The following is a 57,671-nucleotide window of genomic DNA, read 5'->3' on the forward strand; positions in this document are numbered from 1 at the left end:
TCTCGGGCAACAAAGCGCGCGGTGAGCGTACAGATATCGGCACAGTCGCGGTCGAGCATGATACAGCGCACCATCATTTTCACGTCGTCCTCCTGCAAACAGGCAGTGGCACAGGTTTCGCAGGCGGTGATACATTTAATTAGTACATGTTCTAAGTCATTTGTTCTTTCAGATTTCATAGTTTATAGGTTTTGTGGTTCGTCTGTTATAAAATACGGTTGTAGTGGAGCATTGTTTGTTTATATAAAACGTGTGTGAAAGCAGGAACCTATTTCACGTTGATAATGGTTAACTTTGGGTTTAGGACAGCAAATTTAATTCGCATCGTTACACTTTTTACAAAGCATGAGTTTAGGTATAAGAGAAGCACGTGAGGCATTAAAACTGTATTTTGGTTATGAGCAGTTCAGGCCTATGCAGGAGCAAATCATCACCCACATTCTGCAGCAGAAAGATGTAGTGGTGCTTATGCCGACTGGCGGCGGGAAATCGATTTGCTACCAGGTGCCTGCCGTGGTGATGCCCGGTCTGTGCGTGGTGGTATCACCGTTGATTGCCCTGATGAAAGATCAGGTGGAAGCACTCCTGGCGAACGGTATACCGGCGGCGTTCCTGAACAGCTCGCAAACTGCCGATGAGCAGTATAAAATAGAGGAAAAAAGTCTTTCAGGACAAATCAAATTGCTCTACGTTTCCCCTGAAAAACTGCTCTCCGCAGGTTTTTTCTCTTTTCTGAAAAGATTGCAGGTATCCCTTTTCGCTGTAGACGAGGCACATTGTATTTCGGCTTGGGGGCACGATTTCAGGCCAGAATATACCCAGCTTAGAGCTCTAAAGCAGCAGTTCCCGACTATACCTGTCGTAGCATTAACTGCCACAGCCGATAAGCTAACACAAAAGGATATACAAGAGCAGTTGCAACTGCGACAGCCCCATGTGTTTGTGGCTTCCTTTGACCGGCCTAACATAAACCTGACGGTGCTTCCCGGGCAGAACCGTTTCAATAAGATCACGGATTTCCTTTCAGGCCATACCGGTCAACCAGGTATTATTTACTGCCTGAGTCGTAAAGCCACAGAGAGTCTTTCAGGTAAACTCCGCGATAACGGGTATAACTCCACTTTCTACCATGCCGGTATGAGTGCGCAGCAGCGATCAAAAGCACAGGAGGCTTTTCTACGCGATGATGTGCAGATTGTCTGTGCTACTATTGCATTCGGCATGGGCATAGACAAGTCGAATGTGCGGTGGGTGATCCACTACAACCTTCCTAAAAATGTGGAGGGCTACTACCAGGAAATCGGGCGGGCCGGACGTGACGGTGCCAAATCTGACGCGCTCCTATTCTACAGCTTTGCGGATGTTATGAATTTGCGCACGATGCTTTCTGAGAATGACAAGGCACAGAACGAGTTGCAACTCGTTAAGCTGGAGCGTATGCAGCAGTTTGCCGAGGCTACTTTCTGCCGAAGACGCATTTTGCTGCAGTACTTCGGAGAGCAAATGAGCAAAGACTGCGGCAACTGTGATATTTGCCGAAATCCGCCCAGCCACTTCGACGGCACCCTGATTGTTCAGAAAGCATTGTCAGCCGTTGCGCGTTCACAGGAAAAATTAAATATGAGCCTTTTGGTAGACGTGCTGCGCGGCTCACGCAACAGCCAGGTCTTGTCCGGCGGATATGACCGCATCAAAACCTATGGAGCGGGTCGCGATATTGGCACCCTTGATTGGCACCGCTACCTACACCAAATGCTTAACGCAGGTTTGGTTGAATTGGCCTACGACCAAAATTATACCTTAAAATTGACGGAACAGAGCAGACAGGTGCTGTTTGAAGGTCGTAAAATAAATCTTGTGAAGTTTGAGGATGCCAAGCAGCAGACCGAAACACTTCAAAGAGATAAGCCGAAGCGGGAAATTATCCGGGATGCCCTGTTTGAACGACTCCGTGCTTTGAGGAAGCGCCTGGCCGACGATCAGAAAGTTCCCCCTTATGTCGTGTTCACAGATAGTACTTTGCAAGAAATGGCGGCAGAAAAGCCGTCGAATAGAATTGCCATGTTAGCCATTAGTGGGGTTGGAGCGCAGAAGTTCGAACGCTACGGACATGATTTTATAAATGAGATCATTTCCTTCATGACGGAAGAGCAGTCCAAGGGCAGTGCGATCAAAGGGGCGACGCACCTGGTCACCTGGGAGGCATACCAACAGGGCCTGAGCCCCGAGGAAATAGCGAGGCGCCGTAATTTAAACCCCGTTACCATCTATTCGCATCTGGCCACATTGTTGGAGCAAGGCTATGACGTACCCGTGCACGATTTTGTATCGAAGCGTGAGTATGAGGCAATAGTGGAAGCAATAGAAAGACTGGGCAAAGATGCAAAGCTGAAAGATCTTTTCGAGCATTTGGAGGAACGATACGAGTACTTCAAAATCCGATTATCTGTAGCAATGCACAGCATGCAGTACGCCTGGTAACTTCCTGATATGTCAGCTTTTAAAAAAAGAAGGCCACTCTGTTTAAGAGCGGCCTTCTTTTTTAAGCGTTTTATATAAGATTTATTCTACTGACGCAATTGGGTCTGGCCAGCTGTCTTTGTCGCCATTCACGATGCCCTGTGAGAATACTTCGCCACGAAGAAGCAGTATGCCTGCAACGTGCGGTGCCGCAAAGGATGTTCCGCTGCCGCTGCTGCCAATACCGCCGCCTATACGTGTAGAAGTTACGCTCACGCCTGGCGCGGTGTAGTCAACCGGTGCACCGTAGTTCGAGCTTGACCAGAAATTCTGGTAGCGGTCCATGGCCGAAACCGTATACACGCCTGTTGCATTCACGCGGGCAGGAGAGTTTACAGAGCAGTCTGTAGCGCTATTGCCAGCTGCGATTGCAAAAAGAATACCCTTGCCAGCCGCAGTTATGACTGCATTGTCCAGCGTGCTGGATATACCGGAACCCAGGCTCATGTTCACCACATCACCAGGTTTTCCTGTATTGATGACATAATTTACGGCACTGATGGCGCGAGACACAGTACCATAACCTGTATTGTCGAATACACGAAGGGCAACAATCGTGGCGTTGGCTGCTACACCCACCATGCCGCTTCCATTGTTTTTGGCAGCAATGATTCCAGCTACGTTGGTACCGTGGCCAAAGCCGTCTTCAATAGAGGCATCACCATAGATCATTGATGCGCTGCGCTGTAGGTCCACATTCAGGTCAGGATGATCCGTATCAATACCAGAGTCGATCACCCATACCGTTTTACCGGTACCGTCACCGTAGCCATTCATGGCAATGTGCCAAGGCAGTGTTTCGCCAGGAAGAGGCGTTATTATCGTATAGGGGTTGCTAGCTGGCTGCTCAGGCTCTGGTTCCGGCTCCGGCTCCGGCTCAGGACTTGGCTCAGTAGGTGTTGGCTCAGTCGGTGTCGGGTCCGTTGACTCTACCGGCGCAGGCTCAGTAGGAGTGGGATCCGTAGGCGTTGGCTCTGTTGGTGCAGGTTCGGAAGGAGCAGGCTCCTCAGGAGTTGGCTCCGTTGTGTTTTTCTTGCCATTACCTTTTGTCTTGTGGTCAGTTTTCTCGTCTTTGGTCTTGCCGCTGTTTCCCTTCGTCGTTGTATTATCAGTGCCAGGCTTTGCAAGCATAATGATACGGTCTTGCTCAACATAAGCTACTTCTGGGTTTTTGCGCAATTGTGTTAACTGATCTTTCGTTAAGCGAGCAGCAAAACCGTTTACATTTCCTTCAAACGTTTGCTGTACGGCGTCTGACGTTATGCCTGTTGCAAGCAGCATGCGCTCACGTAGTGCCACTGTGGCAGCACGTCCGGCAATTGTCATTGCATTCACATGGGTTGAAGTCAAATTGCTGGACCCTTTTTTAAACACCACGATGTATTGGCCAGGTATAGCCTGTCCGTGCTGGGCATTTATTTGTACCGAATCAGTCTGAAACTGCTCTTCCATGAAGTCCTCCTTCTGGCAGCTTGAGAGGGTGAATACGGAGGCCAGGGCTAAACCTGACAACGCTTTAAATAGTGTAGAATTGTTCATCATATAAGCTTGGTTGGATTGGGTAAATAATTGAATTAAATTTTCACAATGCCTCGTAACAATGTGAGTTTTTAAAAAGTTTAAGCCTTGGCAAGAATTGTAAAAATTTTATGCTGGTGTCAGATTTGAAGGGGCGTAGTGTTCCTGTCTACATTTTTAAATGTGGATTCTTGAAGATGTAGTTCTCTTGAAGAGAAAGGAAATATGTGAGGGTTTAGTAGATTTTTATCATATAATATCCGTTATGAGTAACTTTTCACGAAAGATAATTGGATTAAAATTAAGAAAGCAAATATTTTTGTAACAAAATTTTAATTGCACTATGCAAATGTGTTATATAATCAGTTGAAATAACTTTGCATTACTAATATTGCACTTTCCCTTTATAGATAGGTTTTTTAAAATATAACTGAAAAAGTTGATAAATATTTGCTAATAAAATTAGTATAATACGTATAGTTTTAGTAAGTTTACATGCCGGCACCTAGCGTGCTCTGATTATTGTCGGTAAACGAAAAGAATAATAGTGGAAAAGGTAACATCGAATATAAGACACCTTCGCAAGCATGCCGGGTATACTCAGGCGCAGCTTGCTGAGAAGTTGGAAATCAAGCGTTCTTTGGTGGGAGCGTATGAAGAGGGAAGGGCGGAACCAAAACTGAGTACCCTGGTGAATGTTGCCCGCCTTTTTGAGGTTTCCCTGGACGAACTTATTACAGCTGATCTGTCAGATCCAAATTACAAACCTGAGGCTGTTCAGCCAGGAGGTGGTAAACTCCGCGTGTTAGCCATTACGGTTGATCAGGAAGATCGCGAAAACATAGAATTGGTTCCGCACAAAGCTAGTGCCGGTTACCTGAATGGTTATGCTGATCCGGAGTTTATTGAGGAGCTTCCACGCTTCCGTCTTCCCACACTGGGCAGTGGTGGTACTTACCGTGCATTTGAGATCAGTGGTGACTCCATGCTGCCATTGTCCTCCGGCACTGTTATTGTTGGGCGGTTTGTAGAGGATTGGAGTAGCTTAAAAGACGGGACTCCTTGCATCATTGTGAGTGGGAAGGAAGGAGTTGTGTTTAAGAGAGTCTACAATAAAGTAAAAGAAGCTGCTACGCTGCGTTTACATTCTGACAACCCGCTTTACGCTCCTTACGAACTATCAGTGGATGATGTAGTGGAGATCTGGGAAGCTAAATCTTATATCAGCTCTACTTTCCCGATTGCCGATATTTCCCTTGATAAGCTTTCATCAATTGTACTGGATCTCCAAAAGGAAATGCTCAAACTTAAGAAGGCCGAGTAAACTTACTTAAGGTATAGAAACAACAGCGCAGCCTGCCTCTAATGGGGCGGGCTGCGCTGTTTTAGCGCTGATTCGTTGGGTCTGCTAACTACAAACGGCATTATCCGTAAAGGCATAGCATAAAACAAAAGCGCGATATGATACGATTAATTACCGATTCCCAAAGATACGAGGCTCAGACAGAGGGAGGACTCCGTTCCCACTACCTTTTCTCTTTTGCAGATTATTACGATCCGGAAAATATGGAATTCGGGCCATTGCGTGTCTTCAATGATGACTATATCAGTCCACGCTCCGGCCTTCCGTTGCATCCGCACTCTGAGTTGGAGATTGTGACGATTGTGCTGTCCGGTGATCTAACTCACAAGGACAACATTGGAAATGAAACGACGGTGACGCCAGGCCAGGTACAGCGTATGACAGCAGGTACAGGAATCACCCATGCTGAGACGAACGAAACCGACGAGGAGGTTCACTTACTGCAGCTTTGGTTCCTGCCAAATAAGCGTGGACTGGCACCCTCCTATGAAGTGATGGATGTTGGCTTCCTGAAAGCAAAGAATGAGCTCATACCTCTGGTAACAGGACAGAAGGTGCTGGAAGATGTGGCCTACATCAATTCTAATTCTACTGTGTACTATGGAAGTGTAACACAAGGGGAGGAGGCAACCTTCAGGACTTTCAAGCTTCGCAGAACCCTGATCTATGTGCTCACGGGTAGCGTGCTGGTCAACAATGTAGAGGCTGACAAGAATGACCAGATTAGGCTGGATAGCCAGGAAGTTATCGGCATAAAGGCGACTGCAGATGCCACCTTTATTCTGGTTGATGTGCCTGCTGTTGAGGCGAACTACTAAGCAACTCTTCTTTTAGACAAAGCAGTGGGCTGGTCTACTAAAGGCCGGCTCACTGCTTCGCTATTAATGGTGTTTCTATTTATTATTCAATGTCATCCCCTGGGGTAGCAATAGCTTCCTGCAAGAGGTGTTCATCTAAGTGTTTGCTTGTCTTGGCGCCTAGCTCACGCAGTATTTCCACTTTGCGTATGAGGTTGCCCTTTCCGTCTGTCAGCTTGTTCATAGCACCGTTGTAGGCGCTCTGGCTCTGCTCCAGGTGGCGGCCAACTGTTTTGAGGTCTTCTACAAAGCCCACAAACTTATCGTAGAGTTTTCCGCTTTCCTCTGCAATCCTCAGTACGTTTCTTTTCTGGTCTTCCTGACGCCATACACCAGCCACGGTGCGCAAAGTGGCCAGTAGGGTGGAGGTGGTCACAAGCACAATGTTCTTGTCGAAGGCATCCGTAAAGATGTTCTGGTCATGCTGCAGCGCCAGGTTGAAAGCAGGCTCTATGGGGATGTACATCAGCACAAAATCAGGAGAATTGATACCACTCAGTCGGTGATATTTTTTGCGCCCCAAATCGGTATAATGTGTTCGGATGGAAGTGATGTGACTGCGCAGGTAGCTCTCCAACTGTGCCTCGTCTTCGCAACTACAATAGGCCTCGTATGCCACAAGCGAAAGTTTGGAGTCGATGACCAGATGTTTGCTGTCTGGCAGGCGTATGATCACATCGGGGCGGTATACCTTATGCTCTTCGTTCTGTCTAACTTCCTCACGCTCGTAATGCACTCCCTTGCGCAAACCTGATTTTTCGAGCAGACTCTCCAATAGGTATTCACCCCAGTTCCCCTGCGTTTTGCTTTCCCCTTTCAGAGCCTTCGTCAGGTTTAGTGCATTCTGACTCATTTGCTGGTTCAGGGCAGATAATTGAGTGATTTGTTCTTTCAGCGAAATACTGTCCTTGAGTGTTTTCTCGTACGTTTGGTCGACTTTGGCCTCAAACTCCCGGATTCGCTCTTTGAGAGGAGACAGGATGCGTTCCAGGTTTTCAGAGGAGGCCTTGTTAAAGTGCTCTGCGTTCGTCATCAGCACCTGGTTGGAAATATGCTGGAACTGCTGCAGGAATTTTTCGCGTAGCTGCTCCAGTTCTTTAGCTTGCTCGTGCATACGCTCGCGCAGGTGTTCGTAGTCGGATTCGGTCTTGGTCAGCGCATTGGTCAACTCCATGGTTTCTGCCTGGGCATCCCGCAGCTGGCTTTTCAGCGCTTCAGCTTCCTGCGCATGATGTCGGGCCTGGCCCTCCAGCACGCCCTGCGCCACAACTGCCTGGTTGAACTTATCCTGCAGGGCGCTGATTTTTCCTTTCATGGCTAGGAAGGCTACTACAAGCCCCGCCAGAAATGCCGCTATACCTATTATAACCTCCATACAGTAAAGGTATGTTTTTTTAGCATTTCAAACCAGATGCTAACGATTTTAGTTTTTAAGATTCCTGCGGATGGTCGGTGGCTGTCCACTCTGCATAAAACTGGCTTAGAAAATTCTCCATGTATTGGTGGCGTTTTTCAGCCAGAGCCCGTGCGGTTGGAGTATGCATCCGGTCTTTTAACAGCAGCAGCTTCTCGTAAAAGTGATTAATAGTGGGTGCTGTGCTTGTTTTGTAAGTCTCGAAGTTGTCGTGCAGCACAGGTGGTACGGCAGGGTTGTAGAGTTCCCGTCCCTTATGACCGCCATAGGCAAAGGTGCGCGCAATGCCGATCGCTCCGATGGCGTCCAGTCGATCTGCGTCCTGCACGATACGCCCTTCCAGGGTTGGCATGGCAGAAGATGTACCGGCTCCTTTGTATGACAAGCCACTTACGATGTCACAGACTGTTGCTATCTGTTTTTCGTCCAGCTGTTGTTTTTCCAGCCATTCCCGTATCATCCGTGGTCCTACAGTTTCATCTCCGCTATGAAATTTGTGATCGCCGATGTCATGAAGCAAAGCGGCTAGTTCCAGCGTGAATCGGTCGGCGTCTTTTTCCTGTGAGGCAATGTAGAGGGCATTCTTCCACACCCGGAAAATATGCCACCAGTCGTGGCCGGAGCCCTCGCCCTCCAGTTGCTCTTTTACATAGGCTGCGGTTTTGTCGATAATGGCTTGTTGCTGCATATTGTCATGTATAAACCTCAAAACTGCGAAATATCCCGCAAAGCCACAAAGGCTGGCCTATACCTTTACACCTGTCATAGCCTCAGCATCGATACCTTGCAGCGATGGCAACTGTACTAAGTCCAACTCGAGAAGGGCGGCCCAGGTGCTCAGGTATAGCACCACATCGTCACGCAGGTTGTGTTTTAAATAGCGTCTGTTCGGCGGAAGCGCTTCAATCACCTTTGCATCCGAGAGCCGTTCCAAGTGGGCTAAGTCATCTTTTGTGAGGCCCCATGCTAGCATCTGATCAATGATCTCGTCCATAGGTAATCCACTTTGAGGGCAGTAGTCGCGCAGCTGTTCGCTCCAATCGCCATGCCGCCACATGGCCGCACCGTGGATGTGCCCTTTGTCGAGTTGGGTGAGGGTCTGGGCCAGGTGACCGCAGTTGCAGCTGCCCATATGACCCCATTGGTAATTGGCACCCCGTGCCAGTCGGTCGGCTGTCTGGCGTATAGCCGCCACCAGCTGTGCTGAACTTCTTGCCATAAGCTTGATCCTTTAAGGTGATTTTTTATCGGAGAAATAAGTCATCCTACTATAAAACGGCAGAGGCGGTAAATGTTATGAATAGACGCCTGATTTTCATACCTCCACCGGGCTTTATACCTTTGCAGGTATACCTGTTCACCCGCTAAGCCTTCGATGATGCGTATTATACCTGCCGTAATTTTTTTTCTGTTGATGTTCTTCGTCTGTACCGCGCCGTCAGCAGAGGCCCAGATTCTTAATATCGAAAGGTCCAGGATAGAGCGCGACACGGCAGATTTTGCAACGGGCAAGGCCGGGCTTAACTTTTCGATGTTCAACCGCAATGCGGGGCGAAACAATCCGAACAACTTCCTGCAGCTTACTTTCAACGGGGATCTAGCTTACATCTCCAAACAGCACACGTATCTGTTTCTTAACTATTACAACTACCTGCTGGTCAACTACGACTCCCGCGAATTGCGCAACACAGTAGCCAGCAATGGGTACTCCCATTTCAGGGTCAACCTAATGAGCCGGCGCAAGGTATCATACGAACTCTTCACGCAGTACCAAGCCGATATGGCTCGTGGTCTAGAGCGGCGAATCCTGACTGGAGGAGGTGTACGTTGGCTGCTTTATCGCACAGACAACACTTCCTGGTTTGCGGGTACGGGCCTGATGCATGAACATGAAAGTTGGAAGGACCCGGAGCAGGAGGGAGTGACCCGCGATTCGGATCTGTTGAAGTCCTCCAATTACATCAGTCTGCGCTCTAAACTGTCGGAACATGTGGAAACGAATAACATAGCCTATTTCCAGACAGGGTATGACCAGCACATCAGCCGATTCCGGAATCGCATCAGCGGAGACCTGGGGTTGACGGTTAGGCTAGTTGGTCGCGTTTCGATGCGCACAAATTTCAACTTCACGTACGAAGACAGACCAATCGTACCGGTTACCCGCTTTATATATGCGATTACAAACGGTTTGCAGGTAGACTTTTAGCCGTACTGTCTGCTCATAACAACCTACGCCTTAGTTGCACTGCGTTTGAACGGATTTATATCAAATTTTTTTAATATAATTTGCACAGAGCCGAACAATGGAGTCAACTTTGGCGTAAGCTGCGTCATAGGATACACGATAAACACACATTTAAGTAAATATCCTGCGACCGGAATGCTCAATCCTGGTAATCAACGTTTAATTAAATAACTGGTAAGTCCAGCGCGCGTCAGATGCGCATATTTGCACTTTTTTATCGATGGAAAAAACTTCTAAAATTTACATTGCTGGCCACCGTGGCATGGTAGGCTCTGCCATTCTGCGCCAACTGGAGGCCAATGGCCACACCAATATCATCACCAGAACCTCCTCCGAACTCGATTTGCGTAACCAACAGGCCGTGCAGGAGTTCTTCGAAACCGAAAGGCCAGACTACGTTTTCCTGGCGGCCGCCAAAGTAGGGGGAATCCACGCCAACAACACCTTCCGCGCCGAGTTCCTATATGACAACCTGATGATCGAGGCCAACATCATCCACGCCGCCCATGTGTCAGGCGTGAAGAAGCTGATGTTCCTGGGCTCCTCGTGCATCTACCCGAAGATGGCCCCGCAGCCTCTTAAAGAGGAGTATTTGCTGACTGGTCTGCTGGAGCAGACGAACGAGCCCTACGCCATTGCTAAGATCGCCGGCATCAAGCTATGCGAGTCCTACCGCGACCAGTACGGCAGCAACTTCATCAGCGTGATGCCCACCAACCTCTACGGCTACAACGACAACTACGACCTGCAGAACTCACATGTGCTTCCGGCTCTGATCCGAAAAATACATGAGGCAAAAGACAACGGCGCACCTACTGTTACCGTATGGGGTACGGGCAGTCCGAAGCGCGAGTTCCTTTTCGCGGATGACCTGGCAGCTGCCTGCGTATACCTGATGGATTCGTATAATGGCCGCGAGCTGGTGAATATTGGTACAGGAGAGGATGTCTCTATTAAAGAACTAGCCCTGCTGATCAAAGACGTGATTGGTTATGAAGGCGAACTGGAGTTCGACACCACCAAGCCGGACGGAACACCGCGCAAGCTGATGGATGTGAGCAAGCTGCACAGCCTCGGTTTCAAACATAAAATTGAACTGCGTGAAGGTATAGCACTGGCCTATGCCGATTTCAAAGAAAAATACGTGACTGCTTAGTCATACATTCTATACAACCATAAAAAGAGAATTACATTAAAGAAGTATATCACATGAAGACAGCCCTTATCACAGGCGTTACCGGACAGGATGGCGCATATCTAGCGGAGCTTTTACTGAGCAAAGGATATAAAGTACACGGTGTGAAACGCCGTAGCTCGATGTTCAACACCGAGCGCATCGACCACCTCTATCAGGACCCGCACGAGAAGAACATCAACTTCAAGCTCCACTACGGCGACCTGACGGACTCCACCAACCTGATCCGCATCATCCAGGAGACGCAGCCCGACGAGATCTACAACCTGGCCGCCATGAGCCACGTGAAGGTGAGCTTTGACACGCCTGAGTACACGGCCAACGCCGACGGACTGGGTACGCTCCGCATCCTGGAGGCTATTCGTATCCTGGGGCTGACTAAAAAAACTAAGGTATACCAGGCCTCTACTTCTGAGCTTTACGGTCTGGTACAGGCCGTGCCGCAGACGGAGACCACGCCTTTCTACCCACGCTCGCCTTACGCAGTGGCTAAACTATATGCTTACTGGATCACGGTCAACTACCGCGAGGCCTACGGCATGTTCGCCTGCAACGGCATCCTCTTCAACCACGAGTCACCACTGCGCGGCGAGACTTTCGTAACAAGAAAGATCACACGCGCCGCCGCCCGCATCGCCATGGGTCTACAGGACGGTCTGTACCTGGGTAACCTGGACGCCAAGCGCGACTGGGGCCATGCCAAGGACTACGTGGAGGCCATGTGGCGCATCCTGCAGCAGGACGAGCCGGAGGACTTCGTGATCGCCACGGGCGTGACGACGACGGTGCGTGACTTCATCCGCATGGCCTTTGGCCACGTGGGCATCGAGCTCGAGTTCAAGGGCGAGGGCGTGGACGAGAAAGGCTATGTGGTGGCCTGCAACAACCCCGAGTACCAGCTGGAGATAGGCAAAGAAGTAGTGTGCGTAGATCCGAACTACTTCCGTCCGACGGAGGTGGAGCTGCTGATCGGCGACGCGACCAAGTCGAAGGAGAAGCTGGGCTGGGTACCGAAGTACGACCTGCAGGCCCTGGTGACCGACATGATGCAGCACGACATCCAGCTCTTCAAGCGCGACACCTACCTGATGGAAGGCGGCCACCGCATCCTCAACTACCACGAGTAATCGCTTATACCTTAAGCAGGGTATAGCTCAAATAGAAAGCGGCAGTCTCACTTTGGTGGGGCTGCCGCTTTTTTTTGTTTTATCCGAGCCCGCTAGGTTGGTAATTGAAAAAGGGGATTTCACTAATAATGGTTATAGCCCACCTGATGATAGGTATAACTCGGCTGATAATTTTAAGAATCTAACCTTAATTGCGGTGTGGGCTATAACCAAGTTATAGCTACAGCAAGGTATAACTTGATGGCGCCAGAAAGCTCGTGTCAGGTATAGGTATAGGTATAGGTATAGGTATAGGTATAGGTATAGGTATAGGTATAGGTATAGGTATAGGTATAGGTATAGGTATAGGTATAGGTATAGGTATAAGCAGGGGAGGCCTTTAAACGCAAAAAGCCCTTGCTTTCACAAGAGCTTTTAAGCGGTCTGGACGGGACTCGAACCCGCGACCTCCGCCGTGACAGGGCGGCATTCTAACCAACTGAACTACCAGACCAATACTTTGAAAAGATCAGAGCCATCTACTCTGAAAGAAAAACCGCAGTTTAATTCTGCGGTCTGGACGGGACTCGAACCCGCGACCTCCGCCGTGACAGGGCGGCATTCTAACCAACTGAACTACCAGACCAATACTTTGAAATTTGCAGAGCCTATTGCTCTACTTGTGTAATAACCACAGGGGTTTAAGCTGCGGTCTGGACGGGACTCGAACCCGCGACCTCCGCCGTGACAGGGCGGCATTCTAACCAACTGAACTACCAGACCAAACTGCATTTCCTTAACGCTATCCGTTAAAGTGTCACAAATGTAGACGGTAAATTTCGATTCTGCAAGAGCTATGCTATATTTTACCCCTATATTTTTAGCCTGAAACCGTAAGTAGCTCAAAACCAAATATTCTTTTTTTGGAATGCACGATAAATTTCAAAGAATCGCTATTCCATATTCTGAAACTGTTAAATTTGTGATTCAATCAGCAATGAGGATTTATGCTTTTGGATTTTGAACAACCTATAGCGGCCCTGGAGGGCAAACTGCAGGAAATGAAAAAACTGGCCAGCGAAAGCCAGGTAGACGTTTCGGAAGCAGTTAAAGCGCTTGAAGAAAAAATAAAGACGCTCAAGAAAGAGACCTATGCCAACCTTACCCGTTGGCAGCGTGTGCAGCTTTCCCGCCACCCGGACAGACCTTATACTTTAGACTACATTGCAGGCCTCACCTCTAAATTTGTGGAACTGCACGGCGACCGTACCGTGAGCGATGACAAAGCGATGGTAGGCGGTTTTGGTGATATGGATGGTCGCAGCATTATGTTTATCGGACAGCAGAAAGGCCGCAACACCAAGCAGCGCCAGATGCGCAACTTCGGTATGGCCAACCCGGAAGGCTACCGCAAAGCACTTCGTCTGATGAAAATGGCTGAGAAGTTCGGCCGTCCCATTGTGACCTTTATCGATACCCCAGGCGCTTTTCCGGGCCTGGAGGCAGAGGAGCGGGGACAGGGTGAAGCAATTGCCCGCAATCTGAAGGAAATGTTCATGCTGAAAGTGCCGGTTATCTGCATCATCATAGGAGAGGGCGCATCTGGTGGAGCCTTGGGTATAGCCATTGGCGACCGCGTAATGATGCTGGAGAATACCTGGTACTCGGTTATTTCTCCTGAATCCTGCTCGTCTATCTTATGGCGCAGCTGGAACTACAAGGAGCAGGCAGCCGAAGCCTTAAAACTGACTGCAACCGACATGCTGCAGCATAAGCTCATTGACGGTATAATCAAAGAACCACTGGGCGGAGCACATACGGAGCCAGATAAAATGATGCGCACACTTAAGAAGGAGATCTGCAAGATGCTGGATGAGTTGGAAGGTATAGCACCAGAAGACCGCATCATGCAGCGCATTGAGAAGTTCTCGGCCATGGGTGTGGTTCAGGAAAGCTTGGAAAGTTAAGGATTTAGAGCGTTTGAAAGTTTAGAAAGTACCTTAAAAATACTGTAAGAATTCAGACTTAACTTTCATTAAACAATAGTAAAAGGTGGCAGGGCATTTTGCTTGGCCACCTTTTATTGTTTTACTAACTTTAGTCAGACGCTTATTCGTTGTGAATCGTAACAACGGTGTGTAAAGATATATCTATTTTAACCTCAACCCTTTTTCGTTTCTGAACTTTTAAACTTTCTAACTCTAAAATTCTTAAACTGGATGAAACTACACGTAATCGATACGGGCTTCTTTAAACTGGATGGCGGTGCTATGTTTGGGGTCGTACCTAAATCACTTTGGCAGCGAACAAACCCGGCTGATGAAAACAATTTATGTACTTGGGCGATGCGCTGCTTGCTAATCGAGGATGGAGACCGCTTGATTTTGATTGACAATGGCATTGGCGATAAGCAGGATGCAAAATTTTACAGTCACTACTACCTGCACGGCGAGGCTACACTGGCAAAATCACTGCACGCGGCAGGGTTCTCGCATCAGGATGTAACAGATGTTTTTCTATCGCACCTGCATTTTGATCATTGTGGAGGAGGGGTAAAGTATAAGAACAATAATGGTACTCTGGAGTTAGTATTCCCGAATGCCACCTATTGGTCAAATGCCGACCATTGGAAATGGGCCACCGAACCTAATGCCCGAGAAAAAGCCTCTTTTTTGAAAGAGAACATTTTGCCAATGCAGGAGAGTGGTCACCTGCAGTTCGTAGATCCTTCCAAGCCATCTCCATTCCCGCAATTCGACATCTTTTATGCCGACGGGCATACAGATAAAATGATGGTGCCGATCATTTCTTACAAAGACCGTAAAGTGGCGTTTATGGCGGATCTACTGCCCTCCTCAGGCCATATTCCACTGCCCTACGTAATGGGTTACGACACCCGCCCCCTTCTGACAATGGATGAAAAAGCCCGTTTTTTGAAGATGGCTGCCGATGAGGACTTTGTGCTATACCTGGAGCATGATGCCGTAAATGAATGCTGCACCGTACGTCACACCGAAAAAGGTGTTCGTTTGGACTCAACCTTCTACCTTAGCGAGCTCTAATGAAAAAAATTGGGCTGGCACTGTCAGGAGGCGCCGCCAGGGGGATTGCTCATTTAGGTGTGCTCAAGGCCTTTGACGAATTGGGTATTAAGCCGGCTATACTTTCCGGTGTAAGTTCCGGCGCTATTGTTGGCGTGTTCTACGCTGCAGGCTATAGCCCGGATGACATTCTGCGCCTCATCAAGGAGTTGCGCATTTACCGCATCATGCGACTGGCGATAGGGCAGGTGGGCATTCTGCACCTCGATGCGGTTGAGAAGCTGTATTACCGCTATCTGGGCGAGCAAGCGACATTCGAAGCCTTGAACATACCTGTCATTATCGGAGCCACGGATATGCATGCTGGCGTCACCGTAAACTTTTCAAGCGGCGAACTGATCAAGCCATTAATAGCTTCTTCTGCAGTGCCTGTTTTGTACAGGCCTGTGCACTACCAGGGGATGCTGCTGAATGATGGCGGTTTACTTGACAACCTTCCAATCGAAGCCCTGTCAGGTAAGTGCGAAGTTAAAATTGGTGTCCATAGTAACCCGATCAATCATGATGCACGTATTACAAGCTTGCGAAGCATGATCGAACGAACAGCACATTTAGCCATTAATAACAATGTGCAACTGCGCCGTCACCTTAGCGACTTTTTTATAGAGCCACCTGAGTTAAAGTACTACAGACTGATGAGTTTTAGCAAGGCAGATGACCTTTTTGAAATCGGATACAATTACACAATGAGTATCAAAATGGAGTTAATGCAGGCAATCAAATGAGTGTAAAAGAAAAAGGCAAAAAATAATTCTTTATCTCATATTAATTTATTAAAATTAGAAGATATAATTTGATCTTATTCTAGTATTAATCGTAAAACCTGCATATACAACCCAACTACACTATGCTACAACGTACCTTTACCCTTATTGTAGCCCTATTTTTAATTAGTATTTGTGCGCTTAGGGCTCAGGAAAACGAAAGTTCACTCATTAGAGCTAAAATAAAGCACGGCTCATTGTTGTTGGGCGGTAATCTTCAAGGAAGTTATCAACTCACATCAAACGAGTTAAACAGAACAGGCCAGGAAGTAACCGGTCGGCGTATCGATTTTAATCTACGCAGTAAGAATGGCTATTTTGTGCTCGAGGACTTTGTGGTGGGGCTCGATCTGAGTGTGTTGCACCAAAGTAACAAGATGACAGATGTATCAGATGGAGTATCCAGCGAGCCGCGAAGGGAAACGTTCGTTATGGCAGGTCCATTTCTCCGCTATTATATGCTGAATGGCGTATTCAGTGAGCTAACGCTACTGGCTGGCTTGCATAACTTCAACGATGTCAACCAGAAATATAAAGCCTTGGAAGGTGGCGTAGGTCTGGGATATGCGTTCTTCCTTAACAAGCAGTTCTCTTTGGAACCTGTGCTTTCGGTGCGTTACTTCCGGAAAGTCGACAGGAACGGAAGAGCTTACAGCGAATTTGGCCCTATGATCGGCTTTGGTTTGCAGGCCTACCTCTTGCGTCAAAAGTCGCATGTGATCAAACGAGCGCTATAAGATTCTGTTTTTACAGAGAAAACACTATATTTGAAATGCTAATCCATTATCTCTAGCTGAGTAGTGGATTAGCATTTTTTTATAGCCTTTTATATGTTAGCAAAAGCAATCTCTAAACTTATTTTCAAAATTGCAGGCTGGAAGTTGAATGGCAATCTGGCTCCGGATCAGCGGCGCTGTGTCATGGTGGCAGCCCCACACACCAGCAACTGGGATTTTATTTTCGCCCGTGCTGCCTTCTACATGATGGAGGCCCCCATTCGCTTCACTATAAAGCGGGAGTTCATGCGATTTCCCTTCGGCGGTCTTCTCAAATCGATGGGTGCCCTGCCCATCGACCGATCCAAAAACACGCGCATGGTGGACGCCATGATCAGAATCATCAAGGATACGCCCGGTGACATGTGCGTGCTCGTAACACCAGAAGGGACCCGCAAATATCAGCCGCGGTGGCGTATGGGTTTTTACCATGTGGCTATCGGTGCCGGCGTTCCCATTGTGCTTGGCTATGTAGACTATGCGAAGAAGGAGGCAGGTATAGGGCCATCCATTTACCCAACAGGGGATGTAGAAGCGGATCTGGAAAAGATAAAGGCTTTTTACCGAACCAAGCAAGGCAAATTCCCTGAAAATGGAGTGTTGTAGTCTGCAGATTTTGAATAAGCCTATTTATAAATGAATATTGAATCATTGAGATCCTACTGCCTGAGCCTGAGAGGTGTAACAGAAGATGTAAAATGGGGGAATGACCTGTGCTTCCTAATTGGGGGCAAGATGTTCTGCGTCACAAACCTTGATGGGGAGCCGAGTGTGTCTTTTAAAGTGTCGGATGCTGAATTCGAAGAACTCACTTCTTTAACAGGTATTATCCCGGCACCCTATATGGCCCGTAACAAATGGATACAGGTACAATCCTGGGATAAGTTTATAGACCCTCAGTGGGAGAATTATGTTAAGCAATCGTACGAGCTGATCAAATCAAAGCTGACCAAAAAGCTTCAGAAGGAAATTGGGACTTCTTAATTAAGGTACACCCATTGTGGCTCAAGGAGGATTTGAAGTATAAAAGGTAGGTACAGGTATAGCTGTGTAACAAGATTTACTAAGGATAGTTAGTAAAAGCAAAAGGAGCCACTCTTAACAAGCGGCTCCTTTTGCTTTTCAGGTATAGTTAATTGATTAAGCGATTTGCCTTAAGTCTACAGGGATCACCCTTGATATACCTGCCTCGATCATGGTGATGCCGTACATTACGTCAGTAGAGGCCATGGTGCGCTTGTTGTGTGTTACCACAATAAACTGCGACTCGTTGGAGAAGGTACGGATGATGTTGTTGAACTTGTCGATGTTTGCATCATCCAGCGGGGCATCCACCTCGTCGAATATACAGAACGGTGCCGGCTTAAGAAGGTAGATGGCGAAGAGAAGGGAGATGGCCGTCAAGGTTTTCTCACCACCAGACAACTGGTTAATCGTCAGCGGTCGCTTGCCTTTCGGTTGCGCCATAATCTCTATACGCGACTCCAGCGGGTTCTTCGGATCGGTGAGCACCAGATCACAGTTGTCTTCCTCGGTAAACAGGCTGCGGAACACACGGATGAAATTCTGCTTGATCTCGTTAAACGAGGAAAGAAACTTCTCTTTGGCCACGGTGTCGATTTCATTGATAGTATCGATCAGCGCATTCTTAGCGTTCACCAGGTCGTCACGCTGCTCTGTGATAAACCTGTTTCTCTCCTCAATCTCGGTATAGGCCTCGGCCGCCATGGCATTCACCGGACCCATTCGATCCAGCGTTGTTCTGATCTCGCTGATGTTCTTATTCAGCTCCTCGTTGCTGAATTGGAACAGCCCTTCATGTGCCATTTCAGGTATAGGTTGCTCCAGTTCTTCGGTCGCAATGTTAAATTCTGCCCCCAAACGCTCCTGCACCGATACAAGCTTAATGCGTGTATCATTGATCGTTTGCTGCATTCGCATCAAGAGTTCATCCGCATTTTGGCGCTTGCGTTGCAGTTCCCGTATGGTTTTGTCTTTCTCGTCGAGCTCACCGCGCAAGCTAAAGTATTTCTTTTCTACCGCATCCAGTTCATAACCAAACTCGCTGCGGGCTTCCATCATGGACTGAACCAGCGCTTCGTTTTCTTCTATAAAATCAGTTGCCTCAATTGTTTCCTCCTCAGACCTCTGTAGTTCTTGTCGTAGACCGGCGATTCGCTCCTGATTGGTCTCTACCGTCTTCTGCTTGTAACTGATCTCCTGCTGGAGCGAACCAAATCGGTTCTTCAACTGGTGGAACTGGATGTTCTCCTGGTTGTACATACCCGAGATAACCGAAATTTGCTCCTGCTGCTGATTGATCTGCGAGTTAAGCACAGCCAGTTGTTCCTCCAGCTGTTTGAGTACCTGCATGTCTTCTTCCGCCTGCGGCGATACCTGCTGACTCTGCACGTACAAGTCGTCGAGGCGCTGCTGCAGTTCCTGCTGCTTCTGTACAAAGTTTTTGCGGTTCTGCTGGTGCTGTTCGTTCTTGATGCGAACCGTAAGCAGGTCCTGCTGAAGTTTGGCAACTTCTTTCTCCAGCTGCTTGATCGCGTCTTTCTGTGACTCGCTGCGGTAGTTTAGCAGAATCTGCTGCTGGGCGTTAATGCGGCTCTGCATCAATTCTACTTCCTGCTGTAACTGCTCCAGCTCTTGGGCCAACTGCTCCAGGTTTTGTTTGCGTCCCAGGCGACTGCCATCAAACAGGCCTACCGACCCTCCAGAGAGACTGAGTGGCTTCTTGATAGCCGAGCCATCTTTTAGGATAATCGTGCGGTAGTCTTCTGCAGAGAAGTCTTCTTCCGTTTCATCGCTGATGTATACGTTGCGCAGCATGTACTTGAGCAGGCTGCTATACTTCTTATCCGCTTTTACTACCTCAAAAGCCGCTTTCATAGCTCCATCGCTAAACGTAGCTGTCGGCTCCAGTTCTTCGATTTCAGACAGGATGATAAAGTTAGCGCGTCCCTTGTTGTGTTGCTTGAGCAGAGCAATAGCTTCCACAGCGTCCTGCAATTCTTCTACTACAAAAAAGTTCATGTAGGGCTCGAGGTAGCTCTCGATAAGTGACTTGTACTCAGGTTCACAAACAATGATGTCAGATAGGAGAGGAGCTGGTTTGCTCCAAACGTCTGACTGTGCCAGGTACTTAATCGCCTCCGGAAATCCTTCCATGTTCTCGACCAGCGATTTGGTCAGGTTGTACTGGTTCTGCCGGGCGTCACGTTTTCTGTTAAGTGCTACCAGCTGCTCTTTCAGCCCTTCTATATCCGTTTCTGTTTTCTCGACGTTCTGCAGGAGTGTCTCTTCTTTTGCCTGTAGACTCACCAGGATAGCCGTCTTGTCTTCGAGTTCAGTCTGTGCTTCCTGCAGTTGTTCCTGCAATACGGCTGCGTCTTCGTCGGCTGTTAGCTGTTGCTGTCTGAGTTGCTCCAGGTCCTGTGTCAGGTTTTGTATCTGTACCTGGCTAATCTCGAGTGATTTGTTCAGCTGGAATACGGCATTCTGCTTGTTGCGCTGCTCCTGTGACAGCTCCTGGAATGCTTCCTGCAGACTAAGCTTCTGCTCGTTTGCCTCCTGCAACTGCTCTCGTAGAGCATCCACTTGCTCTTCTGCACCAGCAAAGCTATCCTGTACCTGCATCAGCTCGTCGCGGAGTTCTACAATGCTCTCCTGCGTATGCTCCAAATTGGCAGTATCCTGACTGATCTGCTGGCGAAGCTGCGTCATGCGTTCTTTCAGGAAGTTGCTGCGCTCCGATTTAAGCTTGATATCATTCTCGAGCTGGCGTAGTTTGGCAGTCTGCACCTGCATGGTTTTCTGCATTTCAGCCAGCTGCTCCTGTGTCAGGTTAAGCTCGGCTTTCTGGTCGGTTATGGCGTCTTCAGCTTCTGTTACCGCCTGTACATAACCTTCCTTCAGTTCAGTTTCGCGCTGCACATCCTGCTCCAGTCGCTCCAGCGTTTGCTGGTACTGGTTGATGTTGCGGCGTGCATATTCCAGGCTGAACTTTTTATAGTCATCCTTTAACTGGAAGTACTTAATGGCTTGTTTTGCCTGGCGTTCCAGTGTCTTCATGTTCTTGCCGATCTCGAAGAGCACGTCTTCTACTCGCTCCAGGTCGGCATCTGTTTCTTCCAGCTTTTTCAGCGTCTGCTTTTTACGCACCCTGAACTTAGAGATGCCAGCAGCCTCTTCGAAGAGTAATCGGCGGGAGTTCTCTTTGTCATTCAAGATCTCGTCCACCATTTTCAACTCAATGATGGCATAGCTATCGGAGCCTATACCTGTGTCGAGGAAGAGTTCGTTGATGTCCTTGAGACGGCAGGTTACGCCGTTGAGCATGTACTCGCTGTCGCCGTTGCGGTAGTACTTTCGGGTAACAGTTACCTGTGAATACTCGGTGGGGAGGATGCCTTTGTTGTTGTCGAAGGTAATGGACACCTCGGCCATCTGCACCGGCTTGCGGGTTTTGGAGCCATTGAAGATCACGTTCTCCATTTTGTCAGAGCGCAGGTTGCGGGTTTTCTGCTCACCCAGCACCCAGCGAATAGCGTCTACAATGTTGGACTTGCCACACCCGTTCGGGCCAACTATACCTGTAATACCTTCATCAAAATTAATGACGACGCGGTCGCCAAAGCTCTTGAACCCTTTAATTTCTAATCTTGATACTTGCATTCGCGTCAGCGGAATCTATTCAAACCAAACTCAAAAATAAGACTAATTTGTTTACCATATGACAAGGGAGTAGTATAAATATGCAGGAAGTATGCCAGTGGAACACATTAATTATGCTATATTTGATAAGAGACCAAGAGCATGGAAGATTTTAAACTGATTCTGTATATACTGGCCATCGTGGCTTATTTCATTTACACGGCCTGGCGTAAAGCCTTTAAGACGCCGGACGATGACGGAAGGCCACCTGCGCCACAGGAGCGATCATTGGAGGAACGGCCCGCGCCAAGGTCAATGCCTGCCGCACCATCACAGCCTCAGCCACGTCAGCAAAGGCCGGTGGCGCCGGCTACTTCATTTGAGGATATTCTGCGTGAGATGCAAAGTAAAATGGAGCGGACAAATGAGCAGAATAGAGCCCCGGTAGAAAAGCCGAAACCAGTTTTGCAGCCAAGCACGAAAGTGGTAACCAAAGAACGGACACCTAATCGTGCGCTCTCGTTGGAAAACCCGGAACAAGCCCGCCTCTATAACCAGCAAAGGAAAGAGCGATTAGCCGCCGCAGATGCCCTTTCCGAGACAAAGAAGCAGGGAAGGAAAGCAGTTCCGAATGTTTATGGCGAATTACTGCATAATCCGCAGTCCGTTCGTCAGGCATTTATTCTATCAGAAATCTTCAACAGGAAACAGTACTAGCTGCACTTTTGCCTAAGCTTAATGGTTTTAGCATAAAGACCTTTAAATTGAAAAATTCAGGATTTTAGAGAGTCTCTCCGACAGTTTGAAGGAACGAGCATTGCAGACTGCTGGAAGTATAGCGTTTAAATGCTATTATAAATACTGCGTGAGGGCATAAGCCAGGATATTGGCACCCATCTTAAGCGCCTCCTGCCTTTTATTTTCGGGATCGTTGTGTACTTCTGCATCTTCCCAACCATTGCCCAAGTCTGTTTCATAGCTGTAGAAGCAGACCAGCCTGCCTTTGTGGATGATACCAAAGCCTTGCGGTGGTTTGTTGTCGTGCTCATGGATTTTAGGCAAGCCATTTTTAAACGTGTATTTCTGGCTATAGATCGGGTGGTCAAAAGGGAGCTCCACAAATTCGCACTCCGGGAATACTTTCTTCATCTCTTTTCTGATGTATTGATCCATCCCATAGTTATCGTCGATGTGCAGGAAGCCTCCGCTAATCAGGTAACTGCGTAAATTTTGCACTTCAGCGTCTGAGAATACCACATTGCCATGCCCCGTCATATGCACGAACGGGTAGGTAAAGAGTTCCGGACTCCCAACTTCCACCACCCCTTCTTCGGGTGCAATGTTCATGTTCAGGTTCTGATTGCAGAACCTGATCAGGTTAGGCAGAGAAGTTTTGTTCGCATACCAATCACCACCCCCGTTATACTTGAGCTTGGCTATTTTGAAGCTGTACTTCTGCTGTGCAGCCAGCACACCGCAAAACAGAATCAGGTATAGGAACAGGAGGGAGCGCTTCATAAGTCAGAACCTTTGGTTTATAACGGGGCGTAGATATCGTGTAGTACATGCAAGGTATGGCAGGCGACCAGGGCAGCCGTTTCGGTACGTAGCCGGCTCTGTCCGAGCGTCACAGGCTTTATACCTAGTTCATAAGCGGTGGCGATTTCATTAGCAGAGAAATCTCCCTCCGGACCGATCAGGATGCAATGCTGCCGGTCTGGCTTATAGTAATCCCTGATGGATTTGGTGGCATCGTCTTCAAGGTGCGCAATAAAGGTATCCTCCGGGATACAGGTCTTGATGAAATGCTGGTAAGGGGTCAGTTCGTTTAACAAGGGCAGATAACCCTTCTGCGATTGTTTCATGGCACTTACAGCAATCTTCTCGATGCGGTCGAGACGCAACTGCCTGCGCTCGGAGTGCTCACATTCGAGAAAAGTAATTGCGCTGACGCCAACCTCGACGGCTTTTTCAACAAACCACTCCATTCGCTCAATGTTTTTGGTTGGCGCTACGGCTATGTGCACGTAGTAGGGTAGCTTGCCATACTCAACTTGCTTGTCAATAATTTGCAACTGGCATCGTTTCTGGTGCGCATCCTGTATGATGGCCGTATACCTGCCGCCTCGCCCGTCCACCAGGTATACCGTATCTCCCTGATGCAAACGCAGCACACGGGTGCAGTGCTTTGATTCGTCTTCAGCCAGGGTATAGATTTCAGCGTTGATATCGGGGGTATAGAATAAATGCACGGTATGATCGGTTGATTAACGAAGCCTGCTACAGGTATACGAAAGTAGTCATTTTTGTAATACGGCAACAGGCTGATATGCATAAAAAAAGGCCTTTCAACATAAGCAGAAAGGCCTTTTTTTAATGATTAAAATTAACTTAGTCGATAGAAACCTCTATTTGAGGAGCACCAGCCAGGATATCTTCGTTTGCGTAGTCAGCGTATTTGCTGAAGTTCTTCACGAATTTAGAAGCCAGGTCAGTTGCCTTTGCATCATACTCTTCCTTGTTAGACCAAGTATTGCGTGGGTTCAAAATTTCATCCGGTACGTTCGGGCAAGTTTTAGGCATTTCTACACCGAACACAGGATGCTTTGTATACTCCACCTTGTCAAGCTCACCGTTAAGTGCGGCTGTGATCATGGCGCGGGTATACGGCAGCTTCATGCGAGAGCCTACACCGTATGGTCCACCAGTCCAACCCGTGTTCACGAGCCAAACGTTCACATTGTTCTCGTTCATTTTCTGACCGAGCATTTCGGCATACTTGGTAGGGTGCAGCGGCAGGAAGGCAGCACCAAAGCAAGCCGAGAACGTTGTCTGAGGCTCTGTAACGCCTACTTCCGTGCCGGCAACCTTTGCCGTGTAGCCAGAAATGAAGTGATACATTGCCTGGCTGGCGTTCAGTTTTGAGATTGGAGGCAGTACACCAAAAGCATCTGCCGTCAGGAAGAAGATATTCTTCGGAATATCGGCTCTGGATGGCTCAACCGCATTGTCGATGTGGTTGATTGGGTAAGCTGTACGCGTATTCTCAGTTACAGACTTGTTCTCGTAATCAACCGTGCGTGTGCGTTCTACAAAGCGCGTATTCTCCACAATAGCGCCAAATTTAATGGCATCCCAGATCTGTGGTTCTTTTTCGCGTGTCAGGTCAATTACTTTAGCATAGCAGCCTCCTTCGAAGTTGAACACGCTGTCAGCCGTCCAGCCGTGCTCGTCGTCGCCAATCAAACCACGGTTCGGGTCAGCAGACAAAGTAGTCTTACCGGTACCTGACAGACCGAAGAAGATAGCCGTATCGTCATCTGCGCCAACGTTTGCGGAGCAGTGCATAGATAAAGTGTTTTTCTCCTCGGGAAGGATATAATTTAGCACACCGAAGATGCCTTTCTTCATCTCACCTGCGTAACCGGTACCACCTATAAGGATGATGTTGCGGGTAAAGTTGATGATCGCAAAGTTAGCCTGGCGCGTGCCGTCCACTTCCGGGTCGGCCTCAAACTCTGGCGCACAGATGATAGTAAATGCCGGGTTATGGTCTTTAAGCTCTTCTTTCTCAAGACGCAGGAACATGTTGTTGCAGAAGAGGTTATGCCAAGCCTGTGTGTTTACAATGCGCAGGTCAAGACGGTAGTCTGGGTGAGCGCCTGCATAAGCGTCGCGTACATAGAGACGACGATCTTTCAGGAAGTCAACCATTTTGTCGTAGAGTCTGTCGAACTTTTCAGGATCGAACGCAATGTTGATGTCGCCCCACCAAACGGTGTTTTCGGTTTTGGCGTCCTTCACCACAAAACGGTCTTTCGGAGAACGACCTGTAAATTTGCCTGTGTCACACATCAGGGCGCCAGTGTCCGTGAGTACGCCTTCACCATTTTTCAGAGCCTCTTCCACTAGCTCGGCAGGAGTGAGGTTCCAGAGCACTTCTTTTGCTTCTTTGATGCCCAGGCTCTCCAGACCTACTTTACCTGATTTATTACCAGATTCTTTCATTTGAAAATAAAGGGTTTTAAGTGAACTGTTTGTTTCACAACGGTGCTACAAAAATATAAAATATTAGATATTAAAATAAGATTAGTCGCTATAATTAAAAAAGAGGTCTGCAAAGGGCGTTATGCAAAAAAATTTGTCTCTATGTGTTTAAACCAATATATTTACCTTCTTTGTATGCTCAACTAAACTAAACAATCAACTAACAAACCCTATGTCTTATCAAGATCATACGCTTACTGACCAGGTAAGTGAGCAAAACGCACCGATTGGCGCCGACCCGACCGGACCAGAGATGTTCGGGCATCCGAAGGGACTTTTCTATCTCTTTTTTGCCGAACTCTGGGAGCGCTTTAGTTTTTACGGCATGCGCGCTCTGCTGGTGCTTTACATGGTGAATAACCTGTTTGAGTCATTCGCCAACCGCGACGAGATTGCAATTGGTATCTACGCAGCTTATGGCGCCTTAGTTTATGCGACTCCTGTAATTGGCGGTATGATAGCCGACAAATTGCTGGGCTACCGCAAAGCCATTATGCTGGGGGCGGTTCTGATGGCCTTGGGTCACTTTGCGCTTGCCGTTGAGCACCCTGTTTTCTTCTACGGCTCTCTTGCCCTTTTGATTGTAGGTAACGGATTTTTCAAACCGAATATTTCAACTTTGGTTGGAACACTGTACGGAGAAGGTGATGCTCGCCGCGATGCCGGTTTCACCATTTTCTACATGGGCATCAACATCGGTGCTATGGTGGCACCGCTTATCTGTGGTTGGTTAGGTATGACCTACGGCTGGCATTACGGTTTTGGAGCTGCCGGTGTTGGTATGGTGCTTGGCCTGATCATGTTCTGGCAAGGAGGCCGCAGCGGCGTATTTGGTAACAACGGTCTTCCGCCGGAGCCAGCTGTTATCAAGGAACGTGTTGCTGGTATCACCAAAGAGGCCTGGGTTACAATACTTAGCTTCCTGTCGCTTCCTGTTTTCGGCCTGCTGCTGTTCAATGGCACGCTTGATCTGCCAGGTTTTGGCGAGACGATCTTTGATGGTTCCATCATGCACATTGTGATGAACTACATCCTGTTACCCATTATCTCGCTCGTATTGATTTACAACCTGGTGAAAGTGGACAGTGTGGAGCGTCAGCGGCTTTTTGTGGTAATTCTGCTTACGTTCTTTATCACCGTTTTCTGGTCGTTCTTTGAACAGGCCGGTTCTTCGCTCACACTTTTTGCTGAGCGTAACGTGAACCTGACGTTTATGAATGCGGCACAGACCAACTCGATCAACCCATTCTTCATCATCCTGTTTGCCTTGCCTTTCTCGGCTATGTGGGTGTTCCTGTCTAAGCGCCGCGTTAATCCATTTACGCCCGTTAAGTTTGCCTTAGGTATAGCACAGCTTGGTCTGGGTTTCCTGATCTTCGCCTGGAGCGCCAATTATGCCGATGCTGATGGCAGAGTATCAATCTGGTTCCTGATTCTGGGCTACATGTTCATCACAACCGGTGAGCTTTTCGTGTCACCGGTAGGTCTATCCAAAGTGACCGAACTTTCTCCTAAGAAGATCGTGGCCTTCATCATGGGTATCTGGTTTCTGTCATCCTCTTTCGCACACTACATCGCCGGCATTATCGCCAAACTGACTGCCGTAAGTGGTAGTGAAGGCGAAGCTGCTACAGGGATGGACTCTTTGTTGGTTTACACAGGCGTGTTTGAGCAGATCGGCTATGTGGCCTTCGGCTTCGCAGTACTCGCGTTGTTGCTTACACCGATTATGCGCAAGTGGATGCACGGCATCCACTAGGTAGCACTATCTATCATTTTAAGAGCCCGCACTTTAAAAGGTGCGGGCTCTTTGTTTTTATAGTACAATTTATGATCTTGCGGAAATTTAAGAGTTAGCGCTAAATCGCTTGACGTATAGCGATTTAGCGTAAAACTGTAATTTCAACTTTTAGCCATATTGTTATTTTCATGCTTCTCTCAATCAGGCGCTTTTTTGCAGCAGCCTTCCTTATTCTTTTTATGGCCTCCTGTGAGGTAGAAACAACCACTACTACCGTAACTGATTCTCCTGTACCCGAGCCAGCCAGCACCACTTATACCATTCCAAAGGGTTCACACAATGCCCAGATTCAATTCAAGTTTGTAGAAACCTCCACCATACGTTTCGAGGCGACCTTTGACAGCACGGCAATGTATAAGACTAGTCTGCCTGGCAACCAGGCTGACATCAACAAACTCTATGGTCTTTCTGACTGCGAAACAGACCACCATACCAACAGTGCACGTTTCGGTTGGCGCTGGTTCAATAATCGTCTGGAAATACATGCTTATACCTATCTCAACAAAAAGCGTAACACAGCCTACATCACAGCTGTGCAACCTAACCAGACAAATAGGTATGAGCTCGTGCTGGGAGAGAAGGAGTACACGTTTAAGGTAAATGACACGCAAGTTACACAGCCGCGCTACTGTACTTCAGCCAGCAGCCACTACCAGCTATACCCATATTTTGGGGGAGATGAAACGGCACCCCATAACATTACAATCTTAATCAGGGAGCTATAGGTATAGCTGGAATGCATAGAAAACGAAAAGCCCCGGACCGAAAGGACCAGGGCTTTTCTATATTCAGACTATGGGAGTCTATTACATCATGCCGCCCATACCGCCCATGCCACCTGGCATGCCGGCTGGAGCACCACCTTCTTCAGAAGGCTCCTCAGATACCACACACTCAGTAGTAAGCAGCAGACCAGCGATAGAAGCAGCGTTCTCAAGCGCCAGACGAGTTACTTTAGTTGGGTCGATGATACCAGCCGCAAACATATTCTCGTATCTGTTGTCGCGGGCATTGTAACCGTAATCAGCTTTGCCTTCACGCACAGCCTGTACTACTACAGAACCCTCGCCACCAGCGTTTGCTACGATTGTGCGAAGCGGAGACTCAAGCGCAGTCTTGATGATGCTCACACCTGTCTGCTCGTCCGCATTGTATACATCAATGTTGTTCAGGGCATCAAGCGCACGAATCAGGGCAACGCCACCACCAGCTACGATACCTTCTTCAACGGCAGCTCTTGTTGCGTGCAGTGCATCGTCCACACGGTCTTTCTTCTCTTTCATCTCTACTTCAGTCGAAGCACCGATGTAAAGGATGGCCACACCACCAGACAATTTGGCCAGACGCTCCTGCAGTTTTTCCTTATCGTAATCAGATGTAGTAGACTCCATCTGAGACTTGATCTGGTTAACACGCGCTACAATATCATCTTTCTGACCAGCGCCATTTACAAGTGTCGTATTGTCTTTGTCAATGATTACTTTCTCAGCGGTACCAAGGTAGTCAAGTGTAGCGTTCTCTAGTTTGTAGCCACGCTCTTCAGAGATTACAGTACCGCCTGTCAGAATAGCAATGTCTTCCAACATGGCTTTTCTTCTGTCACCGAAGCCAGGTGCCTTTACAGCAGCGATCTTCAGGGAACCACGCAGTTTGTTAACCACTAGTGTAGCAAGCGCTTCACCGTCCACATCTTCCGAAATGATAACAAGGCCTTTGCCTGTCTGAACAACCTGCTCCAGTACTGGAAGCAGTTCCTTCATGGTAGAAACTTTCTTGTCGTAGATCAGGATGAAAGGGTTGTCGAACTCCGCTTCCATCTTCTCAGCGTTGGTTACGAAGTAAGGAGACAGGTAACCGCGGTCAAACTGCATACCTTCAACCGTTTTCACCTCGGTTTCAGTACCTTTTGCTTCTTCTACTGTGATCACACCGTCTTTACCAACCTTGTCCATCGCATCGGCGATCATTTTACCGATCTCGGCATCGTTGTTGGCAGAGATGGTACCTACCTGAGAAATCTCAGAAGAGTTTTCGATTGACTTAGACTGTGAACGCAGGTTCTCAACCACCGCATGTACTGCTTTGTCGATACCGCGCTTCAGGTCCATTGGGTTAGCACCGGCCGCTACGTTCTTAATACCGGCTGTGTAGATGGCCTGCGCAAGCACTGTGGCAGTAGTAGTACCATCACCAGCCTGGTCAGCAGTTTTAGAAGCTACTTCTTTCACCAGTTGCGCACCCATGTTCTCGATAGGGTCTTTCAGCTCGATTTCTTTCGCTACTGAAACACCATCTTTCGTGATGGTAGGGGCACCAAATTTCTTATCAATGATTACGTTGCGGCCTTTAGGACCCAAGGTAACTTTTACAGCATTTGCCAGTTTGTCAACGCCAGACTTAATTTTGTGGCGAGCGTCAGCATCAAATGTGATGTTCTTAGCCATAGTTATATCTCTTTGATTTTAATTTAATAGAATAGATTAAAGGATAGCCAGGATATCTGACTCACGCATGATCAGGTAATCGCTGCCGTCGATGGATATCTCGGTACCTGCATACTTGCCATACAACACCTGGTCGCCAACGGCAACCTGTGGCTTCATCAGAGCGCCTTGCTCAGATACTTTGCCCTCGCCTACAGCTACGATCTCGCCGCGCTGTGGTTTCTCTTTAGCAGTGTCCGGAATGATAATGCCAGACTTTGTTTTTTCTTCTGCTGCAGCAGGAGCTACAATTACTCTGTCTGCTAATGGTTTAATGCTGATTGACATAGTTTGTTATGTTTTTAGTTTTTGTGGTTAATGATTAACGTTGAAACCATACTCCCTCTATCATTTCTTGTGCCAAGGGCTGTTTCCTGCCAATATGAACCAATTTTGCAGCAATAGGCCGTCATGTGACTGACATTTTTGTCAGGTTATGACAGGGAACAACGAACTGTCAGTAACAAGTGGCAGATAGGGAAGCAGCCAAAACAAAAAAGCCGGCTTTAAAGGCCGGCTTTCTCTGGTATAGGTTAATGCTACTGAGCTGTGTCTACCATGGTAGGAATCTCGCCTGCATCAGGTATAGACATGTCTTCTTCAGACTCAACTCCTGGCAGCGCTGGAACAGCTGGAGTACCCATCTGGCGGGCACGCTCTTCGTTAACGCTGCGGATCGTTGTATCAGCACTGGTGTCGATCATCATATGCGTACCAAGTGTCAGGACTACCAATGCGATGGCGAAACCCCAGGTCAGTTTTTCAAGCAGGTCGCCGGTGCGCTTTACGCCCATCAGCTGGCTGGCACCACCGCCGCCAAACTGGCTTGAAAGTCCGCCTCCTTTAGGATTCTGGGCTAGTACTACCAAAATAAGAAGTACGCAAATGAAGAGAATGATACTGATTAGGGCGATATACATTTTATGTTATGTTTTGTAATTTCTCGATCTGTTCGGCAAAGTAAGACTTTTTTTCCGGATATTTCAAAATAAGCTGTTCATAAATTTTAGCAGCTTTTTTGGTCTTTCCTTGTTTTATAAAGATGTTGGCCAGGCTTTCGGAGGCCATCCCTTTCTTTATTTTAGAGCTCTTGAGCGATAAATCCTCCTGTGGCTCAGGCTTTAGCTTCAGGTTGGCCATGGTTTTGAGCCTCGGATTCAGCTTAAGAAACTGGTCGATAATGTCGAGCTGCTTGCTGAGCACATGCGTTGATGGCTGTATCGCTTTTTCGAGTTCATGTGTCTTGCTATACTCTAAGATCAACTCCGGGTGGAAGCTTTGAGGCCTTGCACGGGTATAGTCATCCTTTAACTGCAGCACCTCGCCCAGGCGGCTGGAGCCCATCCAATAGCCCAGGGCGTCCTCAGCGTAGAGGCGGTCAATCTCATCGAAGGAGTAATTGATCTCGGCATCCTCAGCGTTTGCCAGCACAGGTTCTTCTGATTCATCAGCAAAAAGCTCAGTATCTGACTCTGATGTTTCAGGTATAGGCAATTCATTTGATTGAGAAGCCTGAGTCAATTCGGCTTGCTGATCAGGTATAGCTTGTGCCTCTGCTTCTGGCTCATCCAGCTGCTCTTCCTTAAAACTTTCCTGGTCGGTTTGCTGAGCCTCCTCCAGGTCGTGCAGGGCTTCGATTGCTTCTGTGAAGTGCGAATGCTCAGCTTTTTGTTCGGTCTCGTCCAGGTCATCGCTTACCCGGTGGCTCAGCAAGTCGGTGGACGAAGAACTGATGCTGTTAAAGGTAAATAACAAGGCAAGCTCTGAATCTATTTCTGCGTCAGGACTTTCTGCAGCATCAGTTTCAGCATATTCCTCTGTCAGATACGAATCCTGCTCCATCGGGGCAGGACTGTATACCTGCTCCAGCGTCTCTGTCTGAACTTCATCCTCTCGCACAGTATCTTCCAATTCAGGTAAAGCGACTGCAGTTTCAGTATCCTCTGTTACGAATTGCCCGGCATCAACTGTAGATTCTTCTTCAATGAATGCTGCATCCTCCGGAATAGGCTGTGTTTCCGCTGCAAGTGGTGTTTCTTCTTCCTCGGCATACACCGGCTCCAGCACAGGAGTAGAGTAAATGAGTCGCTTCAGCAATTGGCGATCTGTGGCATAGGCGGAAGCCCGGCGCAGTCGCTGTGTAGAAAGCATACTGCCTCTGTCATAAGCTGACTTTGCCAGCAGCAGATGGGCCGTCTGGCAATAGGGGAAGGTCGCCGCCACCTGCTCCAGCTCACTTTGCTGCTGGTCAGAGATGTCGGATACCTGCTTGATCAGTTTAAGAAAGGCAGATTTGTTCATGTAAGGGTTAAGGGTATTGAAGCTTTGTAATGACTACCAGTCGGCAACCGTCTTGTTAAACACATCAGCCACAAGCCGCTCGGTCATGCGGTCGATGGCAGCGGGCGGAATGTTTGTAATATCCACGGTCGGAGGGAACTCCTCGGTGATCGTGAACTGCTGATCAAAATCCTTTTCCGGATTAGTTGTATTAGTAAAGCGAATCTGGACACCCAGTGTAAGGCGGTTCAGCGTGGCTTGGTCAACATTTCCCTCGCGCTGCACTGCGTTTGGCGTCAGTGTAAAAGTAACGATCTGTCCTTCTAATTGCAAATCGCCGTCGCGCTGCAAAACAGTCAGGTTGGTGTTGCGCTGGTAGTAGTTTTTGAAACTGTTGGTCACTACCTGTGTCAGGTTCGAAGGGCCTTCGCCGGCACTGTTTTCAAATGTCTGGATTGAAATAGTGCGTATAGAAGGATCCACATTTACACCCGAAAAGGAGTAAATACCACAGGCGTTGCAGCACAAGGCTATCAGCACGGTCAGGCAAAGAACAAGGATCTTAGTTCTCAATATCATATTGCTTTAGTTTGCGGTACAGCGTTCTTTCCGAAATACCCAGGTCATTGGCTGCGTATTTTCGTTTGTTATTGTGCTTTTTGAGCGCTTTCAAGATCATTTCTTTTTCCATCGACTCCAGCGACAGGCCTTCTTCCTCTGTTTCATGCGAAATGTCTTCTACACGCTCCTCGTAATCTTCTTCATCGCGAGGCTGCTGCACAGGCAGGTAGTAAGGCTCAGGCTTATCCGCACTCTTGTAAGTGCGCGCATGGTTCAATTGCTCAATGTTCTCGAACAGATGACTGTGCTCTTTCAGCAGTTCATTGTCGCCGGGCTGCCGCGTCATGAGTTCATACACCAGCTTCTTGAGGTCCGACACATCGCGGCGCATGTCGAAGAGGACCTTGTACAGCAGGTCGCGCTCAGAGAAAGACTGGTCTGCACCATGCTCTCTGGCCAGCAGCGCCGGAACCTGGCTGCCGCCCTGTTCACGGGGCAGGTAGTGTCTCAATTTAGCAGCGTCCAGTTCACGATCGTACTCCAGTACCGAAATCTGTTCCACGATATTTTTCAACTGACGAATGTTGCCTGGGAAACGGAAGCTCAAAAGCTCCTCCACTGCATCAGGCGTCAACGTAATGGATTTAACCCGGTACCTTTCAGCAAAATCAGAGGCGAACTTTCTGAACAGTAGGTAAATATCCTCGCCACGTTCACGCAAAGGTGGAACTGTGATCGGCACTGTGTTCAGGCGGTAATACAGGTCTTCACGGAAGCGGCCTTTCTCCACGGCATTGATCAGGTTCACGTTGGTGGCGGCCACCACGCGTACGTCGGTCTTTTGTACTTTGGATGATCCTACTTTGATAAACTCCCCGTTTTCGAGTACACGCAGTAGACGGGCCTGTGTTGCCAGTGGCATTTCGCCTATCTCATCAAGGAAGATGGTTCCACCGTCCGTAACTTCAAAGTAGCCTTTGCGGGTGTCAGAAGCGCCCGTGAAAGAGCCTTTCTCATGTCCGAATAACTCCGAATCGATGGTTCCCTCAGGTATAGCACCGCAGTTAATGGCAATGAACTGACCGTGCTTGCGTGGACTGAGTTGATGAATAATCTTGGAAAATGACTCTTTGCCGCTGCCGCTCTCACCCGTAATCAGCACGGTCATCTCGGTAGGGGCCACCTGGGCCGCTACCTGTATGGCGTAGTTGAGCAAGGGTGAGTTGCCAATAATGCCAAAGCGCTGTTTTATGCTTTGTATATCGATGTTGCGCATGTTTTCAAATTTGAAGATTTGGAAATGTGGAGATTTGTAGATGTTATGAAATATTATTTTCAAATTTTAACATCCTCAGATTTCCAAATCTAATCAACCGCCTCTCCGAAGAGCGTACCAACAGAGCAGTCGTTTACGAACACATTCACGTAGTCGCCTTTCTTGTAATGCTTCTTGTCGAAGATCACAACTTTGTTCTGGTCATTGCGTCCGCTCAGCTGCTGGTCAGATTTCTTGGAGAACCCTTCTACCAGCACGCGGTGCATACGGCCGACATCGCGCTTGTTGCGATTCAGGGAGCATTCGCGCTGCTTTTCGATGATTTCGGCCAGACGACGCTTCTTCACTTCCAGAGGCACATCATCTTCCAGTTTGCGCGCAGCCAGGGTGCCTGGGCGCTCGGAGTAGAAGAACATGTATGAGTAGTCGTACTGCACATAATCCATCAGCGAAAGCGTATCCTGATGCTCTTCCTCCGTCTCGGAGCAGAAGCCTGCAATCATATCAGAAGAAATGCCGCAGTCTTCGCCGAGGATGGCACGGATAGCATCTACGCGGTTGAGGTACCAGGCACGGTCGTAGGTACGGTTCATCAGTTCCAGCACACGCGAGTTGCCACTCTGTGCCGGCAGGTGAATGTATTTACAGATGTTGTCGTACTTCTTCATGGTATACAACACCTCGTCCGTAATATCTTTGGGGTGGGAGGTAGAGAAACGTACCCGCATATTGGGGCTGAGTTTCGCCACCATTTCCAGTAACTGGGCAAAGTTCACGCTTTCTGTTCCATCTTCCGAAGCCCATTTATAAGAGTCCACGTTCTGACCCAGGAGTGTAACTTCCTTGTAGCCCTGTGCAACCAAGGCCTCAGCTTCGCGCACGATTGAATGGGCATCGCGGGATCGCTCACGTCCGCGGGTGAAGGGCACCACGCAGAAGGAGCACATGTTGTCGCAACCGCGCATGATGGAGATAAAGGCGCTAACCCCGTTACTGTTCAGGCGAATCGGGTTGATGTCGGCGTACGTTTCCTCGCGAGAGAGCAGTACGTTCACCGCCTTCTGTCCGCCATCCACTTCACTGATCAGGTTGGGCAGGTCACGGTAGGCGTCAGGACCAACCACCAGATCAACGATCTTTTCTTCCTCCAGCAAAGATTTTTTCAGGCGCTCGGCCATACAGCCCAATATACCGATCACCATTTCTGGTTTCTTCTTCTTGAAGTAGTTGATTTGGCCCAAGCGGTTACGAACCGTGGTTTCGGCCTTCTCACGGATAGAACATGTGTTCAGGAACACTACGTCCGCCTGCTCAATATGCGCTGTGGTGTCAAACCCCTGCTCAAACATGATCGACGACACGATCTCGCTGTCCGAGAAGTTCATCTGGCAACCGTAGCTCTCAATATAGAGTTTGCGAGATTTGCCGGTATTGGTTTCAGCCGTCACTTTGGTATCGCAGGAAGCCGCGGCAGTTGCCTGCTCAGGTGTGCGATTATCTATAAAATCTAAATCAATGATTGGATCCATGCTTCAAAAAATCTCTTAGGAGGTGCAAATATACTATAATCCGCTGTAAAACGTGACAGAATGGCAGGGGAATTCTTTTAATTATGGTGTACTTATTCCAGGCCAAGCGCTTTCCGTATTCCTTGGGCTTTGAGCAGGCACTCCTCATACTCTTGTTCAGGTACTGAGTCGTAGGTGATGGCGCTGCCTACCATAAAGGATAAGTAGCCTGTTGTGGCATTATACTGCAAACTCCGGATCACAACATTGAAATCGAAATCCTGGTTGGGCTTCAGGTAGCCGAATGCGCCTGAGTAAAGGCCTCGTTTAGATACTTCAAGTTCTTCAATCAGTTCCATCGCCCGGATCTTGGGGGCGCCCGTCATGCTGCCCATCGGGAAAGCGCCTTTCAGTGCATCGGCTATTCCACATTCAGGCCGCAGCTCTCCGGTAATCGTCGAGATCATTTGCGACACCTGCCGGAAACCGTAAATGCCGAACATTTCCTCGACTTGAATGGTGCCCGTGGCGCAGGAGCGGCGCAGGTCGTTGCGCACCAGATCCACGATCATCATGTTCTCGGCCAATTCTTTCTCGTCGTGTCGCAGTTGGTGCTGTAGCTGCTGGTCCTCCTCCGGCGTGGCGCCGCGACGTATCGTTCCTTTTATGGGTTGGGAGATCAGTTTTCGGCCTTCTTTTTTTAGATAGCGCTCCGGAGAAGCGCAAAGCAGGTATAGGTCGCCATATTTAAGGAAACCTGAGAAAGGAGTAGGGGAAAGTGCGTTGAGCTGCAGGTATAGCGGCAAAGGAGATAACGTTACTTCCTCGGCGTAAAACTCCATGCAGTAATTCAGCTCGTATACCTCCCCATCCCGGATATAGTCCCGCACCCGCTCTACGTTCCGGAGGTAATCTTCCTTCTGAACCCTTTGCTTTATTTTGATTGGGAGAGCACAGAATTTTTCAGGTATAGAAGTGGCATGTATTTCCTGTAGTATATTTTCGATATTACCGTCTTTGCTATAGATGTTTATGCCCTCTTTCTGAAAGTATAAGTATAGCTCAGGTTCAAAAAAGAAAATGGCCGGAAATCCAACTTCGTCCTTGTTGCCGCTACTCAACTTCTCAACCTGATTCTTGAGGTCATAGCCTAGGTAACCGCACCAGAGATGCTGCTGAGTGGCTAGCTTCTGCTGCAGCTCCTCGAACATATTCTCATGATCCCATAATAGGGGTTCCCCACTCGAAACGGCGATCAATTCGTCGAAGCCCTGATAAGGATAGGCGACCCCATTGGAGGTATAGCTGGCAACTAGCGGAAACTTTTGCGCCCAGGCCAGCACCTTCATTCGGAAGTCAGCAATTGGTATTTCCAGTTCAACTAAAGGTATGTATAAGGTATAAGCCATTGTTTTACAGCTTTTTAATCGTCTGAAGTGCCAACTTGGCTTTGCCGTCTATGCTGTTTTTGTAGGTATGCCCTTTATAGGCCAGTGCTTTGGTGTACCATTGCCTGGCAGTGTCGGGTTTCTGCTCATCCTGGTAAATGTACCCCAACTGCAATGCAGCATAAGGTGCAAAGTATAGGCTCGTATTTTGACTCTCTTCAATGGCCTGTTCATAATAGCGTTTGGCCTGCGACAGATTTCCCATGCCGTGGTAGATGCGTGCCTTCCGGTAAAAATACTCGGCCCGTTCAGCAGGTATAGTTTCTGGCTTTAGGGGCATCTGGGTCATAACCTCCAGCGCATCTTCGTAATAGCCGCCATCATATTGCAAACGGGCTTGCATCAGGTAGCGGTTGGGGTGGGGCTGTTCTTTTGCGAAACGGGCTGCATAGGCATCTTCTTCCATTTCAGTTTTACCTTGCTTTCCCATTTGCGTCAGGTGCTTCTCTGCCTGTTTAGCCCGTCCACCCAGCCAGTGTGCCAGGTATAGCTTGTAGTTTACCGCCTTTAGGTAGTGCTCGCCTTTGTGCTGTGCCAGAAACAATTGATTCAATTTGATGGAGTTGTTATAATCACTTTTGTACAGGTATAGATCCGCCGCCATGTGATGCAGGTAAGGGAAAGCCAGGTAGCCTGCTTGCTGCGGTCTGTCAAGGTATACCTGCAAAGCTAAATCACTTTTCCGTGTCTTTTTAAGCACGTGCATGGCAGCAAAGCTAAACAGGAGATTATCAGGTGACTGCCTCCTAAGTTTTAAAACGGACTCAGCAGCAGCTTCATTTCTCTCAGGGGCAACCAGATGTTGCAGCAGAACCTGCAAAAGCTGCGCCTCCTCCTGGAATGGGTTGGTTTTAGTAGCAGCTGCTTTTAGGTTGGCCATGCCTGTTTCGATACTGCCCTGCATCCCGATGATGTTCAGCAGCACGCGGTAGGAGTCAGGTACGGAACCGATGAGCACTTGCAGCGCACCTAATGTTTTGCGATTCGGAAGAAAATCGGGGTATTGTCGGGCGTTGGTAATGTACTGCAGGTAGGCCTGGCGCAAATCCCAGGCGGCGCCCAGTTTATTGCCCTGTAGCAGTTTACTCAAAGCGATTTGTAGTCGCACCTCGGCCAGGGCATAACCTACCCAGACGGAGTTTTCTTTCAGGCTGCTGAGTAGCTGCAGTCGCTTTTCCTGTCGGGAGAGTATGCCCTCGTATAACGCTGGATTTTGCTGTATTGCCCAAGTAAGAAAATCCTGCTGGTTGGCGATCAGGAGGGCAGCGGCATTTTCTGGATTGCTTAAGAGCTCCTGCTGTATCAGGCGTCGGCCTTCGGGAATGCGCAGACTGATTGTGGCATCATAGGCCTGGCGCACTGTAGGACTGTAGACCGAGGCCGCCTGTAATGGATAAGAATAGAACAGGTATAGGCACAAAAAAAAAGGATGGGCGAATGCCATCCTCTTTAAGTATGTATGCAAGCGCATTACGCTTAACACATCAATGATTTAGTAGATACGTTGCTCAACACCTGCCATCACACGGCCACAGTGCTCGCAAACGATTACTTTTTTCTGGGCTGCAATGTCGGCCTGGCGCTGTGGAGGCACTGTGTTAAAGCAACCACCACAGGCGTCACGCTTCACCAGTACCACGGCAAGGCCGTTGCGTACGTTTTTGCGGATACGGTTATATGCGGTTAGCAGACGCTCCTCAATCTGATGGGCAGCAGCATCACGGTCTTTTTCCAGGTTCTTTTCCTCTTCTTCGCTTTCTGCTACAATCTGGTCAAGCTCGTGCTTCTTGGTGTCAAGATCTTTACGACGTTCTTCCAGGCGGTTCTTCGTGCCTTCGATCTCGTTGATCTTCTGCTCGATCTGGTAGTGCGCTTCTTTGATTTTCTTCTCTGCAATCTGAATTTCCAGTTTCTGCAGTTCAATTTCTTTCGTGATGGCGTCGTACTCGCGGTTGTTGCGGACGTTCGTCTGCTGGTCTTCGTATTTGCGAATCAGACCTTCGGCGTCTTTGATGGACTGCTTGCGCTGGGCAATGCTGTCGTTCAGGGCGGCCACTTCATCATCAAACTTACGAACCCTTACCTCATAGCCCTCAATTTCATCTTCGAGGTCCTGAACCTCTTCTGGTAAATCGCCTCTTACTCTTCTGATTTCGTCAAGCTGCGAATCGATACTCTGAAGCTTTAGCAGTGCTTCTAATTTGCTGGCTACCGTACTTTCCATGTAGTTAATTAGGTGTATCTGATAGGGTTTGTGTTTACTTCCGATAAATAGACTGCAAAATTAGCAAAGTTTTTGGAAATTGTATCATAAAAAATCTCCTTTGTAAATACCTCACTTTCATAGTGCCCGATGTCGGCGATGAGGAGCTTTTCTTCTGCGTCGAAGAACTCGTGGTACTTCACATCGGCCGTCACGTAGGCGTCAGCGCCCTGCCGGATCGCATCCTTGATCAGGAAACTGCCCGATCCGCCACAAACCGCCACATGCTTGATTTTTTTGTCACCAACAGGGGTGAAGCGAACAACCGACAGCTGCATCTGTTTTTTGAGGTAGTCCAGAAAACCTTCCTCCGACATGGAATCCGCCAATTCCCCGACCATCCCGATGCCGACTTCCTGGTTGCCGTTCTCGAGCAGGGTCAGAAAGTGCGCTACTTCCTCGTATGGATGCGTCTCTAGCAGGGCTTGCATGATGCGCTGTTGCTTGAAGGCCGGGAAGATCACTTCCACACGGTTTTCCTGTACCTGCTCCGGTTTACCTGACTCGCCTATGGTTGGGTCAGCGTTATCGGAGGGAAGAAAGCGACCTGTTCCCTGTACCTGAAAGCTACAGTCGCTGTATTCGCCGATCTGTCCGGCGCCCGCTTTGTGGATGGCGGCCAGCACTTCGTCCGTATTCTCAACAGGCACAAAAAAGGCCAGCTGCATCAGGGTGTGCGGCTTGGATGTGAGCATTCGGGTATTTTGTAGCTTCAGCTTTTCCGCGATTTTGGCATTTACGCCATTGTGCACACTGTCCAGGTTGGTGTGGCAGGCGTAGATGGCGATGTTGTTTTGAATGGCCTTGATGATGGTGCGCTCCACATAGCTGCGACCGGTCAGGCTTTTAAGACCTTTAAAAATGACCGGGTGGTGCGCCACAACTAAATTGCAGCCTTTGGCAATGGCTTCTTCTATTACTGCCTCGGTACAATCCAGGGTAAGCAGCACACCTTTCACTTCGTCGCTGGCATTACCCGTCTGCAAGCCGGAGTTATCATAGCTTTCCTGATAGGGTATAGGAGCGTATTGCTCGAGTACCTTTATAATATCGCCAATAGTGTTCTTCTCTTTCATAGTCCGGTCCGCTTTTGAAAGCACCAAATTACGAAGTTCGGGACAGCCCTGAAAATTTAAAGCACCTGGAGTTGCAGGTAACCTGTCTCTGGCTGGCGCTTGAGCTCTTTGCCGTTGAAGTAGAAGGCAGAGTAGGTATAGTCGGTATAGCACTTGCCACGATTCACGGTATAGGCGATATCCAACGTGTCGGTGTTGAGGCTGTTGAGACGTAGCAGCATGCGCACCCTCGACTTGGTATACAGGACAGGGTAGGTCTCAAAGATCAGGTTGTTCACCTTTTCATCTGTGCCCGTAAACAGGTAGTTAAAGGGCTCCCCATCCAGTATCAGTTGAATAGAATCGGGGTGCATGCCGGCGTTGGGGTTATTGAAAGGACTGCCACCCGAAGCATCCACCAGGTAGAATGCGACAGGAGCCGGCGGGTCAGATCGCATGGTGGCGCAGGGCGTGCAGGCTGCCGATACAAGCAGCAGCGAGAGTGAAATAATGGCAAGGGTACGGTTTGCTTTCATGTGAAGAATGTAGGGTCGGATATAGTCGGTACTAAATATAGTGTATTCTGGGTATACGAATCAAGTACAGGCGCTAGCTTTGAGCATATTTCTATACCTTTGCAAGGTATAGCTGATCCATATGACTGTTTTGCGGTACCTTTTATGGCCTTTTTCGATCTTGTACGGCGGTATCATGCTGTTGCGTAACTGGCTGTACGACAAGGGTTGGTTGCGTTCAGAGCGATTTGATGTGCCGGTTATTTCGGTCGGGAACCTGACCGTTGGAGGCACTGGTAAAACACCACACGTTGAATACCTTTTGCGGCTGATATCGGATAAAAAAACGGCCGTGCTGAGCAGAGGCTATCGTCGGAAAAGCAAAGGATTCGTGCTGGCTGATGATCGTGCGACGGCAGAAACGCTGGGGGATGAGCCGTTTCAGTATCACCTTGATTTTCCGGATGCGCTGGTGGCAGTGTGCGAGAGCAGACCGGCAGGAATAGCTCAGCTGCTTCGCATACAGACAGCCACAGAGGTCGTACTATTGGACGATGCCATGCAACACCGACCTGTTAGCCCTTCCTTTAATCTAATGCTGACGGATTATGGACGTCCATTCTACAAAGACCATGTGCTACCCACTGGCTTATTGCGAGAACCACGGCAGGGAGCCCAACGGGCAGATGCTGTTATCGTGACCAAGTGTCCTGCCGATCTGTCTCCAAGTCAACTAACAGACATTGCTAAACGTGTGCAGCGGTATAGCCGGCATGTTACGCCAGTTTTCTTCAGCGCCTTTCGTTATGGCAAACCAGTAGGTATAGGCAATGCGTCGCAGGTATCGGCCCGGGTGGTGGTGGTGACAGGTATAGCGAACGCTAATCCACTACTTCACCATCTGACTGAAAACGGGTATGAAGTGGTACACCATCTGGAATATCCGGATCACTACAGCTATACCTTGGCGGATATTGAAAAGCTGCAAGCTTTGCTGGAACAAAAGGATAGTAAAGGTTTAAGTATCATCACAACGCGGAAGGATGCAGTAAAACTAACAGATCGCGCACTCGCAGCCCTGACCGGGCAGTTGCCGGTTTTCTACGTGCCGATTGAGGTGTATTTTCTGCAGCACGGGAAGCTATTTGATCAGATGATAAGACAGCACATCAGCTCCTTTGGAATGGCTAAACCCGTTGCGGCAGATAAAATTTAAAGGAAAACAGCTTATACTTGGTATGGGTACGTATACGGGTTGCACGAAAATCACTAATTTTGGCTTGTGAAAAGTAAGCTCTTAGCAGTAATATGGCTCCTGGTGGGTCTGGCTGGCGCCGCGCAGGCACAGTCCCAGATCGTTGACGACACGACAAAAGTGCTCTACAGTCCTAAAACGACGTTGCAGCTTTACGAAAACGACGTGTTGGAAGGGCGCTACCTCTTGCAGCGCATCGATACCAGCATCAACAACATGCAGAACGAGCGCTACTGGTACAAAGACACGGTGCATTTCCAGCACCTGGGTAACGTGGGCACGGCCTCCAAGCCCATTCTTTTCAGAGCGCCCGATAAGATCGGCGCACGCTTGGGCAAAAACGTGTTTGACCGCTATGCCTATAACCCACGCACGATCAATTACTACGATACACGATCCCCTTACTCCCATATTTTCTATATACAAGGTCAGCGGGGAGAGCAGGTTTTTGAAGCCACCCATGCCCGCAACATCACCCCACGCTGGAACGCAGGGGTAGCGTATCAGATCATTTCTGGTAACAGGCAGATAGGGGTGTCTAATTTAAGACGCGATGGTTACCTGAGCAGCCAGGCGGTGAAGGCCTTTACCCATTACCGCTCTGAAGATGAAAAGTATCACCTCTTTGCCAATTTCACCCACCTCAACCACGAACAGATCGAATATGGTGGTATTGCGCCCGGGGAGGCGAATCGTTTTCTGTTCCAGCAGGCGATCACTAACCTGAACCAGGCATCTACCCGCGAACTACGCAACAACTATCACCTGATGCACATCTACAAACTCGCAGGTGAAAACCTAAAGCTCTTCCACAGCTTTGACTGGGGAAGCCAGCAAGATAATTTCCAAGATGATGCGATTCCAAGATTGGCCGATGAAAACCGCACACTGGTTTTTTATCCGCGTGTACTGGAAACCTTTAATCGCACAGACGACCGTACCGCTTACCGCGAAATGGAGAATGTGGCAGGAGTAACCGGCAACAACAAACTCTCCTTTTATAAAGCCTATGCCAAATTCCGTAACTCCAAGATAGATTACCGGGTGCTTAGTGTGGCAGAGCAGGATACCACTATTGAGGCATTCAAAGAAACAAACGAGAGCCTGAACCAACTGTTTGTGGGTGGTGAGTTCCGGCTCATGTATAGGCAGGCATTGCTATCATTTGACGGGGAGTTTCAGATGACGAATGACTACAAAGTAGGAGCTACGGCCAAACTGGGGCCACTGCAGGGGCGTGTTACCCGTGTACTGCGCTCACCCTCCCTTGTAGAGCAGCGATTGATCAGTAACCACTTTAACTGGATCAACTACTTCAATAATTCCGTGACAGATCGCCTGGAAGCCACTTTTGCAGGCAAACTAGGCGATCGGCAATATGTAAGGCTGACCGGTCATTTCAACCACATCAAGCGCCACATTTACTTCGACCTGAATGCAGAGCCAGCACAGTACCAGGATAATCAGCAGGTGTTTGGGGCTGAACTGCAGCATCACATTCGTTTCGGCAAGATCCATTTCGAAAATTTTGTAGCTTATACCAACACCAGCGAAGCTCCTGTCATACGCATACCGGAGTGGCTTTTTGACTCCAAGCTATACTTTGAAGGGGCTTTGTTCAGGAGAGCACTGGTAGGTCAGTTTGGTGTGCAGGTATACACACCAACTGCTTATATGGCCGATGCCTATATGCCGGTAACACAGCAGTTTCACTTGCAGAACACCTTTACCATCCAGCCCTACCCGGTAACGGATGTTTTTATCACGGCAGATATCAAGAGCCTGAACGTGTTCTTAAAGATGTCTAACATCGCTTCCGACCTGACAGCGCCAGGGTATTTCACTACGCCATTCTACCCAGGTATGCGCACGAGCTTCGTGTTCGGCATCAAGTGGATGTTCTTCGATTAACTTATTTTTACCTATGTCCTCTCAATTCACCAAAACCATACTGCGCCTTCAACTTCCAACCGACCCTCGTTGGGTGAACATTGCCGAAAAGAATATAGAGGAAATACTGGTAGACCACGCGTATTGTGAGCAGAAAGCGGCGACTTCAGGCATATCCCTGATCGTAAAGTATCCAGACAAAACCCGCCTGGTGGAAGAGATGACCGATCTGGTAGCTGAGGAGTGGAGTCACTTTGAGCGCGTACTGGCTGAGCTAAAGAAGCGTGGTTGGGGATTGGGGCGTAACCGACCTGACGAGTATGTTGTCGAGCTAACCAAGCACATCCGAAAAGGGGGCTTGCGTGAAAGACAGTTAATGGACCACCTGCTGGTTAATGCCCTCATTGAGGCCCGCAGTTGCGAGCGTTTCAAGCTACTCTGGAAAAACATACAGGACGAAGACCTGCAGAAATTTTACTACGAGCTGATGGTTTCAGAAGCTGGTCACTATGTGAGTTTTGTGAAGCTGGCCAAGGAGTACATGCCCGCCGATGTAGTAGACGCCCGCCTGAAAGAACTGCTCGAAATAGAAGCCGAGATCATCCGCAACCTGGAGCCCCGACCAGACAGGATGCATTAGGTTTAATTGCTAAATTGCTGATGGTTAAATTGTTATATATATACACTTCTAATTCTGTCTTGGATTGAGATCATTTGACGAAGTGACTTTGGGCAACCTATCCAACGGGTATATTATCGAAAGAAAACAACAATTTAACCATCAACAATTTAACAATTCATTCCTCACGTCTTCTGCTTTTTCTTCTTAGCTGCCGGAAACAGGATGTTGTTCAGGATAAGCCTGTAGCCGGGTGAATTGGGGTGAAGGGCCAGGTCGGTAGGATCTTCGCCCACCAGGTGCTGGTAGTCCTCCGGATCGTGGCCGCCGTAGAAGGTCCACGTGCCGCGGGCGAAGGTGCCGTGCATGTACCGTATCTCACCTACCTCTTTGTTTTCGCCCATCACCACCACTTCCGGCTTCACCAGGCCTTTGCGGAAGGCTGTGGTCTGGCCCATAAATCCCTTAATGGTTTTCGCGTGGTTCTGCGTGAGCATGGTAGGTATAGGGTCCCACTTGGCTGAGAAGGTAAAGAGTTGAAAAAAGTCATTCTGCTCCGTCAGGCCACGCTCTTGCGGTTGCATGTCAATGTTGGAGTACTCATACTCCAGGGGGTTGCGCACCAGGGAGAAGTCTTTGAAGGCAAAGGTTTTGCTGAAGTCCAGCTTGCTTTGTGCATTAGGATCGGCACCATCTCCGTCGTACATCGACTCGATAAAATCTATACCTTCAGCAGCGAGCGCAATGTCATAAGTATCAGTGGCCGAGCACATGGCAAACAGGAAGCCGCCTCCTGCACAAAAGTCACGGATGGTGCGTGCTACAGCGCCCTTCAGATCAGATACTTTGTTGAAGCCTAGCGATTTGGCTGAAGCCTCGGATTCGCGCTGCTGTTCCTGGTACCAGGGGTAGTGGCGGTAGCTCGAGTAAAACTTTCCATACTGGCCTGTAAAGTCCTCGTGGTGAAGGTGTAGCCAGTCATACTTGGGCAGGTCACCACGCATGATCTCTTCGTCGTAAATTTTATCGTACGGAATCTCAGCGTAGGTCAGCACCAGTGTCACGGCATCGTCCCATGGCATCTTAGATTTAGGGGTATAAACGGCGATCTTCGGCACCTTTTCCAACTTCATCACGTCCATGTTCGCCTCCGGGTCGCTGATCTGTGTGAGGATGGTATTGTACTGTGCATCCGAAATAACCTGGTAGCTGATGCCCCGAACCACCAGTTCATTTTCGAGTTGCGGCGCATGCTGAAAGGCAAAACTGCCGCCCCTGAAGTTAAGTAACCAGTCAACCGACACGCTTTTGGAAAGCACCCAGTAAGCCGCTCCGTACGATTTCAGGTGGTCTTTCTGCGTTTCGTCCATTGGTATCAGCACCGTAGAACTGAACGCATGGAGGGGGTACACCAGGCAGGCGAAGAGCAGTAGTAAAAGGCGGTATGACTTCATGGGCTTAAGGTATGGTAACAAATGTATTGAAATTGGTTCTTTTTTCAGATATTGGAGGTAAATTAGAAACCAGAGGTTCTTCCTTATACTTAACGCAGGGGTGAACGTTTCGCATATAAGACTTAAGCTATGGACCTGTTCGAAAATATACGGGAAAGTATTCGGGCTATCAAAAGCAACCTGCTCCGTACCATCCTCACCGGCCTGATCATCTCGATCGGAATTATGTCGCTGGTAGGTATACTCACGGCTGTTGACGGCATGAAAAATTCCCTTAACCAGACCTTTTCGAGTCTGGGCGCCAACTCTTTCGACATTCGGAAGAAATTTAACAGTGGTAGGGGAAATAACGGACAGGGCAGATCTGAGAAGGTATACCCGGATATCACCTACAATCAGGCCATTAGGTATAAGGAACTGATGGGGGCCAAGTCTCAGGTAAGTCTTTCGGCCAACGTTTCGGGTGCGACGGTGGTGAAGAGCGCCACAGACAAAACAAACCCGAACATTAACGTGATCGCCGGCGATGAATTCTACCTGTCAGGACAAAACCTCAACCTGGAGCGTGGCCGCGCTTTTTCTACGCATGAACTGGAACTTGGGACCAATGTGGCCATAATCGGAAAGGAGATTTCTGACAAACTTTTCCCTAAGGCAGACCCTATTAATCAGTACATCAGCTTTTTGGGGCGTCGTTTCAAAATTATAGGGGAATTAGAGAAACGTGGTAGCAGCATGGGTGGCAGTGGCGGCGACCGCATGATCCTCATTCCGCTCGAAACCGGTCGCCAGATTCCACAGGCCGGTAATGGAACCCTGACTTATAATATTAAAACGTCCATCTTCAAACCTGAAGAACTCACCTATGTGATGGGTGAAGCTACAGGAGTGATGCGCAACGTGCGCCAGGACAAGTTAGGGCAGGATGAGTCTTTTGAAATCAGAAGAAGTGATTCCCTGATTCAGAGCCTGAATGAGATCTCGGGTTACCTGAAGGTGGGTGGGTTCGTCATCGGATTTATCACTTTGCTTGGTGCCTCTGTGGGGCTAATGAACATCATGATGGTGTCAGTGAACGAGCGGACACGTGAAATTGGTGTTCGCAAAGCGCTGGGGGCAACTGCAAAGCAGATCCAACAGCAGTTTTTGATCGAAGCAGTCGTGATCTGTATCCTGGGAGGTTTGGTCGGCATTTTCTTGGGTATTGTGATGGGCAATGGCATTGCCTCCCTGATCGGAGAGGGCGGCTTTATTGTACCCTGGATCTGGGTGTTTGTTGGCCTGGCAATCTGCGTGATCGTGGGTGTGCTTTCAGGCTACTACCCGGCGCACCGTGCCTCTAAGCTCGACCCAATCGAATCGCTTCGCTACGAATAATCTATGGTGAAGTCTCAGTACGTTTTAGCGCGCATCTTAGAAAAGAGACGTCTGGTTTCAGTTATGAATCTTACGAAGTGGCGTGCATTGATAGAGGCCATGAGTGAGTTAACACATCTGGAGCCGGCTGTGCGCATTAAGTACCTGCATGATGAACTGGAGCCAGTTGGTTTTGCACCTATATGGTGGGATCAGTTGGAGCAAACCGGTTTAAGCACTATTGAATGGCTTGAGATAAAGGCTTTTAAAGAAATAAGCGCCGGGCTGCTGTCACCTACGCTACAAGTGGACTATACGGATTCTATTCAGGAAATTCTGGACAGGTATAGCATTCCGTATGTGGTAGAAGGAGAGGTGTTCAGAATATGGGGATACCAGCGACTGCAGTAATGGACTGAAATAAAAAAGGCGGGTGACAACCCGCCTTTTCTTTTGATATACCTGTATGCCAGGTTATTTCTTTTTGGTAGCAGTTTCAGTGGTCTTTGCGGTTTCTTTCTCCTGATCGTACTCGTTGTTTAAGCCTGTCAGTACTTCTTCTGTTATATCCAGAGAATTGTCACCGTACAAGATAGCGCTTTGGCCTCTTGAGTAAGTCAACACCATTTTATAACCTCTTTCCTGGCTCAGCTTCTGCAAGTAAGCTTCTACGCGGTCGTAGATTTTTTTCATCTCTTCCGCTTCCTCTGTTGCCAGTTGGTTGCCGGTAGTCTGGCTTTGCTGCTGCAACTGCTGCTGGCGCTGAGCCAGTTTCTGCTCTGTAGAGGCACGCTGTTCCACCGTCATGTTACCACCTGTGCGCTGGTAATTCTGTACTTCTTTCTCAAAAGCAGCCGCCTTAGACTGAAAGTCTTTCTCAGCCTTCTGTGTTTTGGATTGGAAACGTGTACGGGCATCTTTGAAATACTCATACTTGCTCAGCAGAGAGTCTGAGTTAATGTACACAATGTCAACTGTGCCAGCGGTAGCCAGGGAGTCTGAGCTTGTTGCTGAAGTCGTGGCAATGCCGGTTGCCTGCGGTTTTTGATCTGTGTTACAAGCAGTCACAAGAGCGCCCAAAGCAACTCCCAAAACGATTCTAGATAGGTTCACAAGTAGAAAATTAAGCTGTTATTGATTGTTTCAGGTTGAAAATATAGGGCTAATTTTTAAAAATTCAGAATTTTTAATGTTTCAATACCTCTATATATGTTTCTTCGGCCTCCATCAGGCCCTGCTCGTTGATGCCGGTGAGTCGTACGTGCTTTGTTTCATTTACTAAAACAGGGTCGTATTTCGCCGCTACACGCACATAATTCTCCGTCCAACCTTCCATCACGCCATCCTTCACATCATCCTCAAAAAGCACCGTGAATTCACGACCAACATTTTGCTCGTAAAAGTAGCGTTTCTTTTTTTCAGAAAGGATGCGCAGCATATCGGCCCGGCGATTGCGGTCTTTGATGCTAACTTTACCAGGCATAGCAGGCGCCATCGTGTTCTCGCGCTCCGAATAAGGGAACACGTGCAGGTAGCTTACATCAAGGCCATTGATGAAGTTATAAGTCTCCAGGAAGTCTTCTTCTGTCTCGCCCGGGAAGCCCACGATTACATCGACACCAATGCAGCAATGCGGCATCAGGGCTTTGATACTGGCAACACGGTCAGCATACAACTCACGCAGGTAGCGGCGGCGCATCAACTTAAGTATCTTGTTCGAACCTGACTGCAAAGGTATGTGGAAGTGCGGCATAAAGCGCTTGCTCTGACTCACAAACTCGATAATCTCGTCCTTGAGCAGATTAGGCTCTATTGAAGAGATGCGGAAGCGGTCTATACCTTTCACCTTGTCGAGTTCCTGTACCAGATCGTAAAATGTTTCTACACGCTCCCCGTCCTGCAAACCAAAGTCACCGGTATTCACACCTGTCAGCACAATTTCCTTCACGCCTGACTCGGCTATTTCATTTGCAGAGCGCACTACATTGGCGATACTGTCGGAGCGGCTGTTGCCACGCGCCAGTGGAATGGTGCAGAAAGTACAGGAGTAGTCGCAGCCGTCCTGCACCTTCAGGAAAGTGCGGGTGCGGTCGCCGAAGGAGTAGGAGTTATGGAAGGTATTGGCCTCACTGATGGCGCTGGCATATACCTGTGGCTGCTCTTTCTTTTCGAAAGTTTCCAGAATATCAACCAACTGAAACTTCTCAGCGGCGCCCAACACGGCGTCAACCCCCGGAATCTCACTGATCTCTGTCGGTTTCAGCTGTGCATAGCAGCCCACAATGGTTATAAATGCGTTAGGAGAATATTTTTGAGCCTCCTTTACGATTTTACGGCATTTCTTATCTGCGTTGTCAGTAACAGAGCAGGTATTGATCACGTAAATGTCGGGCGTTTCGGTAAACTCTACCTTTTCAAAACCACGCTCCTGGAATATCCTCCCGATCGTGCTGGTTTCAGAGTAGTTTAGCTTACAGCCCAGTGTATAAAATGCTACCTTTTTCATAATCAGGGTGCAAAGATACAAATTAAAATTTTGAATGCGTGAACGGGTACTGTGGTAAATAAACTATTGCAACCCTATAACTTAGTGTAAGTTGACTAACCTTTTATACCTGTGTTTTGCCGATGATCTGATGAAATACCTACTTCCTGACAAAGTCTTCGAAAGAGTACTGCATATAAGCTTTTCCCAGCTCCACCTGTTCGGGCGTGACCCCTTTGCCCTTGATGATAGGCTTCTCCGCTACATTGTCGAAGGACAATACTTTGCCAGGTGTGATAAAGGTGAAGCCGTCCCGGAAAACATAAAACGCAAAAGGATAGGAGGTTGGTGCCAACAGGTTACGGCCCCACTTGAAGTCCTGGGAAGGAAGGTTCAGCTGATAAAGCAGGGTAGTGGCAACATCGGTTTGGCTTCCAATGGTGGAAATCGTTTTTCCTTTAGTAGCTAAAGCACCGCCCGTTAGCACAAAGGGGATACGGAACTTGGTGCTACGGTAATTCGGATCGTCATAAGGCAGCGGATGGCCGTGGTCCGCCACCAGCACGATCAGCGTTGAATCCCACCACGGCTGCTGACGCGCCTGCGCAATAAATTGACCCAGCGCCCAGTCGGTATAGTAAACGGAGTTCTTGAATTTGTCGCTGATCTGGTCGCCTTTGAATTTGGCAGGTATAGGAATCTCGAAAGGCTCGTGGCTGCTCAAGGTATAGACGGTACTGAAAAATGGCTGTTTTTCCTGCTTAAGATCCTGCAGCACACGCTCGAATAGCACATGGTCGTGAGCGCCCCACTTGGAATTATAGCTTTCGGCGGGAAAATCATGCTTGTCGATCAGCCTGTCAAACTTGCCATTCTGTAGGTATGAGCGAATGTTGGCAAACTCCAGTTCACCGCCATAGTAAAAGGACGTACCATATCCGGCTTGTTTGAAAACGTGCCCCAGATGTGGCAGTTTCTCTGTTTTCTTCGGGTTTTTAATTATTGAGGTGGTGGTCTGCACCGGATAACCACTCAGTAAAGCCACCATGCCCTTTTCGCTGCGGTCGCCACTGGAGTAGAGCTTAGAAAAGCTGATTCCCTCTTTGGCCAGTTTGTCCAAATTGGGTGTGACGCCCGGCTCCCCACCCAGATGCTTCACATACTTGGCTGTATAACTCTCCAGGATAATAAAGAGCACATTAGGTTTTTCTACCCGAAGAACTTTCTCCGAAGAGTCAGCAGTAGCAGCGTACAGCCCGGCCACTTTCTCGGCGGCTGTTTCGTAGTCCATGTACTGATAGGGGTTGCGCGTCTCCTCATTATACTTCAGCATGGTGTCCATCAGGTTCCACGGCATGTTAAGACCGGCATGGTTGGCATAGGGGTTCTCAGAGAAGTAGACCACACTTTGGTTGATTGGAATCTGCTGCCAGCCGCCCCGCATAGGCAAAATCAACACGGCTGCGAAAAGCAAGGCTATACCTGCATACTTCAGCTTTGAGAAGTTCAGGTGGTAATTCTTATAGTCGAAGGTATAGCGGAACAGTAACGCGAAGACCAGGCTGGTAGCAAATGCGATGACGGTGAGCAGCAGGATAGGGGCTGCTGCTGCTGAGGCCGCCATTTCACCCGGTGTGTTCAGGTATAGCATGGGCGTGGAGTCAAGTCGGAAGCCCCAATAGGTATAGAGTTCGAGGTCAACGGCCATCAACACAGACAACAACACCAATATAGTATATGTATAGTAGCGGATAAACTTGCGAACCTGCAAGCCCGGAAACAGGGCAGTGGCCAGAATAGCCAGAAAAGGGATGGCACTTACATAAGAGCTAAAAGATAAATCCAGCCGCAGACCTTTTGAGAAAATGGTCCAAAGGTCCTCTTGAGACAACTCTTGAGTGCGGTTGTCGTGGTAAAGCAGGAAAATAGCCCTGGTTGCAACAAAATAGAGCACCCAGAACAGAAAGTATAATGGTTGGTATAAAAGGCTTCGTTTCACGGCTGCAAATATACAACTTAAGTGTCCTCTCTTAAACGACACCTGATCTAATATAATTCAGGACGGACTTTGATTTCATTTCGTACTATAGATAGATCTAAAACAAGCACTTTTGAATAAGACCCCTTGATTTGGTGGGGTGTTTTGGTGATAGCATGTAACTTTTCTTTATATACCCCCTAAAAAAACATACCCTGTTAGATACAACTTATTAATCTAGCATTTACCTTTGACCATACTTTATACCCTAACCCCTTAACTCAATGGCAATTCTTCGATTCAAGGCGCTCGAACTGGTGAGTCAGCGCAAACCGGCAGAGGTGGTGCTGCCATCCAGCAAAATTTCAGAGTATTTTGGTGAAAACGTGTTCGGTTTTGATGCCCTGCGTGCCACTATGTCTACCGAGAACTTTAAGAGACTTTGTGCTACGATAGATGCGGGTGAAAAAGTAGACCGAAATCTGGCTGATGCCGTGGCCGCTGCCATGAAAACGTGGGCCATGAGCAAAGGTGCGACACATTATACGCACTGGTTTCAGCCGCTTACAGGCTCCACAGCTGAAAAGCACGACTCCTTTTTTGACCTGACTAATGAAGGTGATCCGATCGAGAGTTTTAAGGGTAGTGCTCTCGTGCAGCAGGAGCCGGATGCATCTTCATTCCCGAGCGGCGGCATACGCAATACTTTCGAAGCCAGGGGTTACAGTGCATGGGATCCATCATCGCCAGCCTTTCTGATTGAAAATGCCGGTACCCGTACCCTTTGTATACCTACCATTTTCGTTTCTTATACCGGTGAGGCGCTTGACTACAAAACGCCCTTGCTGAAGTCACTTCATCTGCTCAACCAGGCAGCTGTTCCGGTTTGCCAGTATTTCGATAAAGATGTGGTGAAAGTTAACACCACGCTGGGCATCGAGCAGGAATACTTTCTAGTTGACCGTGCCCTGTACGAAGCTCGCCCTGACCTGGTGATGACTGGCCGTACCTTGTTTGGACACGCGCCGGCAAAAGGGCAGCAGTTGGAAGACCACTATTTTGGTTCTATACCTAGCCGCGTACACTCGTTCATGGTAGACTTTGAGAAGTCAGCCCTGAAACTGGGTATACCTTTGCGCACCCGTCACAACGAGGTGGCGCCTAATCAATTTGAATGTGCCCCAACCTTTGAGGATGCCAACCTGGCTGTGGACCACAACCAGCTTCTGATGGATATCATGGACCGTGTGGCAGAGCGCCATGGTTTTAAAGTATTGCTTCACGAGAAGCCCTATAAAGGCGTAAACGGCAGCGGAAAACACAACAACTGGGCGATGAGCACCAACACGGGCGTCAACCTGCTTTCTCCTGGCAAAAAGCCGAAGGAAAACCTACAGTTCCTGACTTTCTTTGTCAACACGGTGATGGCCGTGCACAAACACGCTGACCTGCTACGTGCCAGTATTGCTTCGGCCAGCAACGACCACCGTCTGGGTGCCAACGAAGCGCCTCCGGCCATCATGTCGGTTTTTGTGGGCCAGCAACTGACGGCGGTACTGGAAGAGTTGGAGCGCACTGCCAAGGTGCCGATGGAGAAAGGCGATAACATGTACTTAAAACTAGGTATAGACAAGATCCCTGAAATCCTACGCGATAACACCGACCGTAACAGGACCTCTCCGTTTGCTTTCACGGGCAACAAGTTCGAATTCCGCGCCGTTGGATCCTCTGCAAACAGTTCTTCCTCTATCACCGTGCTGAATACTATCGTAGCCGATCAGCTGATCGATTTCCGTGTAGCGGTAGACGACCTGATTGATAACAAAGGAATGAAGAAGGAGTTAGCCATCATTCAGGTGCTGCGCGAGTATGTGGCTGCCTCCAAGGCAATTCGCTTTGAGGGCAACGGCTATTCCAAAGAGTGGGAGGAAGAGGCAGCCAAACGTGGACTGTCAAACATCAAGTCGACGCCGCGTGCCCTGGACATATACCACCGCGAGGATGTGCAGGACCTCTTCACGCGCCACGGTATTCTTTCGAGAATAGAGTTGCATGCCCGACACGAAATCCTGCTGGAGGACTACATCAAGAAAATACAGATTGAGTCGCGTGTTATGGGCGACCTTGCCTTCAACCACGTAATTCCAACGGCTGTGGCTTATCAGAACAAGTTGATTCAGAATATTCGCGGTTTGAAAGACTTGGGGCTGGAGGATGAGTACACTGAATCTACACTAGACTCGATCAAGCGTATTTCCCGTCATATCAAATCGATCCAGACAAACGCCGTAGACATGATTCAGCAACGAAAGGTTGCCAATAAGATTGAGGATGTGCGTGAGAAAGCAATTTTCTACAACGAAATGGTAATGACTTATTTTGAAGCCATCCGTACGAGTGTAGACAAATTAGAACTGATGGTGGACGACGAGGATTGGCCGCTGGTGAAGTACCGCGAACTGATGTTCAGGCGATAACCGTATCTTATTAGAAAGAGGAAGAGCACCTGCACCAGGTGCTCTTTTTTATTAGCTTCGGTTTCTGATCCAGCCGACCACTTCTCCTGCCACTTTCGCCAATATGATGGGCAGAAGTAGTATGACCAGGGTAGTGGCTATAACAGGTCGCAGGCCCATTTGCATGATCAGTTTCCTGACCACCTTACTTCGTAGTTCGTCTAACACGAACCGGCCGGCTTTCGTCATGGGCTTGCCTTTGAGTACTTCCAGAACACCTCTCCAGTTGCCGTGTTCAATTTGCCTTTTCAGAAAGCCCAGTACCGTGTCTTTAGTTATCAGGAAAGCTTCTGTCAGTTGCTCCTGCCGTATTTTTCCCCAATGTAACAGTGAGCGGAGCTTGGCGTCAGTGTTCTTCGGTATGTAGGCACTCATGTGTATCATTTCTGTTTGTTTGAATTAGTATTCTGTGCGTATGCTGATCCAATTTCAATTATCTTTAACGTTAGCCTGCTTGTTTTATACAACAATATACTGATAATTTCATCCATCACTATACCTAAACGATTCTGATAGTTTGTTTGCATACACGAATCCTGCCACAAAAATTGCCGCACTTACCTCTGTTTAAAATAATGATGCTAAATTTACGCTGTACGCCTGTTGAACAAAGCAGGTCTGAATTAAGTTAAGAGAAGGAAGCTTTAGCGAAGGCCCATTTATATATGAACAAGATCTATTGCCCCAACCTGACAGCATATAAACGCAGAGAAACCATTAAGGTACAGATTGGCGACGTGCCCATGGGGGCTCATCACCCGATCAGGGTGCAATCCATGACAACCGTGGACACCATGGACACGCTGGGCTCTGTGGAGCAGTGCATCCGCATGATCGAGGCAGGCTGTGAGTACATCCGCATCACCGCACCTAGCATCAAGGAGGCTGAAAACCTTCGCCACATAAAGAAGGAGTTGCGCCGCCGTGGGTATAACACCCCACTGGTAGCCGATATACACTTTACGCCAAATGCTGCTGAGGTGGCAGCCCGTATCGTCGAGAAGGTCCGCATTAACCCGGGCAACTATGCCGATAAGAAGAAATTTGAGGTAATTGAGTACAACGACCAGACCTACCAGGCGGAGCTGGATCGCATTCGGGAGCGCTTTGTGCCGCTGGTTCGCATCTGCAAAGAACATGGAACCGCCATGCGTATCGGTACCAACCATGGTTCCTTGTCCGACCGCATTCTGAGCCGCTACGGCGACACGCCTTTGGGTATGGTGGAGAGTGCGTTGGAGTTTTTGCGCATTTGCGAAGACGAGCAGTACTACAACATTGTCATCTCCATGAAAGCCTCGAACACGCAGGTAATGGTGCAGGCCTACCGACTATTGGTCCAGAAACTGGAAGAGGAGGGGCTGAAGCCATACCCACTGCATTTGGGCGTAACAGAAGCTGGAGAAGCGGAAGATGGCCGCATTAAGTCTGCCGTAGGTATAGGTACCCTGCTGGAAGACGGACTGGGTGACACCGTGCGCGTGTCTCTGACGGAAGCACCGGAAGCCGAAGCGCCAGTAGCCAAAGCACTCATCGACCGCTATACCTACCGGGCAGAAAAAGCACAGCCGATCAAGCCGATTTGTAACATCCCGATCGATCCGTTTCAATATCATCGCCGCGAAACAGGAGAAGTAGAAAACGTCGGAGGTCAAAACGTGCCACGCGTGCTGGCTGACCTGAGTCAGTTGCGTGATATACAGTATGCTGACCTGAAAAGCGTCGGCCACCTGTATTCTATGCTGCTGGATAAGTTCAATATGAACGACCTGGGAGCAGACTATATTTATACTGGCGACCATCCGATCAACTTCATGTTACCTAACGGACTGAAGGAAATCATCAATTACGTGCCGTGGCAGTTAGTAGAAGATCAGGAGCATCGGCATCCTATGCTCACGGCAAAGCAGTACCTGGAAGCCACCCATCTGCATCCGAAACTGAACTTCATTGAAACGGATGTCAGTGGTATCACCGAGGATTTAATGGAGCGTTTGAAGCAGGACCCTACGGCGGTGCTGGTGCTTTATACCTCTAATGAGCATGCTATGCCTGAGCTGCGCAAGTGTTTCTTCCGCCTGATAAACAATGGCATAAACACGCCTGCCATCATCAAGCGTTCATACGGTGCGCTGACACCAGATGAGGTACAACTGTACGCATCTACCGATGTGGGCGGCTTGCTGATTGATGGATTAGGAGACGGTATCATGCTGGGCACGGAATTGTTGCCTGCGCAGGAAAAAGGAGCCTGGTTGAGCACGATTGAGAAACTGAACAACCTGAGCTTCGGCATCCTTCAGGCTGCCCGCACCCGCATGAGCAAGACTGAGTACATCAGCTGCCCAAGCTGCGGTCGTACTTTATTCGATTTGCAGGAGACGACCGCTATGATCCGCAAAAGAACCGATCATCTGAAAGGTGTGAAGATAGGCATCATGGGGTGCATCGTGAACGGCCCGGGTGAAATGGCTGACGCCGACTATGGCTATGTAGGTGTCGGGAAAGACAAGATTGCTCTCTACCGTGGTCAAACTGTTGTCAAAAAGTCTGTTCCAGCCGACAGGGCGGTGGATGAATTGATAGAGTTGATCCGGGAGGACGAAAAGTGGATTGAACCTGTGCAGCTGGAAGCATAAGGCTATACCCGGCTATCCACTCGCCTAGATTATTTGTTAAGGATTGAGCATGTGACAACAGCAATTTGTGGCCGCATGTATTTTAAAATATTATTTACCGCACTATGAAAGGATTATTTGATTTTACAGAAGTGGCTACCTACTTCTTTCGCAAAAAGGACCCGAATCAAAAAACTAACTTTAATCTTCGGGCCATGCACACCATCAACAAGATCTCGATTCTGATGTTTTTGGCTGCCATGATATATTTTGTCATTAAACATTGGTAAGTGCCTTTCGCTGTGAATATTGAAGACTTCAGGGATTACTGCCTAGCGAAACCTGGCACTACGGAAGAATTGCCTTTTGATGAAGACACGCTTGTATTTAAGGTAGGTGGTAAGATGTTTGCCCTATGCAGCCTGTCTGAGTATAGGAAAGGGATAGCACTAAAATGCAATCCGGTACATGCTGTTGTGTTACGTGAGCAGTATGCACAAATCTTACCCGGCTATCACATGAATAAAAAGCATTGGAACACAGTGCTTCCCTTAGCTGGCTTGGAGCCGGATTTCCTCAAGTCGCTTATTGACCATTCCTATACCTTGGTGGTGGCAAATCTACCGAAAGCGCTGAAGCCACTTTAAACGCTTTTTTTCAAAAAAAATTATAAGCCGTATAAATTTTTTTTGTGCTAATGAATGACTGATATTTTGACAATTCCCGCACAAACACGCATTGG

Annotated in this window: 51 protein-coding genes and 3 tRNA genes (1 of these 54 only partly in view); 24 read left to right on the forward strand and 30 right to left on the reverse strand. The window is 48.6% G+C overall.

Annotation, left to right across the window (positions count from 1 at the left end):
• Positions 1-179, reverse strand: the 5' portion of a protein-coding gene (locus C8E01_RS06745) for a four-helix bundle copper-binding protein (RefSeq protein ID WP_116542586.1). Its footprint begins 154 nt before the window's first position; the window shows 179 of its 333 coding nt (coding positions 1-179); the start codon lies at positions 177-179; its stop codon lies beyond the left edge, outside the window.
• Between the two features lie 166 nt (positions 180-345).
• On the opposite strand from C8E01_RS06745, the gene recQ reads away from it, so the two are divergent.
• Positions 346-2,481, forward strand: coding sequence for a DNA helicase RecQ (gene recQ / locus C8E01_RS06750; protein WP_116542587.1), 2,136 nt, complete (start codon positions 346-348; stop codon positions 2,479-2,481).
• A gap of 81 nt (positions 2,482-2,562) precedes the next feature.
• Here the strand turns inward: recQ and C8E01_RS06755 are convergent, their stop codons facing one another.
• Positions 2,563-4,032 (reverse strand): S8 family serine peptidase, encoded by a 1,470-nt coding sequence (locus tag C8E01_RS06755; RefSeq protein WP_243409458.1) that lies wholly within the window; start codon positions 4,030-4,032, stop codon positions 2,563-2,565.
• 553 nt (positions 4,033-4,585) lie between these two features.
• Between C8E01_RS06755 and C8E01_RS06760 the strand changes: the two genes are divergently transcribed.
• The gene (locus C8E01_RS06760) at positions 4,586-5,362 is read left to right on the forward strand and encodes an XRE family transcriptional regulator (RefSeq protein WP_116542589.1); all 777 of its coding nucleotides are present in this window, start codon (positions 4,586-4,588) and stop codon (positions 5,360-5,362) included.
• A gap of 137 nt (positions 5,363-5,499) precedes the next feature.
• Positions 5,500-6,219 (forward strand): pirin family protein, encoded by a 720-nt coding sequence (locus C8E01_RS06765; protein WP_116542590.1) that lies wholly within the window; start codon positions 5,500-5,502, stop codon positions 6,217-6,219.
• 82 nt (positions 6,220-6,301) lie between these two features.
• On the opposite strand, the gene rmuC is transcribed toward C8E01_RS06765, so the two are convergent.
• Genes rmuC through C8E01_RS06780 form a run of 3 tightly spaced genes read right to left on the reverse strand, consistent with a single transcriptional unit; the run spans position 6,302 to position 8,891 of the window.
• The gene (gene rmuC / locus C8E01_RS06770) at positions 6,302-7,633 is read right to left on the reverse strand and encodes a DNA recombination protein RmuC (protein WP_116542591.1); all 1,332 of its coding nucleotides are present in this window, start codon (positions 7,631-7,633) and stop codon (positions 6,302-6,304) included.
• A 55-nt stretch (positions 7,634-7,688) separates the two neighbouring features.
• A complete protein-coding gene (locus C8E01_RS06775; RefSeq protein ID WP_116542592.1) occupies positions 7,689-8,360 on the reverse strand; it encodes an HD domain-containing protein in 672 nt (223 codons plus the stop codon).
• 57 nt (positions 8,361-8,417) lie between these two features.
• Positions 8,418-8,891, reverse strand: a complete 474-nt coding sequence (locus tag C8E01_RS06780; RefSeq protein WP_116542593.1) for a hypothetical protein — start codon at positions 8,889-8,891, stop codon at positions 8,418-8,420.
• A 156-nt stretch (positions 8,892-9,047) separates the two neighbouring features.
• On the opposite strand from C8E01_RS06780, the gene C8E01_RS06785 reads away from it, so the two are divergent.
• The 3 genes from C8E01_RS06785 to gmd all read left to right on the forward strand — a co-directional run bounded on the left by C8E01_RS06785 (position 9,048) and on the right by gmd (position 12,239).
• Positions 9,048-9,878, forward strand: a complete 831-nt coding sequence (locus tag C8E01_RS06785) for a DUF481 domain-containing protein (RefSeq protein ID WP_116542594.1) — start codon at positions 9,048-9,050, stop codon at positions 9,876-9,878.
• Positions 9,879-10,119: 241 nt separating this feature from the next.
• Positions 10,120-11,073 carry a GDP-L-fucose synthase gene (gene fcl, locus C8E01_RS06790; protein ID WP_262509640.1) on the forward strand — a complete coding sequence of 318 codons (954 nt, stop codon included), beginning with the start codon at positions 10,120-10,122 and terminating at the stop codon, positions 11,071-11,073.
• Between the two features lie 53 nt (positions 11,074-11,126).
• The gene (gmd, locus tag C8E01_RS06795; protein WP_116542596.1) at positions 11,127-12,239 is read left to right on the forward strand and encodes a GDP-mannose 4,6-dehydratase; all 1,113 of its coding nucleotides are present in this window, start codon (positions 11,127-11,129) and stop codon (positions 12,237-12,239) included.
• Positions 12,240-12,499: 260 nt separating this feature from the next.
• Here gmd and C8E01_RS22055 read toward each other — a convergent pair whose 3' ends face one another.
• From C8E01_RS22055 to C8E01_RS06810, 4 genes are all read right to left on the reverse strand, one after another.
• Positions 12,500-12,628: a hypothetical protein gene (locus C8E01_RS22055; protein WP_262509638.1), complete on the reverse strand. Its 129-nt coding sequence runs from the start codon at positions 12,626-12,628 to the stop codon at positions 12,500-12,502.
• Between the two features lie 30 nt (positions 12,629-12,658).
• A tRNA-Asp gene (locus C8E01_RS06800) sits at positions 12,659-12,732 on the reverse strand.
• 58 nt (positions 12,733-12,790) lie between these two features.
• Positions 12,791-12,864, reverse strand: a tRNA-Asp gene (locus C8E01_RS06805).
• 63 nt (positions 12,865-12,927) lie between these two features.
• A tRNA-Asp gene (locus C8E01_RS06810) sits at positions 12,928-13,001 on the reverse strand.
• 224 nt (positions 13,002-13,225) lie between these two features.
• Here C8E01_RS06810 and C8E01_RS06815 point away from each other — a divergent pair.
• The 6 genes from C8E01_RS06815 (at position 13,226) to C8E01_RS06840 (ending at position 17,843) form a co-directional block, all read left to right on the forward strand.
• Positions 13,226-14,185, forward strand: a complete 960-nt coding sequence (locus tag C8E01_RS06815) for an acetyl-CoA carboxylase carboxyltransferase subunit alpha (RefSeq protein WP_116542597.1) — start codon at positions 13,226-13,228, stop codon at positions 14,183-14,185.
• Positions 14,186-14,437: 252 nt separating this feature from the next.
• Positions 14,438-15,280 carry an MBL fold metallo-hydrolase gene (locus tag C8E01_RS06820; protein WP_116542598.1) on the forward strand — a complete coding sequence of 281 codons (843 nt, stop codon included), beginning with the start codon at positions 14,438-14,440 and terminating at the stop codon, positions 15,278-15,280.
• Entirely contained in the window at positions 15,280-16,044 is a 765-nt protein-coding gene (locus C8E01_RS06825) for a patatin-like phospholipase family protein (protein WP_116542599.1), read from the forward strand. The genes C8E01_RS06820 and C8E01_RS06825 overlap by 1 nt, the downstream gene beginning before the upstream one ends.
• A 242-nt stretch (positions 16,045-16,286) precedes the next feature.
• Positions 16,287-16,820, forward strand: coding sequence for a hypothetical protein (locus C8E01_RS06830; RefSeq protein ID WP_133242736.1), 534 nt, complete (start codon positions 16,287-16,289; stop codon positions 16,818-16,820).
• A gap of 93 nt (positions 16,821-16,913) precedes the next feature.
• Complete coding sequence (locus C8E01_RS06835) at positions 16,914-17,465, forward strand: 1-acyl-sn-glycerol-3-phosphate acyltransferase (RefSeq protein WP_116542601.1); 552 nt, start codon at positions 16,914-16,916, stop codon at positions 17,463-17,465.
• Between the two features lie 30 nt (positions 17,466-17,495).
• Positions 17,496-17,843 carry an MmcQ/YjbR family DNA-binding protein gene (locus tag C8E01_RS06840; RefSeq protein ID WP_116542602.1) on the forward strand — a complete coding sequence of 116 codons (348 nt, stop codon included), beginning with the start codon at positions 17,496-17,498 and terminating at the stop codon, positions 17,841-17,843.
• A gap of 156 nt (positions 17,844-17,999) precedes the next feature.
• On the opposite strand, the gene smc is transcribed toward C8E01_RS06840, so the two are convergent.
• A complete protein-coding gene (gene smc, locus C8E01_RS06845) occupies positions 18,000-21,542 on the reverse strand; it encodes a chromosome segregation protein SMC (protein ID WP_116542603.1) in 3,543 nt (1,180 codons plus the stop codon).
• A gap of 141 nt (positions 21,543-21,683) precedes the next feature.
• Here smc and C8E01_RS06850 point away from each other — a divergent pair, with 141 nt between their 5' ends.
• Positions 21,684-22,238, forward strand: coding sequence for a hypothetical protein (locus C8E01_RS06850; RefSeq protein WP_116542604.1), 555 nt, complete (start codon positions 21,684-21,686; stop codon positions 22,236-22,238).
• A gap of 135 nt (positions 22,239-22,373) precedes the next feature.
• Here C8E01_RS06850 and C8E01_RS06855 read toward each other — a convergent pair whose 3' ends face one another.
• From C8E01_RS06855 to pckA, 3 genes are all read right to left on the reverse strand, one after another.
• Entirely contained in the window at positions 22,374-23,039 is a 666-nt protein-coding gene (locus C8E01_RS06855) for a DUF4159 domain-containing protein (RefSeq protein ID WP_116542605.1), read from the reverse strand.
• Positions 23,040-23,056: 17 nt separating this feature from the next.
• Positions 23,057-23,773 carry a 16S rRNA (uracil(1498)-N(3))-methyltransferase gene (locus C8E01_RS06860; RefSeq protein ID WP_116542606.1) on the reverse strand — a complete coding sequence of 239 codons (717 nt, stop codon included), beginning with the start codon at positions 23,771-23,773 and terminating at the stop codon, positions 23,057-23,059.
• Between the two features lie 139 nt (positions 23,774-23,912).
• The gene (gene pckA, locus C8E01_RS06865; RefSeq protein WP_116542607.1) at positions 23,913-25,529 is read right to left on the reverse strand and encodes a phosphoenolpyruvate carboxykinase (ATP); all 1,617 of its coding nucleotides are present in this window, start codon (positions 25,527-25,529) and stop codon (positions 23,913-23,915) included.
• A gap of 211 nt (positions 25,530-25,740) precedes the next feature.
• Between pckA and C8E01_RS06870 the strand changes: the two genes are divergently transcribed.
• Both C8E01_RS06870 and C8E01_RS06875 read left to right on the forward strand, forming a co-directional pair.
• A complete protein-coding gene (locus tag C8E01_RS06870) occupies positions 25,741-27,327 on the forward strand; it encodes a peptide MFS transporter (protein ID WP_116542608.1) in 1,587 nt (528 codons plus the stop codon).
• A gap of 170 nt (positions 27,328-27,497) precedes the next feature.
• A complete protein-coding gene (locus tag C8E01_RS06875; protein WP_243409459.1) occupies positions 27,498-28,094 on the forward strand; it encodes a hypothetical protein in 597 nt (198 codons plus the stop codon).
• 81 nt (positions 28,095-28,175) lie between these two features.
• Here the strand turns inward: C8E01_RS06875 and groL are convergent, their stop codons facing one another.
• The 12 genes from groL to C8E01_RS06935 all read right to left on the reverse strand — a co-directional run bounded on the left by groL (position 28,176) and on the right by C8E01_RS06935 (position 40,779).
• Positions 28,176-29,813: a chaperonin GroEL gene (groL, locus tag C8E01_RS06880; protein ID WP_116542609.1), complete on the reverse strand. Its 1,638-nt coding sequence runs from the start codon at positions 29,811-29,813 to the stop codon at positions 28,176-28,178.
• Between the two features lie 36 nt (positions 29,814-29,849).
• Positions 29,850-30,140 (reverse strand): co-chaperone GroES, encoded by a 291-nt coding sequence (gene groES, locus C8E01_RS06885; protein WP_116542610.1) that lies wholly within the window; start codon positions 30,138-30,140, stop codon positions 29,850-29,852.
• 251 nt (positions 30,141-30,391) lie between these two features.
• Positions 30,392-30,772 (reverse strand): preprotein translocase subunit SecG, encoded by a 381-nt coding sequence (secG, locus tag C8E01_RS06890; RefSeq protein ID WP_116542611.1) that lies wholly within the window; start codon positions 30,770-30,772, stop codon positions 30,392-30,394.
• Between the two features lies 1 nt (position 30,773).
• Entirely contained in the window at positions 30,774-32,153 is a 1,380-nt protein-coding gene (locus tag C8E01_RS06895; RefSeq protein WP_116542612.1) for a hypothetical protein, read from the reverse strand.
• 33 nt (positions 32,154-32,186) lie between these two features.
• Positions 32,187-32,705 (reverse strand): LptE family protein, encoded by a 519-nt coding sequence (locus C8E01_RS06900; protein ID WP_243409460.1) that lies wholly within the window; start codon positions 32,703-32,705, stop codon positions 32,187-32,189.
• Positions 32,695-33,969 carry a sigma-54 interaction domain-containing protein gene (locus C8E01_RS06905; RefSeq protein ID WP_116542695.1) on the reverse strand — a complete coding sequence of 425 codons (1,275 nt, stop codon included), beginning with the start codon at positions 33,967-33,969 and terminating at the stop codon, positions 32,695-32,697. The genes C8E01_RS06900 and C8E01_RS06905 overlap by 11 nt, the downstream gene beginning before the upstream one ends.
• A gap of 89 nt (positions 33,970-34,058) precedes the next feature.
• Positions 34,059-35,498 (reverse strand): tRNA (N6-isopentenyl adenosine(37)-C2)-methylthiotransferase MiaB, encoded by a 1,440-nt coding sequence (gene miaB, locus C8E01_RS06910; protein ID WP_116542614.1) that lies wholly within the window; start codon positions 35,496-35,498, stop codon positions 34,059-34,061.
• Between the two features lie 92 nt (positions 35,499-35,590).
• Positions 35,591-36,886, reverse strand: coding sequence for an anthranilate synthase component I family protein (locus C8E01_RS06915; protein WP_243409461.1), 1,296 nt, complete (start codon positions 36,884-36,886; stop codon positions 35,591-35,593).
• Between the two features lie 4 nt (positions 36,887-36,890).
• On the reverse strand, positions 36,891-38,369 hold the full coding sequence (locus C8E01_RS06920) for a tetratricopeptide repeat protein (RefSeq protein WP_243409462.1): 1,479 nt from the start codon (positions 38,367-38,369) through the stop codon (positions 36,891-36,893).
• 48 nt (positions 38,370-38,417) lie between these two features.
• On the reverse strand, positions 38,418-39,149 hold the full coding sequence (locus tag C8E01_RS06925; RefSeq protein ID WP_116542615.1) for a zinc ribbon domain-containing protein: 732 nt from the start codon (positions 39,147-39,149) through the stop codon (positions 38,418-38,420).
• An 8-nt stretch (positions 39,150-39,157) separates the two neighbouring features.
• The gene (locus C8E01_RS06930; RefSeq protein WP_116542616.1) at positions 39,158-40,264 is read right to left on the reverse strand and encodes a Nif3-like dinuclear metal center hexameric protein; all 1,107 of its coding nucleotides are present in this window, start codon (positions 40,262-40,264) and stop codon (positions 39,158-39,160) included.
• 56 nt (positions 40,265-40,320) lie between these two features.
• Entirely contained in the window at positions 40,321-40,779 is a 459-nt protein-coding gene (locus tag C8E01_RS06935; RefSeq protein ID WP_116542617.1) for a hypothetical protein, read from the reverse strand.
• Positions 40,780-40,900: 121 nt separating this feature from the next.
• Here C8E01_RS06935 and lpxK point away from each other — a divergent pair, with 121 nt between their 5' ends.
• From lpxK to miaE, 3 genes are all read left to right on the forward strand, one after another.
• Positions 40,901-41,974, forward strand: a complete 1,074-nt coding sequence (gene lpxK / locus C8E01_RS06940) for a tetraacyldisaccharide 4'-kinase (RefSeq protein ID WP_116542618.1) — start codon at positions 40,901-40,903, stop codon at positions 41,972-41,974.
• A 66-nt stretch (positions 41,975-42,040) separates the two neighbouring features.
• Positions 42,041-43,924 (forward strand): putative porin, encoded by a 1,884-nt coding sequence (locus tag C8E01_RS06945; RefSeq protein ID WP_116542619.1) that lies wholly within the window; start codon positions 42,041-42,043, stop codon positions 43,922-43,924.
• A gap of 13 nt (positions 43,925-43,937) precedes the next feature.
• Entirely contained in the window at positions 43,938-44,543 is a 606-nt protein-coding gene (gene miaE, locus C8E01_RS06950; RefSeq protein ID WP_116542620.1) for a tRNA-(ms[2]io[6]A)-hydroxylase, read from the forward strand.
• A 164-nt stretch (positions 44,544-44,707) separates the two neighbouring features.
• Here the strand turns inward: miaE and C8E01_RS06955 are convergent, their stop codons facing one another.
• The gene (locus tag C8E01_RS06955; protein ID WP_116542621.1) at positions 44,708-45,976 is read right to left on the reverse strand and encodes an asparagine synthetase B; all 1,269 of its coding nucleotides are present in this window, start codon (positions 45,974-45,976) and stop codon (positions 44,708-44,710) included.
• 129 nt (positions 45,977-46,105) lie between these two features.
• Between C8E01_RS06955 and C8E01_RS06960 the strand changes: the two genes are divergently transcribed.
• Together C8E01_RS06960 and C8E01_RS06965 are read left to right on the forward strand one after the other, a co-directional pair.
• On the forward strand, positions 46,106-47,353 hold the full coding sequence (locus C8E01_RS06960) for an ABC transporter permease (protein WP_116542622.1): 1,248 nt from the start codon (positions 46,106-46,108) through the stop codon (positions 47,351-47,353).
• A 3-nt stretch (positions 47,354-47,356) separates the two neighbouring features.
• The gene (locus tag C8E01_RS06965) at positions 47,357-47,743 is read left to right on the forward strand and encodes a DUF6678 family protein (protein WP_317046896.1); all 387 of its coding nucleotides are present in this window, start codon (positions 47,357-47,359) and stop codon (positions 47,741-47,743) included.
• A 63-nt stretch (positions 47,744-47,806) separates the two neighbouring features.
• Here the strand turns inward: C8E01_RS06965 and C8E01_RS06970 are convergent, their stop codons facing one another.
• The 3 genes from C8E01_RS06970 to C8E01_RS06980 form a co-directional block, all read right to left on the reverse strand.
• Entirely contained in the window at positions 47,807-48,445 is a 639-nt protein-coding gene (locus tag C8E01_RS06970; RefSeq protein ID WP_243409463.1) for an OmpH family outer membrane protein, read from the reverse strand.
• A 73-nt stretch (positions 48,446-48,518) separates the two neighbouring features.
• Positions 48,519-49,838: a tRNA (N(6)-L-threonylcarbamoyladenosine(37)-C(2))-methylthiotransferase MtaB gene (mtaB, locus tag C8E01_RS06975; RefSeq protein ID WP_116542625.1), complete on the reverse strand. Its 1,320-nt coding sequence runs from the start codon at positions 49,836-49,838 to the stop codon at positions 48,519-48,521.
• Between the two features lie 139 nt (positions 49,839-49,977).
• Positions 49,978-51,816, reverse strand: a complete 1,839-nt coding sequence (locus C8E01_RS06980; RefSeq protein ID WP_133242737.1) for an LTA synthase family protein — start codon at positions 51,814-51,816, stop codon at positions 49,978-49,980.
• 263 nt (positions 51,817-52,079) lie between these two features.
• Here C8E01_RS06980 and C8E01_RS06985 point away from each other — a divergent pair, with 263 nt between their 5' ends.
• Positions 52,080-54,272, forward strand: coding sequence for a glutamine synthetase III family protein (locus C8E01_RS06985; protein ID WP_116542627.1), 2,193 nt, complete (start codon positions 52,080-52,082; stop codon positions 54,270-54,272).
• Between the two features lie 51 nt (positions 54,273-54,323).
• Here the strand turns inward: C8E01_RS06985 and C8E01_RS06990 are convergent, their stop codons facing one another.
• Positions 54,324-54,686 carry a hypothetical protein gene (locus tag C8E01_RS06990; protein WP_243409464.1) on the reverse strand — a complete coding sequence of 121 codons (363 nt, stop codon included), beginning with the start codon at positions 54,684-54,686 and terminating at the stop codon, positions 54,324-54,326.
• A 290-nt stretch (positions 54,687-54,976) separates the two neighbouring features.
• On the opposite strand from C8E01_RS06990, the gene ispG reads away from it, so the two are divergent.
• From ispG to C8E01_RS07000, 3 genes are all read left to right on the forward strand, one after another.
• Complete coding sequence (gene ispG / locus C8E01_RS06995; protein ID WP_116542629.1) at positions 54,977-56,950, forward strand: (E)-4-hydroxy-3-methylbut-2-enyl-diphosphate synthase; 1,974 nt, start codon at positions 54,977-54,979, stop codon at positions 56,948-56,950.
• Between the two features lie 104 nt (positions 56,951-57,054).
• Positions 57,055-57,219, forward strand: coding sequence for a DUF6728 family protein (locus C8E01_RS21610; RefSeq protein WP_165820581.1), 165 nt, complete (start codon positions 57,055-57,057; stop codon positions 57,217-57,219).
• 12 nt (positions 57,220-57,231) lie between these two features.
• Positions 57,232-57,576 carry an MmcQ/YjbR family DNA-binding protein gene (locus tag C8E01_RS07000; protein ID WP_116542698.1) on the forward strand — a complete coding sequence of 115 codons (345 nt, stop codon included), beginning with the start codon at positions 57,232-57,234 and terminating at the stop codon, positions 57,574-57,576.
• The last annotated feature ends 95 nt before the right edge of the window (positions 57,577-57,671 follow it).

This window comes from Pontibacter virosus (assembly GCF_003096355.1).
In the GTDB taxonomy this organism is placed as follows: domain Bacteria; phylum Bacteroidota; class Bacteroidia; order Cytophagales; family Hymenobacteraceae; genus Pontibacter; species Pontibacter virosus.

Bases quoted from the DNA above. Each gene is read 5' to 3' on its own strand.
- recQ (WP_116542587.1), top strand. From the start codon at position 346: ATGAGTTTAGGTATAAGAGAAGCACGTGAGGCATTAAAACTGTATTTT.
- C8E01_RS06765 (WP_116542590.1), top strand. From the start codon at position 5,500: ATGATACGATTAATTACCGATTCCCAAAGATACGAGGCTCAGACAGAG.
- rmuC (WP_116542591.1), bottom strand. From the start codon at position 7,633: ATGGAGGTTATAATAGGTATAGCGGCATTTCTGGCGGGGCTTGTAGTA.
- C8E01_RS06775 (WP_116542592.1), bottom strand. From the start codon at position 8,360: ATGCAGCAACAAGCCATTATCGACAAAACCGCAGCCTATGTAAAAGAG.
- C8E01_RS06780 (WP_116542593.1), bottom strand. From the start codon at position 8,891: ATGGCAAGAAGTTCAGCACAGCTGGTGGCGGCTATACGCCAGACAGCC.
- C8E01_RS06785 (WP_116542594.1), top strand. From the start codon at position 9,048: ATGATGCGTATTATACCTGCCGTAATTTTTTTTCTGTTGATGTTCTTC.
- gmd (WP_116542596.1), top strand. From the start codon at position 11,127: ATGAAGACAGCCCTTATCACAGGCGTTACCGGACAGGATGGCGCATAT.
- C8E01_RS06815 (WP_116542597.1), top strand. From the start codon at position 13,226: ATGCTTTTGGATTTTGAACAACCTATAGCGGCCCTGGAGGGCAAACTG.
- C8E01_RS06820 (WP_116542598.1), top strand. From the start codon at position 14,438: ATGAAACTACACGTAATCGATACGGGCTTCTTTAAACTGGATGGCGGT.
- C8E01_RS06825 (WP_116542599.1), top strand. From the start codon at position 15,280: ATGAAAAAAATTGGGCTGGCACTGTCAGGAGGCGCCGCCAGGGGGATT.
- C8E01_RS06835 (WP_116542601.1), top strand. From the start codon at position 16,914: ATGTTAGCAAAAGCAATCTCTAAACTTATTTTCAAAATTGCAGGCTGG.
- C8E01_RS06840 (WP_116542602.1), top strand. From the start codon at position 17,496: ATGAATATTGAATCATTGAGATCCTACTGCCTGAGCCTGAGAGGTGTA.
- smc (WP_116542603.1), bottom strand. From the start codon at position 21,542: ATGCAAGTATCAAGATTAGAAATTAAAGGGTTCAAGAGCTTTGGCGAC.
- C8E01_RS06850 (WP_116542604.1), top strand. From the start codon at position 21,684: ATGGAAGATTTTAAACTGATTCTGTATATACTGGCCATCGTGGCTTAT.
- C8E01_RS06855 (WP_116542605.1), bottom strand. From the start codon at position 23,039: ATGAAGCGCTCCCTCCTGTTCCTATACCTGATTCTGTTTTGCGGTGTG.
- pckA (WP_116542607.1), bottom strand. From the start codon at position 25,529: ATGAAAGAATCTGGTAATAAATCAGGTAAAGTAGGTCTGGAGAGCCTG.
- C8E01_RS06870 (WP_116542608.1), top strand. From the start codon at position 25,741: ATGTCTTATCAAGATCATACGCTTACTGACCAGGTAAGTGAGCAAAAC.
- C8E01_RS06875 (WP_243409459.1), top strand. From the start codon at position 27,498: ATGCTTCTCTCAATCAGGCGCTTTTTTGCAGCAGCCTTCCTTATTCTT.
- groL (WP_116542609.1), bottom strand. From the start codon at position 29,813: ATGGCTAAGAACATCACATTTGATGCTGACGCTCGCCACAAAATTAAG.
- groES (WP_116542610.1), bottom strand. From the start codon at position 30,140: ATGTCAATCAGCATTAAACCATTAGCAGACAGAGTAATTGTAGCTCCT.
- secG (WP_116542611.1), bottom strand. From the start codon at position 30,772: ATGTATATCGCCCTAATCAGTATCATTCTCTTCATTTGCGTACTTCTT.
- C8E01_RS06895 (WP_116542612.1), bottom strand. From the start codon at position 32,153: ATGAACAAATCTGCCTTTCTTAAACTGATCAAGCAGGTATCCGACATC.
- C8E01_RS06905 (WP_116542695.1), bottom strand. From the start codon at position 33,969: ATGCGCAACATCGATATACAAAGCATAAAACAGCGCTTTGGCATTATT.
- miaB (WP_116542614.1), bottom strand. From the start codon at position 35,498: ATGGATCCAATCATTGATTTAGATTTTATAGATAATCGCACACCTGAG.
- C8E01_RS06915 (WP_243409461.1), bottom strand. From the start codon at position 36,886: ATGGCTTATACCTTATACATACCTTTAGTTGAACTGGAAATACCAATT.
- C8E01_RS06920 (WP_243409462.1), bottom strand. From the start codon at position 38,369: ATGGCATTCGCCCATCCTTTTTTTTTGTGCCTATACCTGTTCTATTCT.
- C8E01_RS06925 (WP_116542615.1), bottom strand. From the start codon at position 39,149: ATGGAAAGTACGGTAGCCAGCAAATTAGAAGCACTGCTAAAGCTTCAG.
- C8E01_RS06930 (WP_116542616.1), bottom strand. From the start codon at position 40,264: ATGAAAGAGAAGAACACTATTGGCGATATTATAAAGGTACTCGAGCAA.
- C8E01_RS06935 (WP_116542617.1), bottom strand. From the start codon at position 40,779: ATGAAAGCAAACCGTACCCTTGCCATTATTTCACTCTCGCTGCTGCTT.
- lpxK (WP_116542618.1), top strand. From the start codon at position 40,901: ATGACTGTTTTGCGGTACCTTTTATGGCCTTTTTCGATCTTGTACGGC.
- miaE (WP_116542620.1), top strand. From the start codon at position 43,938: ATGTCCTCTCAATTCACCAAAACCATACTGCGCCTTCAACTTCCAACC.
- C8E01_RS06955 (WP_116542621.1), bottom strand. From the start codon at position 45,976: ATGAAGTCATACCGCCTTTTACTACTGCTCTTCGCCTGCCTGGTGTAC.
- C8E01_RS06960 (WP_116542622.1), top strand. From the start codon at position 46,106: ATGGACCTGTTCGAAAATATACGGGAAAGTATTCGGGCTATCAAAAGC.
- C8E01_RS06965 (WP_317046896.1), top strand. From the start codon at position 47,357: ATGGTGAAGTCTCAGTACGTTTTAGCGCGCATCTTAGAAAAGAGACGT.
- mtaB (WP_116542625.1), bottom strand. From the start codon at position 49,838: ATGAAAAAGGTAGCATTTTATACACTGGGCTGTAAGCTAAACTACTCT.
- C8E01_RS06985 (WP_116542627.1), top strand. From the start codon at position 52,080: ATGGCAATTCTTCGATTCAAGGCGCTCGAACTGGTGAGTCAGCGCAAA.
- C8E01_RS06990 (WP_243409464.1), bottom strand. From the start codon at position 54,686: ATGAGTGCCTACATACCGAAGAACACTGACGCCAAGCTCCGCTCACTG.
- ispG (WP_116542629.1), top strand. From the start codon at position 54,977: ATGAACAAGATCTATTGCCCCAACCTGACAGCATATAAACGCAGAGAA.
- C8E01_RS21610 (WP_165820581.1), top strand. From the start codon at position 57,055: ATGAAAGGATTATTTGATTTTACAGAAGTGGCTACCTACTTCTTTCGC.